Origin of the sequence: Halalkalicoccus tibetensis (assembly GCF_037996645.1) — an archaeon.
Taxonomy (GTDB): domain Archaea; phylum Halobacteriota; class Halobacteria; order Halobacteriales; family Halalkalicoccaceae; genus Halalkalicoccus; species Halalkalicoccus tibetensis.
On sequence record NZ_JBBMXV010000003.1, the window covers coordinates 219446 to 272562 of the forward strand.

Here is a 53117-nt window from a genome sequence, read left to right on the forward strand (position 1 = left end):
CCAGCCCGAGGCCCGTGAGGGTGACGACGCCGACGACGATCCCCGCCGTCGCACAGGCCGCGGCGACGATCAGCGTCATCCGGATCCCGCGGTCGAACGCCCGGACGGCCGTCTCGCCGGCCGCCCACAGCATCCCCCGAACCGTCGCGACGTCGCCGTTCCCGAGCGCGCCCGCGAACCGTTTCGCCTCCGCGAGCGGGATCGCGACGATCACGGTCAGGACGATCGCCGCGAAGCCCGCGAGCATCGGCGTGTAGCCCGCCACCAGCAGGTAGACGAGGACGACGATCGGGATCGTGAAGTGAAAGCCCTCGCGCAGCAGCCGTCCCGAGTCGGGCAGCTCGCTCTTATCGAGCCCCTCGAGGCCCTGTTTCTTCGCGCGGAAGTGGACGGCCATCCCGACACAGAGGAAGTACAGCAGCGCGGGGATCGTCGCCGCGGCGATGATCTCGACGTACGGGATGCCCGTCCAGACGGCCATGATGAACGCGCCGGCGCCCATCACCGGCGGCATGATCTGCCCGCCCGAGGAGGCCGAGGACTCCACGGCCGCGGAGTAATGGTCGTCGAAGCCGGTGCGCTTCATCAGCGGGATCGTGAACGCGCCGGTCGTCGCGGTGTTGGCGACCGCGCTGCCGTTGAGGCTGGCCATGAAACCGCTCGCCAGCACTGACGTTTTGGCGGGTCCGCCCGCCATCCGTCCCGTGTAGCCATAGGCGAGGTCGATGAACCAGTCGCCGATTCCCGTCACCTCGAGGAACGCCCCGAAGATGATGAACAGCACGACGAACGTCGCGCTCACCCCCAGCGGGATGCCGAACAGCCCCTCGGTGCCGAGGTAGACGTGGGCGACGATCCGCTGGGCCGAGTAGCCCCGATGGGCGAGCAGGCCGGGCATGATCGGGCCCAGATAGGCGTAGGCGAGGAAGGAGCCGCCGATGAGCGGCAGGATGATCCCCGTCGTCCGGCGGGTCATCTCGAGCACCATCAGGATCGCCACCGCGCCGAACACCAGATCGATCGTCATCGGGGTGCCCGCGCGGGCGGCCAGGTCGTCGTAGTAGATCGCGTACGTGAGGTACAGCACGCTCACCGCCGCGAGGCCGGCGAGGAGCCAGTCGTACCACGGTACCCGGTCGCCGCCCTCGCCGGTGTGGGCCTCGTACCAGATGAACACCAGCGCGGCCAGGAAGGCCAGGTGGAGCGGCCGGTTGATGAACGCGCCCGGTACGCCGATGCCCGCCGCCACGGTGTGGTAGGCGCCGATGACCACCGCGAGCACGACCGCGAGCAGTTTCGTTCGCCCCGACAGCGTCCGGCGCGCGGTTCCGCTGAGGTGGCTTCCCTCCTCGATCGCCGGCTCGTCGGCCTCGGCGAGGTCGACCTCGAAGCTCTCCTCGTCCGTTCTCGTATCACTCATGTTCTATCTCGTCCTCGTGTTTGTAGCGTGGTGTTCGGCCCTGCTCGTCCGCTCGATCGACAGCTCGATCCCCGTCCCCGGCTCGGCGTACGCCTCGAGCGAGCGCTCGGTCCCGCCGACGACCAACGACTGCTCGGTCGAGCCCGCGACGCGGACCGTAAAGCAGCCGAGCTCGCGCTCGACGTCGCTCACGATCCAGCCGTCCTCGCGGTAGGTCTCGCGGGTGAACTCGAGGCCGGCGGCGTGGTACTCGTAGGCCTCACGGACCTGGACGATCCCCTCGTCCTCGGCCGTGTACGTCTCGCGGATCTCCGTCCCCTCGAAGGAGTGGACGTAGCGGACCTCGAAGCGCTCACCCTCCCCGATCGCGTGGGAGCCGAGACGCTCGCCGGTCTCGGCGTCCTCCAGCTGGAGGACCAGCAGCGACGGGTTCACCGCGGCCGCCGTGATCCCGACGATACAGAGCGCGATCGCCGATACGACGCCGTCTCGCGGGTCCATCCTACAGGCCCGCGTCGTCGAGGTACGCCTCCCCGCCGGGGTGGTAGTCGATCGGCGCGTCCCGCGCCGTCTCCTCGAAGTCGCCCGCGACCTGGTGGACGTTCTCGAGCTGGTCGAGGTTCTCGAAGATCACCGCCATCACGTCGTTGAGAAACTCCTCGTCCATCTCCTCGTGGACGGCCATCACGTTGGTCACCGCGGGGTTCAGCACGTCTTCGTCCTGATCGGGGTAGGTCCCCGCCTCGATCGTCCCTTCCTCGTAGTAGGGGAACTCCTCGTCGATCTCCGCGAGATCGTCCTCGGGGAAGCTCAGCAGGCGCACGTCGCGCTGTGAGAAGACCTCCTCGATCGAGGAGGCCGGCGGGCCGACGCTCCAGAAGCCGGCGTCGATCTGGCCGTCGATCAGCGCGTCGGCGGTCTCGTCGAACGCGAGGCGCTCCTCGCTGATGTCGTCGTATGAGAGGCCGTACCACTCGAGTAATTCCTGGGCGATCACCTCGGTGCCGCTGCCGGGCGCACCGACGCTGACGCTCGCGCCCTCCAGATCGGCGAGCGTCTCGACCTCCGAGTCCTCCGGTATGAGGACCTGCGTGTGGTTCTGGTAGGCCCCGAAGGCGGCCTGGATCGGCACCGGCTCGTCGAAGTCGCCCTCGCCCTCGACGGCCAGCAGCGCCGAGTTGCCGAGGATCAGCGCCATATCGATCTCCTCCTGGCCGAGCAGCTGGGCGTTCTCGACGCTCGCGCCGGTCGCCTCGGCCGAGGCGTCGACGTCGAGCTCCTCGTCCTCGTTCAGCAGATCGGCGATGCCGCCCCCGAGGACGTAGTACACGCCCCCCGTGCCGCCCGTGCCGATCGTGACGAAGTCCTCGCCCCCGCCGCCGCCGACCTCGTCGAGGCTGTCCAGACAGCCCGCCGTCCCGACGATTGCCCCGCCACCGGCCGCCTGAAGAAACCTCCGTCTCGCGATTCCCCTCCGTCCGTCACTATCTGCCATACGCTGGCGGTCTCGGCGGGCGATAATAAATATTCCTTAAGGAGTTCTATCTATCGATCGAATCACAGGACGACCGAAACCTACACCCTCGTCGCCCGCACAGTTCGGACATGCTCGTCGTCGTCTCCGATACCCATAGCAACGGGGGGCACGCCCTCTCGGGGCGAACCCTCGAGGCCGTCCGCGAGGCCGAGCGCGTGGTCCACGCGGGCGACTTCACGACCGCCTCCGCGCTCGACGCCTTCCACGGGGAGGCCGCCCGGCTCGACGCGGTCCACGGCAACGCCGACGACGCCGCGGTCCGCGACCGGCTGCCTGACGCCCGTTCCCTCGAGTGGGCGGGTCTGCGGGTCGCGGTCACCCACAAGCGAGACGGCGGCCCGACCGGGCTGGCGATGTTCGGGCGCGAACGCGGCGCCGACCTCGTGATCTCGGGCCACAGCCATCAGCCGGGGGTCACCCGAACCGACGACGTGGTCCTGCTGAACCCGGGGAGCCACGCACAACCGCGGGGCAACCGGCCGGGCCACGCGGAACTCGAAGAAACCGAAGAGGGGGTTCGCGGGCGGCTCTATCAGCCCGACGGGGACGCCTTCGAGGAGTTCTCCCTCTAACTCTGGCCGGGGTGCTGTTCGGCCTCGGCGAGCTCGAACAGCTCGTCGTACTCGTCGGGTAGCTGGCTGTGGACGTCCTCGAGCTGTCCCTCGGTGATCGCCTCCTCGAGCACGTCGGTCACGACGCGGGCGTGGAGCGCGGCCGCCGAGCGGGCGTCGTCCTCGTCGCCGTCCGCGAGGTTCTCGTCGCGCTCTGCGACCCGCGAGACGAACTCCTGGAAGTCGAACGAGTCGGTGGTGTCGGCGTCCTCCTCGAGATAACGCGCGAGCTCGTCGGGCAGCTGGGCCGCCAGGTTCGTCGCCTGTCCCTCCTCGATGCGCTCGGCGAGCGTCTGGAGCGTCGCCCGTGTCGCGCTCAACGCCTCGCCGCGGGAGGCCAGCTCGGCACGGTTCTGTACCTCGCCGATGAAAGTGTCGTGGTCCATAGCGTCCGTGATTGGACCGGGCGGCCAGTAAGTGATTTCGTCGGCAATCGCAGGCGCACTAAGTCCCGCGTGGCCGGCCGAAACCCTCTTTGGCCCGCCACGAGATGTGCGCGTATGTTCCTCGAGTTCGACATCGTCTATCTCGTCTCGATAGCGATGTTGATCTTCTTCGTCGGCGGCTCGTACCTGTTCGTCCGGAAGGTGCTCTTTGGCTTCCGCGACGGCTTCGAGAGCGGCCGACGGTAGCCCCTACAGCGCCCGTTCGACCGCCGCGATCGCCTCCTCGACCTCCTCCTCCCCGACGTCCCAGTGGGTACAGAACCGGGCGACGTGCTCGCCGAAGGCGACCCCCAGAACGCCCTCCCCCTCGCAGGCCCCCAGGAACTCCTCGGCGGTGTGGTCGGTCCCCGAACAGTCCACGAGGGTGATGTTCGTCTCGGGTTCGGCGGCCGACAGCCCCTCGATATCGTCGAGTCCCGCCGCGAGCGCACGGGCGTTCTCGTGGTCCTCGTCGAGGCGGTGGCGGTTCTCCAGCGCCGCGAGCGCGGGCGCGGCGATGATCCCGGCCTGGCGCATCCCGCCGCCGAACAGCTTGCGCCCCCGCCGCGCGCGCTCGATGAACGCCTCGCCGCCCGCGAGCATCGAACCCACGGGCGCGCCCAGCCCCTTCGAGAGCGAGAACATGGCCGAGTCGACCGGCTCGACGATCTCGCTCGCCTCGACGCCGAGCGCCGCCGCGGCGTTGAACAGCCGCGCGCCGTCGAGGTGGACCGGCACGCCGAGATCGTGGGCCGCCGCCGCGGTCTCAGCGATCCTCTCGACCTCGATCGCCGCCCCACCCTTGCTGTTGTGGGTGTTTTCCAGCGTGAGCAGGCCCGTTCCGGGCCGGTGGAGGTCCTCCGCGACGTAGCCCTCCCGGACCTGCTCGGCCGAGACCACCCCGCGGTCGTCGCCCTCGATCGCTCTCACTTGAAGGCCCGAGAGCTGGGCCATCCCGCCCAGCTCCCACTTCACGACGTGGCTCTCGCGCTCGCAGAGCACCTCCTGGCCGTGCTCGGTGTGGGTGTGGACCGCCACCTGGTTGCCCATCGTCCCCGTCGGGACGTACAGCGCCGCCTCCGTCCCCACGACCTCGGCCGCCCGCTTTTCGAGCTCGTTGACCGTCGGGTCCTCGCGGTAGACGTCGTCGCCCACCTCGGCGTCCCGGGCTGCCTCGCGCATCCGGTCGTCGGGGCGGGTCACCGTGTCGCTTCGCAGATCGATCATACCGGGCGTGAGCGGCCGACCGGCAAAACCCTCCCGCCTCGGCGCGCGGGAGCTGCCAGTACCCGTCCCCTTTTAGCCGTGATCCGAGAAGTCCCGGTGAATGTCGGCCATCGAACGGGCCGGGGCGCTTCGCTCGCCGGCTCCCGCGCTTCTGATCGCGCTCGCGGCCGCCGCCATCGCGTTCGTCGGCTCGCCCCTTCCGGGCGGGTCGGCCGTGATGCTCGCGATCACGCTGTTCTGCGTCGTGCTCTGGATCCTCAACCCCGTCCCGCCCGCCTACACGGGCGTCGTCTGTATCGGTCTGGTCGGGGTGGCCTTCTCCGCGGACCTCGCGCTGGTGGGCTTCCAGTCGCCCGCGACGTGGCTGATCGGCTTCGGGCTGTTGATCGGCGTCGCGACCCGCGAGAGCGGGCTGGCGGCGTGGGCCGGCCGCTGGATCGTCGCCCGGGCGGTCCCCGAGCGCTGGCGCGACGACCCGCTTCGAGCCTACGGCGCCCTGCTGGTCGCGCTCTGTCTGGGTGCGCTCGCGTTCGCACTGCTGGTCCCCTCGACGCTCGTGCGCGTGCTCGTGCTCGCGCCGGTGCTCTACGAGGCGGGCGAGCTCTTCGAGGACCGCGATGCTCGAATCGGGGTCTTCCTCGGCCCGCTCTTCGCCACCTTCTATGGCGCCTCGGGCATCTACACCGCCGCGCTCCCGAACGTCATCATCTCGGGGATCGCCGAGTCGCTCGGCGACGTCGCGATCGGCTGGGCCGAGTGGGCGCTCGTCCTCTTCCCGGTCATGGGACTGGCCCGCGCGTTGCTTGTCGCGGGCGTCGTCTTCGCGCTGTATCGCCCCGCCCGCGACTCGGCCGTCGAGATCCCCGCGACCGGCCCCGGGGCGGCCGGCGCGGGCGAGCGGCGCATGGCGCTGTTCCTGCTCGCGGGCACCCTCTTCTGGACCACCGACTTCCTCCACGGGCTGCACCCCGTCTTCGGCGCGATCCTCGTCGTCGCGCTCGTCTTCCTCCCCTCGCGGGGCGTCATCGACTTCTCGGCCGCGGGCGACCCCGACTACTCGATCCTCTTCTTCCTCGGGGGCGTCTTCGCCATCGGCGAGGGGCTCTCGGAGACCGGCTTCGCCGACCTCGCCGCCGAGGAGCTCCTCGGGGCGATCCCCACCGACGGGTCGCTCGCCGTCGCGCTGGCGTTCGTCTTCGGGGCAACCATCCTGCTGAATCTCCTGATGGAGGGGCTCGCGGTCGCGAGCGTCCTGACCCCTGTGCTCGTCTCCTATGCCTCGGCGGCGGGCCTGCCGCTCACGCCGGTGGTGATGACCGAGGCGCTCGCCCTCGGTACCTACTTCTTCCCCTACCAGTCGGCCGTGCTGGTGGCGATCCTCGCACAGGAGGGCGTCGAAGCCCGCGACCTGATCCGGGTGACCGTCGCCTGCTCGCTGGCGACGATCCTAATCCTCCTGCCGGTCCAGTTCGGGCTCTTCACGCTCCTGTACTGAACCCAAACCGGTTTGGTCGGGCGCGCTTCAGGTCCGATATGGATCCACGCATCCGCGAACACGCGGAGGTCATCGTCGACCACTCGACCGACATCGCCGAGGGCGACGACGTGATCGTCAGCGCGCCCGCCGTCGCAAGCGATCTGGTGGTCGCGCTCCACGAGGTGCTCGGCGATCGCGGGGCGAACCCGATCTCGCTCAACGCCAACGAGCGCGCGAAACGCGCCTTCCTTCGCGCGGCCGACGACGAGGAATTCGAGACCCCGGATCACGAGCAAGCGTTGATGGAGGAGACGGACGCGTTCATCCACCTCCGCGCGAACGAGAACGCCACCGAGACCAGCGACGTCGACCCCGAGACGACGGCGGCCTACTCGGTCGCCCAGCAGCCCATCCGGGAGGAACGCCTCTCGAAGCGCTGGTGTCTCACGCAGTTCCCCGCGCCCGCGAACGCCCAGCTCGCTGGAATGAGCACCGAGGCCTACGAGAACTTCGTCTGGGACGCGATCAACAAGAACTGGGACGAACAGCGCGAGTTCCAGGCGGAGATGGTCGAGATCCTCGACCCCGCAGACGAGGTCCGGATCGTCTCGGGCGACCGAACGGACGTCACGATGAGCGTCGCGGGCAACACCACCCTCAACGACTACGGCGAGAAGAACCTCCCGGGAGGGGAGGTCTTCACCGCCCCCGTCCCCGACAGCGTCGAGGGCTCGGTCTTCTTCGACAAGCCGCTCTATCACCAGGGCCGTGAGATCACCGAGGTCGCCCTCGAGTTCGAGGGCGGCGAGGTGGTCGAACATTCCGCAGGGCAGAACGAGGACCTTCTCACCGAGGTGCTGAACACCGACGACGGCGCGCGCCGGCTGGGCGAGCTGGGCATCGGGATGAACCGCGACATCGACCGGTTCACCTACAACATGCTGTTCGACGAGAAGATGGGTGACACGGTTCACATGGCCGTCGGGATGGCCTACGGCGAGTGCGTCGGCGAGGGGGTCGAGGAGAACGAGAGTGCGGTCCACGTCGACATGATCGTCGACATGAGCGAGGACTCGAGGATCGAGGTAGACGGCGAGGTCGTCCAGCGAAACGGTACCTTCCGATTCGAGGACGGGTTCGAGGAACGCGAGGCCTGAGCGGCGCAACGGCCTCGAACACGAACGGCGAACAAAGCGAGCCGTAAGAAACACGAGGCCTGAACTCCTTCCCCCTTCCTCCGACCCCTCTCTCACCGCCGCGGCGATCCGTCGTCCGGGGTCGCCCCGATTAGTTAACAACTCGACCCCGAATACGGGGGTAGTTTTACTAACGATCGGGGTTCGAGTAGCAGCACGATTTATTAACTCGGCACTCTTCCCGTAGAACGCTATGTCAGCCTGCTGCGAACCCGTCTGTACGTGTACCGGCACCTGTACCTGTGACAGCGACTGCACCTGCGACGACTGTTAGGACCGGCTTCGATTCGACGTATCGGAACGGTTACTGTTCTGCCATGTGTTTATAGTTCCCACGGTAGTAGCGACGGCCATGAGCGTCCTCGACCGAGTACGGGGGGTCCGCCAGGGACGATCCGTTCCCGAGCTCGCCCGAACGGCGCTGCGGTCGGTTCGCGCCCGTGCGAGCGACGCCTACTGGGCGACCCGCGGGGAACGGACCGTCACCGTCGCCGGCGTTCCGGCTACGTTCCGGCTCGCCGACCGCGACGACGCTCGGTTCCTGCGGCGCTTCCTCGCCATCGAGGGGACGATGATCGCGGACCTGCTTCGCGAGCTCCGCCCCGACGACGTCTTCTGGGACGTCGGCGCGGCCGGCGGTTTCTACACCTGCTTCGCGGGCAGGCTCCTCGACGACGAGCGCGTGGTCGCCTTCGAGCCCGACCCCGACGTGCGGGTGACCCTCCATCGGCGCCTCGCGGGCCGCGACGCCGACCCGCGGGTGTTCGACTGTGCCCTCGCGGACTCGACCGGAACGGGGACGCTCGGCAACCCGGGCCGCGAGCGCGAAAACTGGCAGGGGACCCCCTCGCTGGCGACCGAGCCCGGAACCGACGGCCTCGGGGTCGAGACGCGGGCCGGCGACGACCTCGTCGCCGCGGGGGAGGCCCCCCCACCGACCGTCGTGAAGATCGACGTCGAGGGCGCCGAATCACTGGTGATCGAGGGGCTTGCCGACTCGCTGGCCCGCGAGGACTGCCGGCTGGTCTACTGCGAGATCCACCGCGAGAGTGAGCGACGGCGCTCGACCGCCGACTACGGCTCCAGCCCGGAGGCAGTCGAGCGATCGCTCGCGGAGCTCGGGTTCAGCGTCGAGCGCCTCGAGGACCGGGGCGGCGAGTACCTAATCAAGGCCGAGAAGCGCTGATCAGGCGAGCCCGAACTCCCGGAGCACGTCCGCGAGCACGTGCGCCGCGAGCACGACCGCGCTGAACGCCGCGAGCGTCCGATCCACGGGCCGCAGCAGGGCGACGAGCGCGCCGCCGATCAGCAGGTGGGTCGCGATCCGCTCGCCGTGAATCGCCAGGTCGGGGAACACCAATTCCTGGTCGGTGAAGGCCCGGACGGGGTCCGAGACCGCCTTCGTGAAGTGTGACCAATCGCCGGCCTTCACCCGAGCGATGAGGAAGTGATCGAGATCGACGAACACGCTGAGGAGCAGGCCGTAGATCCAGAGGGCGATCTTCGCGGACAGCGACCGTTCGCGGGCGAGGAGGGCGGCGGCGAGCGCGCCGACGACCCCGCCGATCGCCGCGTGTTCGTGCGAGTACATACCACCGATTCCGCAACTCCGGACTTATAATTCGGTGCTTACGCGGTAGCCAGCAGCGTAGTTCTATATTCAGTAAACTCGTGAAACTCACAGTAAATACGGAGAATAACTGCATCAGTCCTCTCCCTTCACTGAGTCGGATATGATTGGTCACGGGCAACGACGGTCTCCGGTTCAAACTTGATAAGTCGGTAATCATCCGTATCGAACTCGACAAACATCTCAGGCCACTCGCTCTTCTCTTCTCCCAAATATTTCTGAAACAGACGCTCCGCTCGGTCTTCGTCATATGGTTTGAGAACCGCCTGCCCGCGCATCCCGACATGTTCGACGCGTCCTGTACTTGAATCGAAATCAACGATAGCGATCGCAGTTTGAGGATACTGGCTTACCCGATCAGGATACGACCGTCCACTCAACCGCGCGACATTCCAGATGATCTCCTCCTCCCACAGGAACCACAGCGGCGAGAGGCGAGGACCGTCGTCGGATTGTTGAGCGAAAAAACAAAAGAGTGGCTGGTCAAGAAACGCATCCACTTTCACATCAAGGGTATTCTCAACGATTTCCATAGATCCTGTTCCTTTCGAATCTCGAAACGTTAGTGGCTCTGTACATCAATCTGGTCCGAAGGCAGGCCTTGGGGCCTACCAGGGCTCGTGTTTGAACCCGAAGAGGTAGGCGAGCACGTTCGTGACGACGTGGAGGATCGGCGTGACGATCAGGACGACCAGCAGCAGCGCGAGGGTGAACACCATGACGAACCACTCGAAGGCGACGATCGCGGTCAGCAGGAGGGCCATCACGGCGAAGTCGAGCTGGTCGACGCCCAGAAGCGGCGCGCCGCGGTTCCGGCCGGTGCGCCGTTTGAGGAAGGAGGCGGCCATGTCGCCGAGCATCGCGCCCAGCGGCAGGGCGACCATCGCGGCCAGCGGGAAGGTCGGCACGCCAACGCCGAGCACGTCGATGGCCGTCGGCTGGAGGACGTTGAGCAGGTAGGCCACCCCCACGCCGACGAGCGTGCCGACGATCGTCCCGCGCCAGGTCTTGCCGTCGCCGAGGATCCGGCGGCCGTTCCAGGTCCGGCCGCCGTCGATCGGCGCGCCCCCGCCCGCGAGGACGGCGGCGTTGTTCGGTACGTAGGCGGGCAACATCACCCAGAAGGCGACGATCAGCAGTTCGAGCGGGCCCATACCGGTCCCGAGCGCCCCGGGGAGTTAATGTCCCACGGTTCGCCGCCGGGCGGTCCATCAATTAAAGTCCCCGACGACGAAGGGGTGGGTATGCTCCCGCCGATCGCCCGCCGGTTCGTCGCCGGCGAGACCCCCGCGACCGCCATCGAACACGTCCGACAGTGCAACGAGCGCGACGTCGGCGTCATCCTCAACCTCCTGGGCGAGCACTACGACGACCCCACCGAGGCCGACGACGACGCGCGGGCCTACGCCGCGCTGCTCGACGATCTCGCGGGCACGGGGCTCGACGCCTGCATCTCGGTCAAACCCACCCAGATCGGCCTCGACGTCAGCGAGGCACGCTTTCGGGACAACCTGCGAGGGATCGTCGACGCCGCCGACGAGCACGATCGGTTCGTCTGGGTCGACATGGAGGACCACACCACCACCGACGCGACGCTCGACGCCTTCGAGGAGTTCGTCGAGGCCCGAGGAGGGGGGATGGGCGTCTGCCTGCAGGCGAACCTGAAACGCACCCGCGACGACCTCGAACGACTCGAGGAGGTACCCGGAAAAATCCGGCTGGTGAAGGGCGCCTACGACGAGCCGCCGGCGATCGCCTACAAGAGCCACGAGCGGATCAACGAGGTCTACGAGGAGTACCTCGAGTACATGTTCGGGAACTACGACGGCGGGATCGCGGTCGGCAGCCACGACCCCGTGATGATCGACCGGGCGCGCGAACTGCACGACGCTCATGGAACGCCCTTCGAGATCCAGATGCTGATGGGCGTGCGCGAGGACGCCCAGACCGACCTCGCCCGCGAGTACGACGTCTACCAGTACGCCCCCTACGGCGACAAGTGGCTCTCGTATTTCTACCGCCGGATGATGGAGAGAAAGGAAAACGTAGGCTTCGCTCTGCGGGCGGTTCTGGGACGATGACCGTTCTGGGCCGATGAACAACCCTTTTAGGTCGGCCGCGCAAGGAGGGATCGATGTCGACATGGAAGCGGGACATGGCGAGCGGCCTGATCGTCCTCGTCCCGATCATCGTCACCGTCTGGGTGGTCTACTGGCTCTTCCGGTTCATCGCGAACCTCCCGTTGACCGAGACCATCGCCAACCCCGCGCTTCGCGTGTTCATCACGCTCGTCGTGTTCGTCCTCCTGGTCTTCGCCGTCGGCTACCTGATGCGGACGGCCATCGGCTCGCTGGTCGAGTCGGCGATCGACGGCGTGATGAACCGCGTTCCCGGCCTCCGCGTGGTGTACAATGCCTCGAAGATGGCCGTCGAGACCGCGCTGACGGGAACGAGCGACCTCCAGACCCCGGTGAAGATCAAGACCTGGAAGAACATCCGTATGACCGCCTTCAAAACGGGGAGGGAAGCCCCCGACGGCCGGAAGCTCCTCTTTCTCCCGACCGCCCCCAACATCACCAGCGGCTTCGTCATCGAGGTCGAAGAGGAGGACGTCATCGAGACCGACGAGACCGTCGAGGAGGCCCTCACGAGGATCCTCAGCGCCGGCTTCGGCGAGCGAAACGACAACCCCGCGGGGATCCCGATCGACGTCGTCGAGGAGCGACGCGACGGCGAGGAGCGCCCGACGACCGACTGATCAGTCGAGCGTCGGGTACTGCGCGTCGAGCAGCTCGCCCGCCCCCGCCGTCGCGTCCCTTTCGTCCTCGCTCCCGCTCCCGCTCTCCGCCCCCTCGGGGCTGACGCTGCCGGTCCGGTAGCCGTGCAGGTCGAGGGTGACGTGCTCGAAGCCCAGGTCCTCCATGTGCGCGCGGGTCGCCCGGACGAACTCCATCTCCAGGGCCTCCTCGAGCTCCTCGGGCGCGATCTCGATGCGCGCGAGCCCGTCGTGATCGCGCACCCGGAACTGCTCGAATCCCCATCCACGGAGGAGGGCTTCGGCCTTGTCGACGCGGGTCAGGCGTTCCTCCGTCACCTCGATCCCGGTCGGAATCCTCGACGAGAGGCAGGCCATCGAGGGCTTGTCGGCGACCGACAGCCCGTAGACGTCGGCGATTTCTCGGACCTCCTCCTTGCTGATGTCGTGATCCAGAAGCGGGGAGCGGGCGTCGAGCTCCGCGACCGCCTGCAGGCCCGGGCGATGTCCCTCGCCGGGGTCGGAGGCGTTGGTGCCGTCACACACTACGGGGATCCCCAGCTCCTCGGCCTTCTCGAACATCTTGCCCAACCGCATCGACCGGCAGTGATAGCAGCGGTCGCCGTCGTTCTCGACGAAGTCGGGACTGTCGAGCTCCGAGAACTCCACGATCTCGTGGCGGATCCCGATCTCCCCGGCGACGCGTTTCGCGTCCTCGAGTTCGGCCTCGGGGAGCGTCTCGCTTTTGGCGGTGCAGGCGACGGCGTCCTCGCCAAGCGCGTCGTGGGCGATGGCGGCGACGGCGCTGGAGTCGACCCCGCCCGAGAAGGCGACGAGCACCCCCTCGTGCTCCGTGAGGTCCGCGCGGGCGGCGGCCAGTTTCTCCTCTGCGGACATGCCCGCCCTTGCGCGCCCGCGGACAAAAGCCGTGCGGGTCCCGCTCCCGGCAGCCTCAGGCCAGCCGTTCATACTCCCGGCCGTCCATCCTCCCGATATGACCGACTACGCCGTCCACGAACCCGAGTACTCGGGTACGACCGACGACGAGTGGGACGACCCGCGGCTGAACGACTTCGACACCGACGACCTCGGCGAGGTCGCCGAGCACTTCCTGCTGTCGGCCTCGGGCTTCCCGCCCGAGAACTTCTCGGACCTGAAGGCCCCGGTCGTCGACCCCGAGGGGAAGCTCAACCTGAACGCGCTGCAGACGGCCCACGGCGGCGCCCACAGCGTCGAGGCGATCGACGACATCGACGACGGGACCGTCGGGGAGACGAAGGACCTGCTCGAGGAGCTCGCGAGCGAGGAGTTCGACCACGATCTGGGCGAGTGACGCCGGCCGAGAGGTTTTTGCCGGTCGCCCGGTAGGTGTCGGTCGATGGAGTTCGAGTCGATCCCCGGGGTGGGCGCGAAGACCGCGAGCGCCCTCGCCGAGGTCGAGGGTGCCGAGCGCGCGCTGCGCGAGGGCGACGTCGCCCACCTCGCGGGCGCGCCGGGGATCAGCCAGGGGCGGGCCGCCCGGATCGCCCGCGGCGCGATCCGCCGCGAACACGACGACTCCTCGCGGCTGTTGCGCACCGACCGTGCCCGCGAGATCCACCGCGAGCTGCTCTCGCTGCTGCAGGAACGGGCGATCACCTCGTATGCGAAGCGCCGCCTCGAGACGTTCTACCCCTCGGCCTCGCCCTCCCGGATCGAGGAGGTTCGGGAGTTCGCCGAGCGGGCGATCGAGCGCGAACCGGACCCCGAGGCCCGCGAGGCGCTCGCGGGGGTCGAACCGCTCGAGGCCGCCCGCGACGTGCGGGTCCGTGACCGCTGTCTGGTCACGAACGACGCCGAGACGCTGGCCGCAGCGCGCGAGGCGATCCCCGAGCTACCAGTGGAAGTGGTCGAGGACGCTCGCGGGCTCGCGGAGCTCGCGCGGGGCTACTCGACGGTGATCGCGCTCGACGAGACGTTCACGGGCGTCGAGGTCGACGGCGACGTGCAGGTCCGGCCCGACGCGCTCGCCGACCCGGTCGAGGTCGTCCCCGAGCGCGTCCTCTCGTTTTTCGCCGCCAACCGCGAGTCGATCCGGGCGGCGGTCGCGGTCCACCGCGCCGCCGACATGGAGCCGCCCTGCGACCTCAGGGCGCTCGACGACGCCCTCTCGCGATTGGGCCCCGACGGCGAGGTCCGCGACGACGAGGAGCTCGAACGCCTTTCGACGGCCGTCGACGACCTCGACGCGAGCGTCCACACCGCGGAAAGCGTCGCCAACGACCACCTCCGGACGGCGATCGAGGAGCGCGACGTGACCATCGAGGGCACCGACCTGCTCTCGCTTGCCGAGCGGGGTGCGGGGATCGACTCGCTGCTCTCGCGGGAGCTGGCCGACGAGTACGACGCCGCCGTCGAGGCCGCCCGCGAGCATTTGATCGACGCGCTCGCGCTCGACTCCGGCGAGAGCGAGATCGCCCGGAACGCCTTCCCCGAGGAGCCGACGTTTCCGGTCGAACACGACGAGGATGTGGTGGGACGGCTGCGCGAGGAGCTGGTCGCGGCCAAGGAGCGTCGGGCGACTCGCGGCAAACGCGAGCTCGCCGACGCGCTCACGGAGCTGCGCGAGCCGGCGGCGGCGCTGGTGCGGGCAGCGCTCGAACTCGACGTCGAGCTGGCCGTCTCGCGCTTCGCCCGCGAGTTCGACTGCACGATGCCGGAGTTCGTGGAGGACGGAGTGACGATCGAGGGCGGGCGCTCGCCGCTGCTCGCCGAGCCCCTGGAGGTGATCGAGCCCGTCGACTACTCGGTCTCGGGCGTGACGCTGCTCTCGGGGGTCAACAGCGGCGGGAAGACCTCGACGCTGGACCTGGTCTGCGCGGTCGTGATCCTCGCGCAGATGGGGCTGCCGGTCCCTGCCGACCGCGTCCGACTCCGGCGCTTCTCGGAGCTGCACTACCACGCCAAGACGCAGGGAACGCTCGACGCGGGCGCCTTCGAGGGCACCGTGAAGGAGTTCGCGGACCTCGCCGCGGGCGGCGAGGGGCGGCTGGTGCTGGTCGACGAACTCGAGAGCATCACCGAGCCCGGTGCGAGCGCGAAGATCATCGCCGGCATCCTCGAGGCGCTCGGCGAGACCGACACCACGGCGGTGTTCGTCTCGCATCTCGCCCGGGAGATCCGGGCGGCCGCCGACTGCGAGCTCGCGGTCGACGGGATCGAGGCGGTCGGGCTGGAGGACGGCGAACTGGTGGTGAACCGCTCGCCGGTCAAGGACCACCTCGCGCGCTCGACGCCGGAGCTGATCGTCGAGAAGCTCGCCCGTGAGGAGGGGACGGCCATTTATGACCGCCTGCTGGAGAAGTTCGAGCCATGAACCGCGAGAGCACCCTCTACGAGGTCGCCCATTTCGCCGCCGTGGTCGGCCTCGCGTACGCCGCGCTGTTCGTCGCCGACGCCGCCGGCGTCACCGCCCTCTGGGCCGAGCTGCTGATCGCGCTGGCCGTCGGCGTGAGCTACGTCGTCGCCGTCCTCTCGCTCGGGCTCGCGCCGCCCTCGTGGCGCGGGGAGTAGCCGAGCGAACGATTGAATAGCCCGGCGAGCGTGGTGAAAGTGATGGTCGACGACCCCGAGGAGGGGATGCTCTCGTGGGACGAGTCGGTCTTTCGGGACGAACGGGTCTTCGAGATCGACTACGTCCCCGAGACGTTCAAACACCGCGAGACGCAGTTACAAAGCCTCCAGTACGCGCTGCGGCCCGCCGTCCGGGGGTCGCGTCCGCTGAACGCGCTGGTCCAGGGCCCGCCCGGCACCGGCAAGACGACGGCGGTCCAGAAGCTCTTCGGCGAGCTCTCGGGCCGCTCGGGCGTTCGTACCGTCCGGGTCAACTGTCAGGTCGACTCGACGCGCTACGCGGTGTTCTCGCGGCTGTTCGAGGGTATCTTCGAGTACGAACCACCCTCCAGCGGGGTGTCGTTCAAGAAGCTGTTCGGTCAGGTCGCCGATCGCCTGGTCGAGGAGGACGAAGTGCTCGTGGTCGCGCTCGACGACGTGAACTACCTCTTCTACGAGAACGAGGCGAGCGATACGTTGTACTCGCTGCTTCGCGCCCACGAGGCCCATCCCGGAACGCGCATCGGCGTGGTCGTGATCTCCTCGGACCTCGCGCTCGACACCATCGAGGAGCTCGACACCCGCGTCCAGAGCGTCTTCCGGCCCGAGGAGGTCTACTTCCCGGTCTATGACGCCGGCGAGATCGTCGACATCCTCGACGAGCGGGTTACCCGTGGCTTTCACGACGGCGTCATCTCCACGACGGTCCTCGACCGGGTCGCCGAGCTCACCGCCGAGAGCGGCGACCTCCGGGTGGGGATCGACCTGCTCAGGCGCGCGGGGCTGAACGCCGAGATGCGCGCGAGCCGCACGGTCGCCGCCGAGGACGTCGAGGAGGCCTACGAGCAGTCCAAATACGTCCACCTCTCGCGCAGCCTCCGGGGGCTCTCCGAGAGCGAGGCCGCGCTCGTCCACGTGCTGATCGAGCACGACGGCGAGCAGGCCGGCGCCGTCTACGAGGCGTTCGCCGACGAGACCGACCTGGGTTACACCCGCTACTCGGAGATCGTCAACAAGCTCGACCAGCTCGGAGTCCTCGAGACGACCTACGAGGGCACCGAGGGACGCGGGCGCTCGCGCACCCTCTCGCTGGCCTACGACCACGAGGCCGTCGAGGCCCGGCTGGACTGACTCAGTTCCTGTCCTCGCTTCCGTCCCCGTCCCGCTTCTGGGACCCCGCTTTCGCGTCCTCCGAACCGGGGAGCCGATCGCTGCCGGCACCCGACCCCTTCTCGTCCATGGGTTCGGTCGTCTCCGAGCCGTGTGAGCCGGTGGCGTCGCGCGCCGCCTCGTCCCCGCGGTAGCGCCACGTCCCGCCCTCGCGCTCGACGCCGGGAAGCTCCGCGAGCAGCGCGCCGATGCGGTCGTACCACTCCTCGGCCGACCCGAACCCGGCGGGGTGGTCGTCGTGGAGGGCAGCGATCCGCTCCTCGTCGGCCTCGCCGTCGTCGGCGAGGAGGGCGAACGCGGCGTGGACCGCCGCGCGTTCATCCCTATCGAGGTCGAGCGACTCGAGGGCGTGTTTCGCGTCGCCGTAGGGCGCGTCGTCGTCGGGACCATGTCGGCCGTCGACGCTCGGCTCGTCGACGCCCGGTCGGCCCGCGTAGTGCCACGCCCCGTCGTCCGCCGGCTCGATCTCCGGTAGGTCCGCGAGCCGGTCCCCGACGAGGTCGTCCCACCACGCCTCCGAGGAGTCGTAGCCCGCCGGCTGCTCGCTGTAGACGGCGTCGCGGATCTCGTGGGCGCTCGCCTCGCCCCAGTAGGAGAGGAAGGCGAACGCGCCCCGGAGCGCCGCGGCCCGGTCGGGCGCCAGGTCGGCGTCCTCGAGGGCGGCCTCGACCTCGTCGGGCGCGTCGATCCGGTCGTCCGCGCTCGCGTCGCCGGGGGCCTCGATCACCCGCCGGCCGCTGTCGGTGAGCTCGTAGCCGTCCTCGCCGTCGACGACCAGCCCGCTCTCGGCGAGCGCGTCGAGCCGCTCGGCGGGGTCGTCGAACCCGTCGAGCTCCGCGGCGGTTCGTGGCCCGTTCGCGAGTCGTTCGAGGACGGTCCTGTCGGCGTCGTCGAGCGTCGGGGTCTCCATACTCGGCCCGAGAGCGCCGAGCCGGTTAGCTGTTGGTGGAGTTCAGGCCGCCATCTCCCGACACGTCTCGGCGCACTCGCGCAGCTTCTCCGCACAGAGCTGACAGTGGTCGTCGTCGTGTTGCTCGCACTCCTCGGCACATTCCTCGCAGGCCTCCGCGCAGGTCGCCGCGAGCTCGGCGTGGTAGCCCGAATCGCGCGCCATGAACCGGGCGTGCAGCGTCGTCAGGTCCGCGACGTCGCGACAGAGCCGGATACAGCGGGCCATCTCCTCGCCCTCGCCCGCACAGGCGTCCGCACACCACTCGCAGGCCTGGGCGGCCTCCAAACAGTTGTCCATACACTCGCTCATCTCGTCGTCCAGGTGGTCGATCTCGGTAAGTGCCATCGCGTTCGGACGGACGGCGGCATAGTTTACCGCGATTTCGCTTGCGATGGCACCCCGCCGGACGGTCGAACCCTTCGGAACCGAAACCCCGGCCGGGCCGAGAGAGGGCTCGCGAGGGGCTGATCCCGGTACGGGACGTCCCTTCGATCCCGAAGCGGAGTGCGACGACTGAAACGCTTTTTTCCCCGGGAAGCGACCGCCCGCGCATGAAGACCACCGGCGGGAGCGAGGCGGCGAAGCGGGCGGCGGGCGAACGCGCCGCCGAACTCGTCGAGGACGGAGCGGTCGTCGGCCTCGGCACCGGCTCGACGGCGGCCCACGCGATCCGCGCGCTCGGCGAGCGGGTCGGGCAGGGCCTCGACCTCCGGGGGATCCCCACTTCCTATGGATCGGCGGACCTCGCCCGCGAGGCCGGGATCGAGCTCGTGACGCTCGACGACGCGCTCCCCGACGTCACGATCGACGGGGCCGATCAGATCGCCGGCTTCGACCTGATCAAGGGCGGCGGGGCGGCCCACACACGGGAAAAACTGGTCGACAGTGCCGCAAAGCGGTTCGTCGTCGTCGCCGATCCCTCGAAGGAGGTCGAGAGCCTCGATCACCCCGTCCCCCTGGAGGTGCTCCCGTCGGCCCGCGAGCCCGTCTCGCGGGCGGTCGCGGGGCTGGGCGGCGAGGCCGAGCTCCGGGGTGCCGAACGGAAGGACGGCCCCGTCGTCACCGACAACGGTAACCTCGTGCTGGACTGCGATTTCGGGCGAATCGAGTCGCCCGCCGAGCTCGGCGACGAGCTCTCGGCGATCCCGGGCGTCCTCGAGCACGGGCTGTTCGTCGGGCTGGCGGACGACGTGCTCGTCGGCACCGACGGGGGCGTCGAGGAGCGACGTCGCTAACGCCGAGGCTTACGCTGGTCGGCGCGAATAAACTGAGAAGGGCGTGGTGGCAGCGGTTACAGGTCGCGGGGCTGCACCGTCTTCCGGTCGTTGTCCTCGGCACGACGGGCCGCGTCGTCGAGCAGCTCCTCGACTTCCTCGTCGAGCGCGTCGTAGAAGTCGGAGGAGACGTTGTGGTCGGACAGTGCTTCCTTTACGGCGGCTTTGACGATCAGGTCTGCCATACAGTCGGGCCTTTTCCTGCCGCGTTTATAAGCTTTCGTAAATCGGCGCGTTCTGAAGGCGACGAATAGGAATAGCTGGGGGTCTACCCCCCGAATATGGGACTTCGAGACATTCTTGAACGAGTTTCGTCGGGCGAATTAAGCCCGGAGGAGGCTCAGGCACGCCTCGCGGGCTACGCGACCACCGACGCCGGCCGGTTCGACGCCGCACGCGAGCGCAGGCGCGGCATCCCCGAGGCGGTCTTCGCGCCCGGCAAGACCGTCGAGGAGGTCGCCGCGCTCGTCGGAACCGCCCTCGACACCACGGGGCGGGCGATCGTCACCCGGCTGGGCAGCGAGGACGCCGCGGTCATCGAGGCGGGCGTCGAGGGGGAGGCGACCTACCACGAGCGGGCACGCTGTCTGGTCGTCCACGGCGGGGGGTTCGAGCCTCCCGAGATCAGTGCTACGGTGGGGATCGTCACCGGCGGCACGGCCGACCGCGAGCCCGCGGGCGAGGCGGCCGTGATCGCCCGGGAGATCGGCGCGTCGGTCGAGCGCGTCGAGGACGTCGGCGTCGCGAACCTCACGCGGGTCGTCGACCAGCTCGACCGGCTCCGGGAGGCCGACGTCCTGATCGTCGCCGCCGGCCGGGAGGGCGCCCTTCCCACGGTGGTCGCGGGCCTCGTCCCCGCCCCGGTGATCGCCCTGCCGGTCTCCAGCGGCTACGGCTTCGGGAGCGACGGCGAGGCGGCCCTGCTCGGAACCCTCCAGTCGTGTACCGTCCTCTCGACGGTGAACGTCGACGCGGGCTTCGTCGCGGGGGCACAGGCGGGCCTGATCGCCCGATCGATCGCGGCCGCACGGCCGTGATTTCCTTCATCGAAAAGTTTCACGTCCTCTCCGCAGCATTTGCTTTCTGTATCTGATATATAGATCGCCTCATCACCAACTATCCTTCGCGAAACGCGGATACAGGACTAGTTATGGAAAGGGTATTTACCGAGTCCTCCCTTACTGCTAGCTGCCGGCATGGCGGACCTGCCGGTTGAACCCGATGCCACACTGCAACCACTGCGAAGCGCACGTCTCCGAGCGGTTCGAGCGCGTGTTCGCCGACGAGAACGGGCACATCCTCGCCTGTCCCAGCTGTTCGGCGAACGCGGGCATAGCGGAGGCCGCGAGGCTCCGTGCGCGAAAGGCATAACTGCCCCTGACGTCACCCGTACCGTACGGAAATCACCACGCGAAGCCTTCTATGACACATCACGTCTACCTGCTGGAGTGTGCAGACGGCAGCCTCTATACCGGCTACACCACCGACGTCGAGCGACGCGTCGCCGAGCACGACGCCGGCGAGGGCGCCAAATACACCAGGGGTCGGACGCCCGTCTCGCTGGTCCACACCGAGTCCTTCGAGACGCGGTCGGCGGCGATGTCCCGCGAGTACGCGATCAAGCAGCTCTCGCGGAACGAAAAGGAGTCGTTGGTCGACTACTGAGCCGTCTCGGTGTGCTCGGTGATCGGCTCGGGGTCGATGAAGGCGTACTCGACGGCCTGGCGGCCGAGCTTCCGGACCCGCTTTTCGAGCGCGGGGTCGACGAACTCCTCCTCCGAATCGAACTGGTCGCTCGCGTTCCTGATCCCGACCTGGTGGGGTAGCGTCCAGCCGTGCATCGCGCGCACGCTCGCCCGGAGGTGTTCGAGGGTCGGCCCGAAGGTCCCCCCGCCCGCGACCGCGAGCAATCCCGTAGTGGTGTCCTCGAACTCGTCGAACCCGCAGTAGTCGAGCGCGTTCTTCAGTGCCGAGGAGATCGTGCCGTGGTAGACGGGCGTCCCGAGCAGGACCGCGTCGGCCTCGCGGATCTCGCGCATGAGCTCCTCGGCGTCGGCGGTGTTCTCGGCGTCGGGGTCGTAGACCGGCAGGTCGTACTCCCGGAGGTCGAGCAGCTCGACCGACGCGCCGGCCTCCCGGGCGGCGTCGAGGGCGTGTTCGAGCGCGAGGCGGGTGTAGCTGCCGTCCCGGAGGCTGCCGGCGACCGCGACGACGCGTGGCTCTTCCATACCGTCCCGTCGGGGACCGGGAAGGAAAACGACACCGGAGTACCCCGCCGATTTTTCTTCCCCGGCGATGAGGTCCGTACATGGACGAGATCAGCTTCGGGACCGACGGCTGGCGCGCGACCCTCGACACCTTCACCGCCCCGCGGGTCCGGATGGTCGGACAGGCGGTCGCGACCCACCTCGAGGAGGAGGGGCTGGCCGGCCCCGTCGGCGTCTGTTACGACGCCCGCGAGTCCTCGCCGGGCTTCGCCGAGGAGCTCGCTCGGGTGCTCTGTGCGAACGGCTTCGACGTCGTGATGCCCGAGCGCGACCGGCCCACCCCGCTGCTCTCGTGGAACATCGTCGAGCGAGAGCTCGCCGGCGGGCTGATGCTCACCGCCTCGCACAACCCGCCCGAGTACAACGGCGTGAAGTTCATTCCCTCCGACGGCGCCCCTGCGCTCCCCGAGATCACCGGATCCATCGAGGCGAACCTCGCGGAGCCCGAACCCCTGCCCGAGGAGGAGTGGGGCTCGGTCCGGCGGGTCGACTTCGTCACCCCACACGCCGATCAGGCCCTCGATCTCGTGGGGGAGGACGTCGATCTGACCGTGGCCTACGACGCGATCCACGGCAGCGGCCGCGGGGTCACCGACAGCCTGCTCAAGCGCGCGGGCGTCGACGTGATCCGCCTGCGCTGCGAGGACGACCCGACCTTCGGCGGGGTCTCGCCCGAACCCACCGAGGAGAACCTCGCGGAACTGATCGAGCGCGTCACGGAGGGCGAGGCCGAACTCGGAGTGGCCAACGACGGCGACGCCGATCGGATCGCGGTCGTCACGCCCGAGCGCGGCCTGCTGAACACGAACCTGCTGTATGCGGCGCTCTACGACTACCTGCTCGAGACCGATTCGGGGGCGGCCGTCCGGACGGTCTCGACGACGTTCCTCGTCGATCGGATCGCGGAAGCCCACGGCGAGCGGGCGATCGAGGTGCCGGTCGGGTTCAAATGGGTCGCCGACGCGATGGTCGCGGAGGACGCCCTGATGGGCGGCGAGGAGTCGGGGGGGTTCTCGATCCGCGGCCACGTCCCCGAGAAGGACGGCGTGCTGACGGCGCTGCTGGCGGCCGCGGCCCACGACGAGGACCCCCTCGACGACCGTGTCGACCGCCTGCTCGCCGAACACGGCGAGATCCACCAGGGCCGCGTGAGCGTCGACTGTCCCGACGAGGAGAAGGCCCGAACGCTCGACGCCCTATCGGAGTCGATCCCCGAGGCCGTCGCCGGCGAGCGCGTCGAGGACGTCAACACCGCCGACGGGTTCAAGCTCCTGCTCGAGAGCGGCGCGTGGCTGCTGGTCCGGCCCAGCGGCACCGAGCCCAAACTGCGGGTCTACGCCGAGGCCGAGGAGGAGGGTCGCGTCGAGGCGCTGCTCGACGCCGGAAGCGAGCTCGTGCGCGAGGTCCGTTGATAATCGACTGATATCAACTAGTTATATCACCGACGGAGGCGAAGCCGGCCCATGGCGTTCAGCGACGCGTTGCTCGAACTCGGCGAACCGATCTGGGCAGCCCAGAAGGACCACCCCTTCGTGACGGAGCTGGCGGCCGGCACCTTAGAGGAGGAGGCGTTCCTCCACTGGGTGCGCCAGGACTACCGCTACCTGCTCGACTACGCCCGGACCTTCTCGGTGGCGGGCGCGCGGGCCAGGGACGAGGAGACGATGACCCACCTGATGGGCGTCGCCCACACCGTGCTCGACTACGAGATGGACCTCCACCGGGAGTTCGCCGCCGAGTACGGGATCGACCCCGCCGAGCTCGAGACGGTCGAGAAAGCGCCGACCTGTCGGGCCTACGGGGACTTCCTGGTGCGGACGGCCCACGAGGGGAGCCTCGCGGAGATCGCCGCCGCGATCTACCCCTGCGGGCAGGGCTATCTGGACGTCGCGGCCCACATGGCCGAGCTGAGCGAGGAGGAACACCGCTATACGCCCTTCATCGAGAAGTACACCGACGAGGAGTTCGTCGAGGCCGTCGACTGGATGCGGGAGTTCGTCGACCGCTGTGGCGAGCGCTACCCCGGCGAACACGAGGCGATGGAGGAGGCGTTCCTCACGAGCGCCCGCCTTGAGGGCGAGTTCTGGGAGATGGCCTACACGCAGGAGGGGTGGGAGCTATGAGCGACTCCGAAGCGTTCGACGGCGAGGGCCGGTTCAGCGACTGGCTCCGCGAGCGTTCCGAACCCGCCTGGGAGGAGGCGACCCGCCACCGCTTCGTCGAGGAGCTCGGCGACGACACCATCGACGACGCGGTCTTCGAGCGCTACCTCGTCCAGGACTACGCGTTCCTCGAACTCGGCGCGCGGACGACCGCACTCGCGGTCAGCCAGGCGCCGTCGATGGACGAGATGGCGCGGTTGAGCGAGCAGCTCTCAGTGCTCACCGGCAGCGAGAACGACTACTTCGAGCGGGCGTTCGCGGAGCTGGGGGTGCCCGAGAACGAGTGGCGCAAGCCCGAGCTCGAAGGGGTGACCCGCGCATTCACCGACTTCATGCTCCGGGCGGCCCACGAGGGGAGTTATGCAGAGAGCCTCTCCACCACTCTCGCCGCCGAGTGGGTCTATCTCGAGTGGGCGCGCCACGTCGCCGACCGCGAGCCCGAGCGCTGGTATCTCGACGAATGGATCGAGATCCACGTCGTAGACGAGTTCGAGGAGTACGTGGAATGGCTCCGCGGGGAGCTCGACGACCACGGGCCGGAGCTCTCCCCGCGCCGACAGCGACGGGTGGCCGAGCTCTTCGAGCGGACGGTCGACCTCGAGGTCGCGTTCTTCGACATGGCCTACGACATCGAGTCCTGAGCGGGCAGCCGGCCCCGACACCGTTTCTCGCTATCCATCCCATCGCTTTCCTCGCCTGCTCCACTCTCCTCACACTCGACCGCAAACCCCAGCGACTCGTAGAAGGGACGGACGGCGGGGCGGAACTCCGTGGTGAGCGGGCCGCGCTCGGCGGCGCGTCTCACGAGGGCCGAACCGATTCCGTTCGCCCGGTGGCGTCGGACCACCGCGACCGCTGCGACGTGGGTTCCCTCGAGGACGAGCGCGCCGCGGACGTGTCCATTCTCGCTCGCGACCAGCGCGTCGCCCCGCGCGATCGCCTGACGCACCTTCCCGGGCTCGATCTCCAGCAGTGCCCCTTCGAGTACTCGCATGACGTCGTCTACCTCCGTTTCGCGGGCCTCGCGGATCATCCGCCCTTGATCAGTCGCAGGACCTGCACTTGCTGCGCGTCGGCGGGCTGGTCCTCGGGGACGGGCCGGCCGTCGACCATGACGCTCACCTCGTGGGGGCTCAGGTCGAGCTCGGAGAGGAGATCCGCGTAGGTGGGCTCCGGGAGGCTGAGGTCGTACGTGTCCTCGCCGACGACCTCGACGGTGACGTCCATACCTCGCCTACCCCCGCGAGGGGTTTCAGGCTGTCGCGGACGGCTCGCGGGCCCGTGCGTCGTCGTATCGGCCGTACAGCACGAGAACGAGCGCGCCGAGCCCGAGGAGGAGGACGAGGAGCTCGACGAGCCCGCCGAGGAACGGGATCGATCCTACCAGTGCGACGACGACCAGCCCGACGACCAGCGCGACCCAGCGGTTCTCGGCGTCCGCGAGCGAGAGCAGCCACGCCCCGAGCGCGAACCGGCCGTAGACCGACCCGACCCACAGCAGGACGAGGAAGAGGAGGAAGCCGGCCAACGAGAGCGGGATGCCGACGACGGTGACCGCGACGAGCCCGAGCGCGATCGGGATCCCCACGAGCGCGAGGGCGCCGACGCCGCCGCTCTTGGGCGCCGCCTCCCGCGCGGTGCGCGCGAGGTCCCCCGAAAACCAGGGGAAGGCCGCGAGCAGGATCGCGCCCAGCACGAGGTTGACCAGCAGCCAGTAGAGCGGCCCCAGCCACGTCGGCGGGGCGGGCAGCTCGCCGATCGGTCCCGGGACGGGCCCGGAGGTCGACTCCTCGCTCACGCTCCCGGCGACCTCCGCGTCGGGATGCTGGTTCAGCTCCCCACCGTAGCTCAGGTCGCCGCCGACCGCCGCCTCGGGGCCCAGGCTGACGCTGCCCGCCGCGGCCTCGACGTCGCCGACCACCTCGCCCTCGATCGCGACGTTGCCGCCCGCCGCCGAGAGCGCGCCGACGCTCGCGCCCTCCCCGATCGTGACGTTGCCGGCCGCGGCACCGACCTCGCCGCCCACGTCGCCGGCCACACGGACGTTGCCCGCGAACGCCTCGGCGTCGTCGGTCACCTCGCCTTCGATCAGCACGTCGCCCCCGAAGGCGGTCAGGTCGCCGTCGACCGTTCCCTGAACGACGACCGTGCCCCCGAAGGCCCTCAGGTCGCCGTCGACGGTCTCGTCTTCCCCGACGATGACGGCCTCGCCCGTTCGCGTCTCCTGGGCAGCGGCGACGCCGGAGAACAGCGAGAGCACGACCACCACGACCGCCATCAGCGCGAGCACCCGTCTCATGGGGAGTGCAGGCTTCGGCCGGGAATATAGTTGTTGGGGAGCCTACACCCGACCGTCTCGGGGAGTTTATCACGGCCGCAGCGCGTGGATCGGGTATGAGCGAGAGCGAGGCTGGCGGCGCCGCGGGACCCGGCCGCGAGGAGATCTGGGTCGAGAAGTACCGGCCCGATACCCTGGAGGAGGTGATCGGCCAGGAGGAGATCACCGACCGGCTGAAGCGCTACGTCGAGCGCGACGACCTGCCCAACCTGCTGTTCTCGGGCTCCGCCGGCATCGGCAAGACCACGTGTGCGACCGCCATCGCCCGCGAGGTCTACGGCGACGACTGGCGGGACAACTTCCTCGAGTTGAACGCCTCCGACGACCGCGGGATCGACGTCGTGCGGGGCCGGATCAAGGAGTTCGCGCGCGCGAGCTTCGGCGGCTACAACTACCGAATCATCTTCCTCGACGAGGCCGACTCGCTGACCTCTGACGCCCAGTCCGCTCTCAGGAGAACGATGGAACAGTTCTCCTCGAACACGCGGTTCATCCTCTCGTGTAACTACTCCTCGAAGATCATCGACCCGATCCAGTCGCGCTGTGCCGTCTTCCGGTTCTCGCCGATCTCCGACGAGGCCGTCGGCGAGCGGATCCGCGAGATCGCCCACACCGAGCGGATCGAGCTCACCGACGGGGGCGTCGAGGCGCTGGTCTACGCCGCGGACGGCGACATGCGCCGGGCGGTGAACTCCCTGCAGGCCGCCGCGGTCATGGGCGAGACCGTCGACGAGGACGCCGTCTACACGATCACCGCCACCGCCCGCCCCGCGGAGATCGAGGCGATGGTCACGAGCGCGCTGGAGGGCGACTTCACGGGCGCCCGCGCCACCCTCGACGACCTCGTCTCGAACAAGGGGCTCTCGGGCGGGGACATCATCGACCAACTGCATCGCTCGGTCTGGGACCTCGGGCTCAGCGACCGCGAGGCGGTGCGCACCCTCGATCGGATCGGCGAGACCGACTATCGCATCACGGAGGGCGCGAACGAGAAGATCCAGCTGGAGGCGTTTCTGGCCTCGCTCGCGCTCGCCGACGAGAGCTGAGCACGCTCCTTTCTACCCGCCCGCCGGCTCACCCGGGCCCGAGGCCCCGCCGTTCCGACCGCTCCGCCAGTGGCCGACCATCGCGCCGGCACCCAGCCCCACGACGACCGCCATCGCCGCGACGTTGACCAGCGGGATCAGATAGAGGACGCTGACGACGACCGAGCCGACGACGAGCGCGAGCCATCGGTTCGGCTCGCCGCTACCGAACCGCCGCAGCAAGGTGAATCCGGCCACGATCGACCCGATCACGTCCGCGAGCGTCACGAAGACCATCCCGCCGACCAAGAGGGCCACCAGCACGAGCATCCCGAGGAGGTCGACGACCGGCTCGCCGCCCCCGATCTCGCCGACCACCGCCACCACGAGCAGGGCGACGATCGTGAGGACGAACCCGCCGATCAGCGTCGCGATCCCGACCGCGCCCGACCTGACCGGCGCGTCGTAGATCCGCCGCTCCAGGGCCTCGACGTACGGCGTCGAGACCGCGAGCACGACCGCCCCGACGACGATCGTGAAGGCGGCCATGACGCCGACGATCAGTGTGAGTCCGACGAGGAGCAACGCGCCGTCGGCTTCGGTCCCGGTCTGTGCGACGGCGGACCCGGGGAGTAGCGCCGGAAGCGTTACCAGCGAACCAAGCGTTCGACGGGAGGACATATCGCTGTGTTTTCGCAACTACTCAAAGCGTTTGTGGCCGTGCCCCTCGCTTGACCCTCAGCGTTTCTCGAAGTCCTCGAGGTCGCCCTGTGGGTTCCCGATCTCGACCTCGACGTCCTCGACCTCGGCCTTGATCGGGCCCGTCCGACACCACTCGAGCATCGCTTCGACGTCCTCCTCGCTGCCCTCGAAGACCCCCTCGACGCGGCCGTCGTCGAGGTTGCGGATCCAGCCGGTGAGGTCGTGGGCGCGGGCGGTCTCGTGGGCGTTGTCCCGGAAGTGGACGTCCTGGACGTTCCCCTCGATGAACACGTGGACTCGGGATTCTGGCATTCCCCGGACTTCCGGTTCCCCTTTCAAATTCCCCGGACTTCCGGTTCCCCTTTCAAAACCCTTCGCCCGTCAGTCGCAACGTTTCCGACGATCGAATCGCCGGAATACGGCCCCCTCACATGTGCAAGCCAACCGTTTATTGAAATGCCCGGTGTCGTTCCAAGCGGAGATCACAATGACTGTCGAGAACACCGAGGACCTGTTCGTCGAGGGGCTACAGCACATCTACTACACCGAGCAGCGGCTGCTCGACGCGCTCGAGGAGCTCGAGAGCACCTCCAGTACGGAGGAGCTCCAGAGCGGCTTCTCGGAGCACCGCTCGGAGACCGAGGAGCAGATCGAGCGCCTCGAGCAGGTCTTCGAGGCCGTCGGCCAGGAGCCCGAGGCCGCCGAGGACCCCGTCATCGAGGGGATGATCGAGGCTCACGAGGAGTTCGTCGAGCAGGAGCCGAGCGACGGCGCGCTCGACCGGTTCAACATCGCCGCGGGCCAGAAGTCCGAGCACTACGAGATCGCCTGCTACGGCAACCTCACGCCGCTGGCCGACCAGCTCGGCCTGGACGAGGCCGCCGACCTCCTCGAGCAGAACATGCGCGAGGAGCAAGAGGAGCTCGACACCCTCGCGGAGATGGGCGAGGAGTTCGACTACGGCCGCATCGAGGCGTAGTCGCTCCGCTCCCCGATCGGATCGCTCGTTTTTTGCAACCACGTTGAATACCGTAAGATCAGTCCCGTGATCCCGATTCGGCCGTTCTGATGGTGGGTGCGCAACAGTTTTACCGCCCGATTGGCCACTAGCGGTATCATGAGTGCGCTCGAAGCCGAATACCGCCTCGAGTATTTCGAGGAGAACGACTTCGTCAGGCGGGAGTGTCCGGAGTGTGGGGCCCACTTCTGGACGCGCGATCACGAGCAGGAGCTCTGTGGGGAGCCGCCGTGTGTCGACTACTCCTTCATCGACAACCCGGGGTTCGAGGGGGAGTACTCGCTGGAGGAGATGCGCGAGAACTTCCTCTCCTTTTTCGAGGAACAGGACCACGAGCGGGTCGAGCCCTACCCGGTCGCCGCGAACCGCTGGCGCGACGACGTCCTGCTGACCCAGGCGTCGATCTACGACTTCCAGCCGCTGGTGACGAGCGGGAAGACGCCCCCGCCGGCCAATCCCCTCACCATCTCCCAGCCCTGCATCCGGATGCAGGACATCGACAACGTCGGGAAGACGGGCCGGCACACGATGGCCTTCGAGATGATGGCCCATCACGCCTTTAACACCCAGGAGGACGTCGATCCCGACGAGTACGCCTATTATGGGGAAGTCTACTGGAAGGACCGGACGGTGGAGTACTGCGACGAGTTCTTCACCTCCCTGGGTGCCGATCCCGAGGAGATCACCTACATCGAGGACCCGTGGGTCGGCGGCGGCAACGCCGGCCCCGCCATCGAGGTCATCTACCGCGGCGTCGAGCTCGCCACCCTCGTCTTCATGTGCATGGAGCAGGACCCCGAGGGCGACTACGAGCTCAAGGACGGCAACCGCTACTCCTACATGGACACCTACATCGTTGACACGGGCTACGGGCTCGAACGCTGGACCTGGGTGTCCCAGGGAACTCCTACTGTGTACGAGGCGATCTACCCCGAGATGATAGAGTTCCTGACCGACAACGCCGGGATCACCCACACCGAGGAGGAGGCCGCCCTGCTCCACGAGGCCTCGAAGCTCGCGGGCCACATGGACATCGACGAGGCGGAGGACATGGAGAGCGCCCGCGGGGAGATCGCGGCGGGCGTCGGCGTCGACGCCGACGAGCTCGAGGCGCTGATGGAGCCGATGGAGGCGGTCTACGCCATCGCCGACCACTGCCGAACCCTCGCATACATGCTCGGCGACGGGATCGTCCCCTCGAACGTCGCGACGGGCTATCTCGCGCGGATGGTCCTCCGTCGCACGAAACGCCTCTGTGATACTGTCGGAGTGGACGCCCCGCTCGACGAGCTCGTCGACATGCAGGCCGAACGGCTGGGCTACGAGAACCGCGACACCGTCCGCGACATCGTGCGCACGGAGGTCGAGAAATATAGGGAAACGCTCGAACGTGGCGGCCGGCGCGTCGAGGGGCTCGCCGAGGAGTACGCCGAGCGCGGCGAGCCGATTCCGACCGAGGAGCTGCTCGAACTGTACGATTCGCACGGGATCCAGCCCGATATGGTCGAGGAGATCGCGACGGAGGCCGGCGCTCGCGTCGAGGTGCCCGACGACTTCTACAGCCTGGTCGCGGGCCGCCATGACGCGGGCGAGGCGATGCGCGACGTCGAGGAGCGCGACGAGCGCGCCGCCGACCTCCCCGACACGGAGAAGCTCTACTACGACGACTCGGTGGGTACCGACTTCGAGGCGGTGATCCTCGACGTGATCGAGCGCGCGGAGGGCTACGACGTCGTCCTCGACCAGACGATGTTCTACCCCGAGGGCGGGGGCCAGCCCGCCGACCACGGAACGCTCTCGACCGACGACGGCAGCTACGAGGTCCGGGACGTCCAGGAACGCGAGGGCGTCGTCCTCCACCGGGTGGACGAGGAGCCCGAGAAGGGCGCGTTCGTCCGCGGGCGGATCGACCCCGAGCGCCGGCGCAGCCTGATGCGCCACCACACCGCGACCCACATCGTCGGCCACGCCACCCGCGAGGTGCTCGGCGAGCACATCCGCCAGGCCGGCGCACAGAAGGGGACCGATAGCGCCCGGCTCGACGTGCGCCACTACGACCGGGTCGGCCGCGAACAGGTGATCGAGATCGAGCGGGTCGCCAACGAGCTGGTGACCGACGACGTCTCGGTGACCGAGGAGTGGCCCCACCGCAACGAGGCCGAGGCCGAACACGGCTTCGACCTCTATCAGGGCGGGATCCCGCCGGGCGAGCGCATCCGGCTGATCCACGTCGCCGAGGACGTCCAGGCCTGCGGGGGCACCCACGTCTCCCGTACCGGCGAGATCGGCGCGATCAAGGTGCTCTCGACCGAGCGGGTCCAGGACGGGGTCGAGCGCCTGACCTTCGCGGCGGGCGACGCGGCGATCCGCGCGACCCAGCGCACCGAGGACGCCCTCTACGAGGCCGCCGAGGTCCTCGACGTCTCGCCCGAGGAGGTGCCCGACACCGCGGAACGGTTCTTCGAGGAGTGGAAGGCGCGCGGGAAGGAGATCGAGGCGCTCACCGAGGAGCTCGCCGAGCTGCGCGCCGGCGAGGGCGAGGAGGTCGACGTCGGCGGGGCGACCGCGGTGATCCAGCGCATGGACGCCGACAGCGACGAGCTCCGGGCGACCGCCAACGCCCTGGCGAGCGAGGGGAAGGTCGCCGTGCTCGGCAGCGGCGCGAGCGGCGCGCAGTTCGTCGTCGCCGCCCCCGAGGGGACGGGGATCAACGCCGGCGAGGTCGTCGGCGAGCTCGCGGCGACCGTCGGCGGCGGCGGCGGCGGCCCCGCGGACTTCGCGCAGGGCGGCGGGCCCGATACCGACAAGCTCGACGAGGCGCTCGAGTCCGCGCCCGAGGTCCTCAGGCGCGTCCGCAACGCGTAGAACGGCTCGTTTTCGCCATTCGAATCGAAGTTCGGAACCAGCTATCGCTCTGCCGGCGGTTCAGTCGCCCTCCTCGGCGCGCTCGGCCATCGAGAGCTCCTCGCCTCCGATGGCGGTGTCCCGCAGGTCGGCCTCGATCTCCTCGAGGCTCCGGCCGTTGGTCTCGGGCACGAAGTAGTGCGAGAAGGCGAACGAGGCCGCCGTCAGCAGGGCGAACAGCCAGAACGTGAAGGCGGGCCCGATCAGGTCGAACAGCTGGGGGAACAGCTGGGCGACCGCGAGGTTCGCGAGCCAGTTGACGACGGTCGCGACGCCCATCGCCGTCCCGCGGACGTTCAGCGGGTAGATCTCGGCGATGAGCAGCCAGAACACCGGCCCGAGCCCGATCGCGAAGAACGCGACGTACAGCATCAGGCTGCCCGTCGCGACGTAGCCGAGCACGCCGCCCAGACCTGGCAGGTAGAAGGCCCCGCCGAGGACGACCAGCATGACGAACATCCCCGCCATCCCGCCCAGAAGCAGCGGCCGCCGGCCGACCCGGTCGAGCAGCAGGATCGCGACGACGGTCATGACGACGTTGATGACGCCGACGCCGACGGTCGCGAGGATCGAGGCGACGCTTCCGAACCCGGTCGATTCGAGGATCGTCGGCGCGTAGTAGATCACCGTGTTGATCCCGGTGACCTGCTGGGCTGCCGCGAGTCCGATCCCGACGATCAGCGCGGGGCGGATCCAGGGCTGGAGCAGGTCGCCCAGTTCGGCCTCCTCGACCTCGGCCATCCGGCGCATCTCGGCGATCTCCTCGTCGACGCTCACCTCGCTGCGGATGCGTTCGAGCGTCGAGCGCGCCTCCTCCTCGCGCTCCTGCTCGACGAGCCAGCGCGGGCTCTCGGGCATGAAGTACATCCCGACGAGCAGGACGGTGGCGGGGACCATCCCCGCACCGAGCATGAGCCGCCAGGCGCCCTGGCCCGCGAGCGCGTAGTTCACCAGATAGGAGACGAGGATGCCGCTCGTGATCGCGAGCTGGTTGAACGTCACGAGCGAGCCCCGGATGTCCGGCGGGGAGATCTCCGAGATGTAGAGCGGGCCGACGATCGAGGCGAAGCCGATCGCGATCCCGTTGAACACCCGGGCGGCGATGAGCCACTCGACGCTCCGTGCGGTGGCCATCCCGAGCGAGCCGATGAAGAAGATACAGGCCGCGAGCAGGATCAACCGCCGCCGACCGATCCGGTCGGCGAGCCGGCCGCCGATCGCCGCGCCGACGGCCGCCCCCACCAGCGCGCCGCTGACGACAAGCCCCTCGAGGAACGCGGACTCCTCGAGGGCGGGGAACGTCTCGCCGATGTAGAGCAGCGCCCCGGAGATGACGCCCGTGTCGAACCCGAACAACAGCCCGTTCAGCGCGGCCAGCGCGGCGGTGATCACGACGAACCGCCGTCGCTCGCCGCCGAGGCCCGCGGTCTCTCTGATACTCATTATCGTTCGTTGGTGGGGCTCGGCCCCACGCCGTTACGAACCCCTCGATTTATCTACAACGATAGTAAATTTGGATCATCGTTCGTGGATTGCGACCGGGCGCCTTACCCGGCGTCGACCGGTAGGGGACTCGATGACGACCGTGACTCGCGAGGGGGTCTCGATCCGCTACGAGGTCGAGGGGGAGGGTGAGACGGTGGCCTTGCTCGGCGACTTGGGGCTCGGCGCCTGGCAGTGGGGCTGGCAGCACGCCGCGCTCGCGGGACCCTACGAGGTTCTGGTCCACGACGCGCGGGGGACGGGCCGCTCGGATGCCCCGCCGGGGCCCTACTCGGTCGCGGAGCTGGCCGCGGATCTGGAGGCCGTCCTCGCGGACCACGGCGCTCGCCGGGCGCATCTCGTCGGGGCGGGGCTGGGCGGGATGGTCGCCCTGCAGTACGCCCGCGAGTACGGGCGCGCCCGGAGCCTCGTTCTGATCGGGACGAGCCCCGGCGGGCCCGACGCGCGCCTGCCCCGCGAGCCCCGCGAGCGTTTGTTCGCGCCGCCCGACGAGCCCGAGGCCCGCAGAGAGTCGCTCTCGGCGCTGCTCTCGGAGGGGTTTCGCGACGAGCAGCCCGAGGTATGCGAGGGGATCGCCGAGTGGCGGGCGGCGGGCGACGCGAACCGGGCGGGCTGGGAGGCCCAGAACGCGGCGTTCGAGGGCTTCGACGCGAGCGACTGGCTCCACGAGCTGACGGTGCCGAGCCTGGTCGTTCACGGCGAGGCCGACGGGGTCGTCCCAGTCGGGAACGCCGACCCGCTCGCCGCGGGGCTGCCGCGGGGCTCGCTCGAGACCTACGCTGGCGCCGGCCACGGGGTGTGGATCGAGCGCTCGCGACCGGTCAACGACCGGATCCTGTCGTTCTTCGAGGACGTTGAGTAACTATCACTATTGATAAGGCAGGATATGTCTGATCCGCAACAGTTTTTGGCGTGGGGGACGTAAGCATGGTAGTGAGTCCCCCACGTCTTGCGGTTCTCGACGCCTCCCACGGAGACAGGAACACGAAACGAAACTTCCGGCGCGAACTCGACGCCTCGCTCGTCGAGTTCGACGTCACCGACGGACAGCTCCCTGATACGTTCGAGTACGACGGCGCGATCGTCACCGGCTCGCGCTCGTCGGTCTACTGGGACGAGCCCTGGATCCCGCCGCTGAAGGGGTGGGTCGGCGACGCGGTCGACCGGGACATCCCCTTCCTCGGGGTCTGTTACGGCCACCAGCTGCTGGCGGACGTGCTCGGCGGCACCGTCGAAGGGATGGGCGAGTACGAGATCGGCTACAACCCGATCACCCACACCGGCGACTCGCCGCTGTTCGACGGGATCGACGAGGAGTTCCTCGCCTTCACGACCCACTCGGACGCCGTCGTCGACCTCCCGCCGGGCGCCGAACCCCTCGCCGAGAACGAGTACTCGAACCACGGCTTCCGGAAGGGCGACGTCTTCGGCGTCCAGTTCCACCCCGAGTACGACATGGAGACCGCCGAGGGGCTGACCCGACGCAAGAACATCGACGAGGAGCGTCGAGACCAAGTCCTCGCCGGGATCACCCCGGAGAACTACACCGCCGCCTGCGAGGCGAAGCTCGTCTTCGATAACTTCCTCGAGTTCGTTTCCGAGCGCCGCGAGCAGCCGGTCGCCGCCGACTGAGCCGGCCGAGACTCACCCCCGACCGACCCTCTTTCCACTGTTAGATAAGTAAGAAAGCTAGATTCTTCCGTTAGATATAGACGACATAAACACACCGACGTTCATCGAAACGACGGCGGATAGGAGCGTTTTTCACGACGGGCTCCGTTCGATCCCGTATGCTCGATTATGTGGGTCTGGAGGAGGAGCTGACCGACGGGGAGCGGGCGTTCCGGGACGAGGCACGCGAGTTCGCCGACGAGCGCGTGCGCCCGACCATCGCGGACCACTACGAGGCCGGCACCTTCCCCGAGGAGATCATCCCCGAGATGGGCGAGCACGACTTCTTCGCCCCGAACCTCGAGGGCTACGGTCTCCCGAACGTCAGCGAGACGGCCTATGGCTTGCTGATGCAGGAGCTCGAGGCCTGTGACTCGGGGCTGCGATCGATGGCGAGCGTCCAGGGCGCGCTCGTGATGTACCCCATCCACGCCTTCGGGAGCGAGGCCCAGAAGGAGGAGTGGCTGCCCGCGCTGGGCGAGGGCGAGGCCGTCGGCGGGTTCGCGCTCACCGAGCCCGAGCACGGCTCGGACGCCGGGAGCATGGAGACGCGCGCCGAGCGCGACGGCGACGGGTTCGTCCTGAACGGCCAGAAGCGCTGGTGTACGAACTCGCCGATCGCGGACGTGCTCGTCGTCTGGGCGCGCGACGCCTCTGCGGAGGACGAACCGGTGCGGGGCTTTCTCGTCGAGACCGACCGCGACGGGCTGGAGATCGACTCGATCGACGGGAAGCTCTCGCTTCGGGCCTCCAGTTCAGGGGAGTTCACGATGGACGACGTCCGGGTCCCCGAGGAGAACGTCCTCCCACACGTCTCGGGCATGAAGGGGCCGCTGTCGTGTCTCACGCAGGCGCGCTTCGGCATCGCGTGGGGTGCGGTCGGGGCGGCACGGGACTGCTTCGAGGAGGCTCGCGAGTACGCGACCGACCGCGAGCAGTTCGACACCCCGATCGGCGGGTTCCAGCTCCAGCAGGGCAAGCTCGCGGAGATGGCCACGGAGATCACGACGAGCCAGCTGCTCGCCCACCGGCTCGCCGAGCTGAAGGAGCGCAACGAGCTACGCCCCCAGCACGTCTCGATGGCCAAACGCAACAACGTCGAGATGGCTCGCGACCAGTCCCGGATCGCCCGCGAGATGCTCGGGGGCAACGGGATCACCGACGAGTACTCCCCGATGCGCCACATGGCCAACATGGAGACGGTCTACACGTATGAAGGAACCCACGACATCCACACCCTCATCCTGGGCCAGGACCTCACCGGCCTCTCCGCGTTCGAGTGATCAGGACCGATGCGAGAACGCGAACAGCCGCCCGTCCCCGGCGACCGAACAGATCCCGACGCCGTCCGGGGGGTCGAAACGCCGCTCGGCGTCGTCGGTCGCCAGTAGCTCGTCGAAGGGCTCCGAGCAGGCGGGACAGGCGACCCCATCACGGTTCTCGTAGCGTTCCTCGCCCGCGGTTTTCCGCAGCAGCTTCAGCCGATGGCGGACCGCGTGAACGTCGTTCTCGTCCATGTTGATGTATTGATGGACAATCATATCAATTTATCGAAAGTTTTCCTGATGGGGCGTGTGCCGAGAGACGACCGATAGACGGGTGGAATCTACTCGGGACGCCTATTCGTCGAGAGAGAGCATGAGAAGGTCGGTTTCGTCGCCGTTCTCGACCGTAAACCGGGACGGGGTTTCGTCGTCGATTTCGTAGCCCGGCGGCTCGACGTCGACGATCTCGTAGGAACCACTCGGAAGCTGAAACGTGACGCTACCGTCGTCGCTGTGAGTCGTGCGCGTCCCGTCGATGCCGTCGCCGTCGATCGTTACGTCGACATCGGGAGACTCGCCCTCTCCGTCTTGCACTTGCAGCGTGAGCCTGTGGGTTCCGGACTCGTCATTTGACATCGTGACTACGACGTGTCGCTCTCGTTGTAAATGGTTGCTGGTCGGCCGTTTCGCACGGCCTCCTCGGGGGCGTCTGGAGGTCCGGGTTGTCCGTACACCTCTGTCGGCGCTCTAACGACGAAGGAAGCGACCCCACAGCGACCGGTTGGCGGCGATCACCCGGTAGAGCGGCTCGCGGGTCCGCTCGTGGCCCGGAAGCAGCCGGAGGAGCTTGACGACGGTGCGCTCGGGTGCGCCCATGCGCGCGAGGATCTCCTCGAGGGCGTGACCACAGGAGTAGACCGCGTCGTCGGTCAGGAGGTGGACACAGGACTCGTAGTCGTTCGGGAGCCGGGCGCGCTGATCGGGCGAGAGCTCTGAGAAGCCCACGGGCTCGAAGACGCCCCGCGAGTCGGCGTACTCCGCACACCACGTACAGAACCCACAGTCGTCGTCGTAGACGAGCCGGGGTGGCGCGCGGACCGCTACCACGGCTCGCCCCGTGTCCGGCGCGCGTCGGGCGAGCGAGTGAACGGGGAGCGCGAGCCGCCGCCCGGATCGCCGGTCGGGTGGCGGTCGGGGTCGGGGCTGGTCGCGGCGGCTCGGTCGGGCTCGCGGGCGGTCGGCGGCGAAGGCGCCATACCCGCCCCGAGGAAACCCTCCGACATAGGCCTGCGGGATCGCGCCGCGGGCTTTATCCCTCGCTCGGCCCTCGACCCGCCATGGCGATCGATCCACAGTTCGACGAGAACCGCGAGAAGGAAGGGACTCACAAGGGTCACGACGTGTGGGGGCCGGTCGAGGAGCCAGAACAGCTGGGGATCCACGGCACCCACGTCGCGGTGGACTTCGACGTCTGTCTCGCGGACGGGGCGTGCCTGGAGGACTGCCCGGTCGACGTCTTCGAGTGGGTCGACACGCCCGATCACCCCGAAAGCGAGATCAAGGCCGACCCCGTCAACGAGGCTCAGTGTATCGATTGCATGCTCTGTGTCGACGTCTGTCCGGTCGACGCCATCGACGTCGACGCGAGCCGGATCTAACCCTCGCGGTCGACGTCGAGGCGCTGTTGGAGCTCCGCCAGCTCCTCGCTCTCGGCGAGCTCCTCGAGCCGGTTCTGGAAGTGTTCCTCGCAGAGACCGACCCGCACCCCGTCCGACTCCGCGCTGACGGCCGCATCGCGGTCGCAGTAGTGACAGCGCATGCCTCTCGTAGGGAGCGCACACGGTTGAAGGCACCGCTTACGGCAGTCGCTCCTGGATAGCTCGGTACTCCTCCTCGCTCAGCCCCGCACGGCCCAGCCGGTCGTCGTGGGCGTCGCTCCCGCCGGTCGCGAGCAGGCCGTACTCCTCGATGGCCCGGTCGAGCAGGTCGGTGTCGACGGACCGCCCGTAGGGGTAGTGGCGCTCGACGCAGTCGAGCTCGTCCGTCAGCGAGAGTGCGGCCTCGGGGTCCGGATACCTGAAGGGATGGGCGAGCCCGACGAGCGAACAGGAGCCGTTCAGGACCTCGACGCCGCGCTCGAAGCCCGGGATCTCGCGGGGGACGTAACACGGACAGTCCGCCCCGATCAGCTCGGCGAACGCCTCCTCGTAGTCGTAGCCCGACTCGGGATGCTCGGCGATCGCCCGTGCGATATGCGGGCGGCCGAGCCCGGCAGCGGGCGCGAGGTCGAGCTCCACGCCGAGCAGCCCCTCGACCCGGCGGATGATCTCGCGGCCGCGCTCGATCCTGTCCCCCTGGATCCGCTCGACGAGCCCCTCGAGCTCCGGCGTCGTGCGGACGCCGTAGCCGAGCAGGTCGACCGCCCCCTCGGCCGAGTCGACCCGGAGCTCGATCCCCCGGACGAGGGTCACGCCCTCCCGCTCGGTGACCGGCCCCTCGAGCTCCGGATGGGGCCGATCGTGATCGGTGATCGCCACGACCGCCACGCCCGCCGCCCGGGCCGCCGCGGGCAGTTCGGCGAGCGTCATCGACCCGTCGGAGGCCGTCGTGTGGGCGTGGAGGTCGGCGTGGACCATGCCCCCCCTGCGCGTTCCAGCGCCGAAGCCGTTACGACCCCCGTACCTATCATATACCGTTTTTCGGTTATACTGCTAGAGGTAACCTAGGACCATTATGGACAATCGTTATAATTATCCTCCACCCAGAACCGGGTACGATGTGCTACACGAGTACGAACGCGCTGTTCGAGGACCAGAGCTACCCGACGACCGCCCGTGACCTGATCGACAGCCACGGCGAGGAGACCCTGGAGCTGGCGGGCGGTTCACAGACGGTCGGCGAGGCCCTCGAGATCGCCGGCGACGAGAGCTTCGAGAGCGCCGAGGAGGCACGCCACGCGGTCTACGCCGGGCTGGGAAGCCAGGCGATCGGCCGGAAGGGCTACAGCGACCGCGACCCCGACCCGCCGGGGACCGACGGGAACGTCCCGGTCTCCTTCTAAACCCACTCGACGGCCCCATCGAGGTCTACCGGTACCGATCCCTTGCTGTAGGCCTCGACGTGCCCCGAGGGCCGGGCCCGGAAGACGGCCGCGGGCCGGTGGCCGACCGACGGCTTCTCGCCGTTGACCCGCGCCCATTCGTCGTCGCGAAACGACGAGCAGTCGACCAGCAGCGTGACTCCACCGCCGTGCTCGCTGAGCTGGCCCGACGTCTTCGTCCCGGCGGTCTCCTTGACGGCGGCGACGGCCGTGTTCGCGGCCCGGCGGGTCGGCGGCAGCGGCCGGGTCACCTCGACGAGGTGTCCGGTTCCGTTTCGCTTCGCCCGGAAGTCGATCGAGTGGCCGGTCGTGACCTCGATCTCCGGGACGATGTCGTAGCCGGCCTCCGTCAGCAGGTGGGCGACGGTGAACTCGCTCATCGTCGCGCTCATCCGGACGGGATCGAGGCGGTCGCTGGTGCCGAGCTTGCTCGCCATCGTGTAACGGTACTCGTCGAGGACCCCGGATTCGAGCACCGACTCGTAGAACGCACAGCCCGCCTCCCGGGAGCTGTCGGGAAAGCCCGCGGCGTGCTCCCGGAAGAACGTCCGCGTCGTCTCGCGACCGTCCTTCGAGCAGAAGACGGGCAGGAAGAACCACGAGAGGTGCGGGTAGTCGACGAGCCACGGCTCCTCGTCGTGGAGCCCGGCGAGCAGCTCGCGCTGGGCCCAGCCCGCGACGGGGTAGGGCACCTCGTCGAAGGTGTACTTCTCGGTGCGCCAGAGCGTGCTCGGCGTCTCGGTGTTGCCCATCCAGTAGGCCTCCTCGTCGTCCCAGACGAACAGCGCCGTATCGCCGTTGTCCATGTCGAAGCGGCGGGCCTCGTAGCCGTTCGCCGGCCGGTACCACGGGGTCGTACAGCGCGCGCCGATCGCGTCGTCGAGCGAGCGAAACAGGTCTCGATGGACGCGGTCTACCGACCAGGACTCGGGGGAGTGTCGAAAGCGGAGCGGACGGGCCACGTCGGAGATCAGGGGACCAGCCCGGTTTAGCGTTCCGGCCCCGACCGCCCCCTCGCCGTTACATTAATGACCTGTCGTTTCCAAGCAGTGAGTGTGGTTCGCAATGTCAATGGGAGCTTATGACGAAGACGAACACGAGCGCCGCGAGAAGAAGAACACGACCGTCGAGACGGACTTCGACGACGACCGCTCGGAGTATCGGGGGAAACTCGAGTTCGACTCCGGCGACTCGACGGAGGCGCTCCTGGATCAGTTCAAGCGGATAAAATCCAGCTAACGCCGGCTCTTCGCGATCAGATACGACAGCCCCGAGACGCCCGTCACCGCGAGGACGTGGCCGATCAGCCCGACGACCAGTGCCGGGTGGCCGAGGGCGAAGGGGACGAGGATCAGCTGTAGCAGCGCGAACCCGACGTTGAGCCGGTCGACGCGCCCGAGCGTCGCCGCCGTCTCGGGGTCGACGGGGTGGCGGACCGAGCGCCACAGCGAGACGACGGCGATCCACCAGCTCGTCCCGAGCCGGTAACAGAGGTCCCAGAGCACGAGCAGGGTGAAGTAGACCAACACCATCGACGGCTCGGGCCCGAACAGCTCGTTGATCAGCGGCGTCTCGGACTGGCGGGGGTCGACCACGAGCAGGTGGGTCACGAGCGCGATGAACGCCAGCACGCTCAGGACGACCTCGACGTTCGAGCCGAACAGCATCCTGCGATAGGCGGGCGACACCGACACCGAGCGGACGAGCTCGCCCATCCGGAGCATCATGACGCTGCCGCCGGCGGCGACGATCACCGCGGCGGTGCCCGCGAGGGCGGCCGTCCAGGCGTCGTAGATCGCCGCGAGGACGAGCACGCCGACCTGGAACAGCGCGAACTGGAACGTGACGGCCACCCGATCGGAGAACTCGACGCCCGGTAGCGCGCCCACGATGCTCTCGAACGTCCACGTCTCGCCGAACTCCGGCTCCGGCCCCATCTATTCGCCCAGGGCCCGCTCGACCGCGGTCTCGAAGGGAGTGAGCTCGAGCGGGATGTACCGCTCGATCCGGTCGTCGTCGACGACGACGGGGTTCTTCAGCCCCGCCGCGAGCGCGTGGGCGACGTCGTGGTCGACGTCCGTGACGAGGCTGACCCAGTAGGCCGACAGCGTCGGGGTCAGAACGGGGACCGGAAGGATGTGGAGACGCTTCCCGAGCCGTTCGGAGACGACGTGGAGCATCTCCTGGTAGGTCAGTACGTCGGGGCCGCCGATCTCGAGGGTCTTTCCCGCCGTCTCGGGTTCGTCGAGGGCGCCCACCAGATAGGCGATCACGTCGTCGATCGCGATGGGCTGGCAGTCGGTACGGACCCACCGCGGGGTGATCATCACCGGCAGCCGATGGGCGAGCTGTTCGATCAGCTCGAAGCTCGCGCTCTCGCCGCCGATGACGACCGCCGCCCGGAGCGCCGTCAGGTCGTAGTCGCCCTCCTCGAGGACGTACTCGACCTCCCGGCGCGACCGGAGGTGGCCCGAGAGCTCGTCGCGCTCGTCCCCCAGCCCCCCGAGGTAGATCACCCGGTCCGTGCCGGCCTCGCTCGCGGCGTCACGGACGTTCGCGGCGAGCTTGCGGTCCATCTCCTCGAACTCGCCGCCGCCACCCATCGAGTGGACGAGGTAGTAGACCGCGTCGATCCCCTCCAGTGCGGGCGGGATCGTCTCGGGCTCCAGGAGGTCGCCCTCGTAGACGTCGACCCCGCGGGGCCCCCGGTAGTCGGCGGCGTCCCGGACGAACACCCGGACCTCGTGGCCCGCATCCAACAGCGGCTCGATCAGTCGCTCGCCGACGAACCCGGTCGCGCCCGTCACCAGCACGTGCATACCGAAAAATAGGGCGGGCGGTCCTTATACTGTGTCCCGGACGGGCCGACTCAGCCCGTCTCCTCGACGTCGCCGTCGATGTCGACGTCCGTGCCTTCCTCGACGGTCTCGCCGGTCACGTCGCCGTCGATGTCGGCGTCGTCGCCGATCGTGACGTCGCCCTCGGCGGTCACGTCGCCGTCGACGTCGGCGTCCGCGCCGATGTCGACGTCGCCGCCGGCCTCGATATTGCCGTCGACGTCCGCATCGTCGGCGAGCGTCACCGAGCCGCTGGTCGAGATGTCGCCCTCCTCCTCGTCATCGATCTCGACGTCCTCGTCGTCGTCGTAGTCGCCCTCGGCCTCGCCGTTGCCCTCGTCGGCGGCGTCGCCGTTCTCGTCGTCGGTTGCGCCGTCGTCGGCACCGTTCTCGTCGGCCGCGCCGTTGTCGCCGTTGTCCTCGTCGTCCGAGCAGCCCGCGAGGCCGACCGTCGCGAGGCCACCTGTCAGTGCAACGAACTTCCGTCGGGAGAGATCTCGTTTCATGATGTGTCAGGATGACAAAAACACTCGGAGGATATAGGCCTTTATCACTCCTCCCAGCCCGGGGTCGCCGGCGCCCCGCGATTCTCCTCCACTATCGCCTCGAGATCCGGCTCCGGCTCGTCGCCCGCCCGGCGTTCCCACTCGGCGATCGCCTCGCCGACCCAGGAGCTCGCCGCCTCGACCCGCTCCCTGCCGCGCTCGTAGGCGTCCCGGTTGTGGGTCGTCGTGCCGGGCGAGGAGGCCATCGCCCAGGCGACGAACTCCGCGCGGTCCGCGTCCGTCGCCCGCCCTTCTCGAAGGCGTTCGACCGTCCCCTCCAGGCGGTCGGGCTCGGGGTGGACGAACACCTTCTGACCGAGCGCCCCCGGCCCCAACAGCAGCCCCGAGAGCTCTTCCGGCATCTCGCCGTCGAGCAGCCGCTCGCCGCCGAAGGCGTCCTCGACGCGCTCGCACTCGGTCTCCTGCTCGAGCGCGAGGTTGTGACCCGGGTATTCGTCACACTCCTCGGGGTAGACATCCGAGCCGTGGATCCGACACTGCAGCGTCTCCGGGTCGAGGAAGGAACAGGTCGGGAGCCACCCGGAGTCGGTCCCGAACGGCCCCACGGGCTTGGGGGGTTTCCGCAGGCCGACGAAGAAGGCGGGCTTCCCGCCGATCGACGCCAGCGTCGTCCCGTCGACCTCGACGCCCTCCTCGGCCGCCCAGAGCCGCGGGGTCATGGCGTCGCCCAGCCCCTCCTCGACGAACCCCCCGACGTCGTCGCGGGTCAGGGGAACGAGGTTGTAGGCGTCGTCGACGGGCTCGCGGGGCCCGCGGCGCTCGTGATCGACGTCCGTCGGGGCCAGCTCGCGCCAGTCGATACAGCAGCCGGCACAGCCCGCACAGTCCACCTCCATGCCGGTTCGACGGGGCCGAGGGTCAAAAGCCCGGCTCCGCCCGTGACCTTGTAGCGATACTATGCATATGAGGGTCTTAGTATCCGACCCCATCGTTCAAGGGCTACCCTTTTCCGAGTGCCCGACAGAAATCCGGGTAGGAGAAGATGAATGAACCCGATTTCCTGCTGGAACTGGACGAACGGTCTGTGATCGACCTATGAGCGAGCCGGTTCCGACTACCTGTATGCGGTGTGCGGTCGGCTGTGGACACATGCAACACGGCGCCGACCGCGGCTACGGGCTCTCGGGGATCAGCGGCGACCCGACCCATCCGGTGAGCCAGGGGCTCGCCTGCGGGCGCGGCCTGCGCGAGACGAGCGATCCCGACGGCGAGTGGCTCACCCGTCCGCTGATCCGCAAGGACGGCGAGCTGGTTCCGACGAGCTGGGACACCGCCCTGGAGATCGCCACCAACGCCCTCGCCGAGGCTCGCGAGCGCGACCCCGACCGGGTCGCGGTGCTGGGGAGCGGCCAGCAGACCAACGAGGCCGCCTACCTGCTCGGCAAGCTCGCCCGCGGCGCGATCGGCACCCGCAACTACGACGCCAACACCACGCTCTGTATGGCCAGCGCCGTCACCGCCTACTACGACGCCTTCGGCAGCGACGCCCCGCCGCCGACCTACGACGACATCCCCGAGGCCGACGTCCACCTCGTCTGGGGGGCCAACCCCGCCGTGGCCCATCCCGTCCTCTTCCGGTGGCTCAAGAACACCGACAGCGAGCTGATCGTCGTCGACCCCGTCGAGAGCGAGACCGCCGACCACGCCGATACGCACGTCGCCCTCGAACCGGGGGGCGACCTCGCGCTCGCGCGGGCCGTCCTCGCCCATCTGGTCGGGACCAACCGGATCGACCGGGGGTTCGTCGACGAGCACACCGAGGGGTTCGAGGCGCTCCTCGAGGGGCTGCCCGACGCCGACGAGGCGGCCGCGGCCGCCGGCGTCTCCCTCGAGCAGGTCGAGGCGCTCGCGGCGGCATTCGAGGAGCGAACGCTCGTCTACTGGGGGATGGGGATCAACCAGAGCACGCAGGGGACGGCCTCGGCGGGCGCGCTGATCGACCTCTGTCTCGCCTCGGGGAACATGGGCGAGGGCGCGGGCCCGTTCTCGCTGACGGGCCAGGCGAACTCGATGGGCACGCGGGTCTGCTCCTCGAAAGGGACGTGGCCCGGCCACCGCGAGTTCGAGGATCCGAAACACCGCGAGGCCGTCGCCGAGACCTGGGACGTCCCCGTCGACCGGCTGCCCGACGACCCGGGGCCCGGGCCCGTCGGGATCGGACAGGCGATGGCCGCCGGGGAGGCTGACGTCTGTTATACGGTCGCGACCAACCCCGTCGCGGGCCTGCCCGACGCGGCGCGGGCCCGCGAGGCGTTCGAGGACACGTTCCTGATCGCCCAGGACGCGTTCGAAACCGAGACGACCGCCGTCGCGGACGTCGTCCTGCCGGCGGCGACCTGGGGCGAATCGGAGGGGACGACGACGAACATGGAACGGACCGTCTCGCGGGTGCGTGCCGCGACCGACCTCCCGGGCGGGGTCAGACAGGACCTCGACATCATCGCCGCGATCGGCCGCGAGCTCGCCCCCGAGGCGTTCGATCGCCCGCCGCTCTCGCCGCGGGCGGTCTACGACGAGCTCCGCGGTCTCACCCACGGGACGCCCGCGGATCTCTCGGGGATCGGCTACGACCGTCTCGAGACCGAGCTCGCGGTGCGCTGGCCCGCCCCCGACGACGAGAGCGCGGGCGGCTATCGCTACCGCACCGACGACGGCTGGGCGTTCGAGACGCCCTCGGGGAAGGCACGGTTCTCCTCGGGCCAGCACGCTGCGCTCCCGGAGCCGGTCGACGAGGAGTACCCGCTGACGCTGACCACCGCACGGAAGGCCGACGAGTACAACACCGGCGTGCGGACCCGATCGGGACCGGACGAGCCGCCCATCGCCCGGCTGCACCCCGAGACGATGGCCGAGGCGAACGCACACGTCCGCGACGGACTCCTTCTCGTTCGCTCCCGGCGCGGGGCGGTCACCGCCCGCACCGAGATCGACGAGCGCATTCCTCCCGGCGTGGTCTGGCTGCCGATCCACCACCCGGCGGTCAACGAGCTGACGCTGCCCGAGACGGACCCGCGCTCGGACGAACCGAACTACAAGCAGTGTGCAGTCGCACTACTCGCGCCGTCGGACCCCGTCGGTCAGCCGGCCGCCGCCTCGAGCGATTAGAACCCGAGCCGCCGGGCGCACATGTGCATCCGGTCGTTCGACACTCCTGCGGCCTTCGCCGCCTGTTCTAGCGTGAGGGTTCCACATCCGTACAGGGTTGCCGCTGCGACCTGTGACTTTGTCGCCATACACTCCGTATTGACTCCGTCTATGTAAAGTTATCGGGCTAGTAAGCCGTGTTATGTGCACCCACGGGGAACGAAGCGAAACGAACGGGCATGCGGGAGGGCCAAACCCGATCGCGTGGTCGGCGAGAGGGTATGGTGCCGGAGCTAAAGGGATCGTGATCGAGGAGAAGCGTTTAGTCACCCTGGGATGTGGCGTCTTACCGTTTCCCGCCGCGGACGGTGAAGACGGGGACGTCGGCCGTGCGGACGACCTTCTCGGTGACGCTGCCGAGGAGGTATCTGTCGAGGCCGCTCCGGCCGCGGGTGCCCATGACGATCAGGTCGGCGTTCTCGCCGGCGTACTCGAGTATCGTCCGGTACGGGTCCCCCTCCTCGATCCGGGCCACGGCGTCGACGCCGGCCGCGCTCGCCCGGTCCTCTGCCTCCCGGAGGGTCTCCTCGCCGCGCTCGCGGAGGGTACCGATCGTCGTCTCCCCCGTCGCCCCGATGTCGGAGTAATTCGTGTTCACGACGTAGAGGACGTGGATCGTGGCGCCGTACCGGTCGGCCAGGCTCACCGCGTGTTCGAGGGCAACCGCCGCGTTCTCGCTGCCGTCGGTCGGGAACAGGAGGTCGTCGTACATCTCAGTCGTCACCGCTCATGACGACGGTTCCGTCGGCGTCCGGTTCGTCGACCAGCCAGCCGCCGGTCGTCGCCTGCTCGGCGATGTGGGGCTGGAACACCCAGGCCGAGAGGACGAGGATCGGCACCATCGTCAGCGCGACGACCGCGTAGCCCAGATGGAGGTTCGGCAGGAAGGTGGCGGAGAAGATCAGCGGGTAGGTCGACCCGCCGATCGCCCCGATCCCGCCGACGACCCCGGCGACGCTGCCCGAGCTGTCGGGGAACATCGCGGGGACCTGTGCGAAGATCGCCCCTTCCGAAAAGGCACAGCCCAGCCCGACGAAGAAGCCGGCGACGACTGCGACGTAGATGTTGCCGGTCAGGCCGGCGGCGGTCATCCCGAACATCGAGAGCATCACGAACACCAGGGTCGCGAACGTCCACTGCTCCCTGTAGCGACCCTCGAACCACGGCAGGAGCTCGATCTCGTTGCGGGCCACGACGTCGCTGACGTAGCCGCCGATCGGCCGGAGCAGCCCGGCGGCGATCGAGAACGTCGCCGCGAACGTCGCCGCGATCACGATGTCGCCCTGGCCGAACGCCTCGCGGTAGTAGGTGCCGAGCCAGCCGTTCATCGCAAGCTCGAGCCCGAAGGTCATGATGTAGGCAACCGAGAGCACGACCGCGCCGTAACGCGTCGAGATGTAGAGCCACTGGCCGACGCTCGTGCTCTCCTTGGTCGCCTGGCGTTTAGCCTCCGTCTTCGCCGCGTCGCCGAGAACGTAGTAGATCACGCCCAGCACGATCGCGAGCACCCCGGTGTAGAAGAACGCGGCCCGCCAGTTCGACGCGAAGAGGGGGTCCGCGTAGTTCTCACCGAAGATCCGCGGGAGCGTGAAGTACGCGCCCAGCCCGGCGCCGGCGTTGCCGACCCCGGCGAAGATCCCCTCCGCGAGCCCGAGGTTCTCCTCCTCGAACCACTCGGCGACGTGCTGGATGCCGATGACGAACGTGATCCCCGCAAGGGAGGCGACGATCCGCGAGGCCGTAAAGACCTCGTAGGTCGTCGCGAACGCGCTGATGATCGAGAAGACCCCGACGACCACCAGCGTAACTCCCGCCGTCGTCGGCGCGCCGTACTGGTCGGTCAACGGTCCGATCAGGATCCGTCCGGCCGGGACGGCGATGACGGCCGCACTCGAGACGATCCCCAACTGGGCCACCGAGAGGCCGAACTCGTCGGCGATCCCGCCCGTGAAGGGCGCGAAGGAGAACCAGATCACGAACCCGAGGTTGAACATCGCCGTCGCGAGGATCAGGTTCTTCCACTTGCCGTCGATCACCGCGACCACCCTTCGATCGCGTTCGATTCACATACGTCCAGTTTCACTCCCGCTTCCGTAGTAACCATGCTGAATCTCTATCGTTGCTGGCCATCTGATGGTTATAACTCCTTCGTCGAGTGTATTAATAAAAGTGGAAACACCCCTCCAGACTCGGGTGGAGGGGGAGGTCGTATAACCAGTATAAGGTCGGCCGTCGGGCGCGGACGGCCCCGATCGGGCCGTTTCGGCGCGGGCCGCGACACCGGATCTTCGGATCGTGTTTCTATCGGGGGGATAACTGGAACGTTCTTCCCATATACCGACTCTCGGCGACGTCCGTCTACTTTCCTTCCCGAGCTACCTTATATGTACTAAGTCAGCTAATTGTCGTAGGAGGAGTAGGGGGGATGAATGGATACCCTAGTGGACAGCGTTATATGGCTCATCCGTCCAGTACCTGTCGTAAGAAGTCCACATGGTAATTCACATGGCTACGCTACCGGACGTTCATCCAGACGAGGTGGAAACGCATGGCGCCTGAGATCGAGGAGTGGAAGGACGAGTGCTACGGCGAGGAGCTGCGCGGGAAGATCCTCGAGTTCGCCGAGTCGGGCTGGGAGTCGATCCCCGACGAGGAGCGAAAGAAGTGGTTCTCGCTGTTCAAACACTGGGGGGTCTTCCACCAGCGCGACGGCCAGGAGAGCTACTTCATGATGCGCCTGCAGAACGCCGGTGGGGTCCTTCGCCCCGGCCAGCTCCGGGCGATCGGCGAGGTCGCCCGCGACTACGCGACCGGGCCCGCAGAGAACCCCGAGTTCGGCAACGGCTTTCTCGACCTGACCACGCGCCAGTCGGTCCAGCTCCACTGGATCAAGCTCGAGGACGTGCCCGCGATCTGGGAGAAGCTCGAATCCGTCGGCGTCTCCTCCCGATCGTCGGGGGGCGACTCGATGCGCAACATGGCCGGCTGTCCAGTCTCCGGGCGCGACGCCGAGGAGTTCATCGACTCGCGGGACCTGCTCGAGCGGCTGAACACCGAGCTGCGCGAGGACGACTCCCTCGCCGATCTTCCCCGGAAGTTCAACGTCAGCGTCACCGGCTGCAAGGAGGGCTGTGCGCAGGACTCGATCAACGACATCGGTCTCGAACCGGCCGAGAAGGACGTCGATGGTGAGCCGACGAAGGGCTACAACGTCCGGGTCGGCGGCGGGCTGGGCGGGCGCCAGCCCCGCGAGGCCCGCCCGCTCGACGTCTTCGTCACCGAGGACGAGGCCTACGACGTCGTCCGGGGCTTCGTCGAGCTCTATCAGGAGCACGGCAACCGCGAGAACCGCCAGAAATCGCGCTCGCGCTTCTTCGTCGACGAGTGGGGTACGGAGAAGATCCGCGAGCTCCTCCAGGACGATTACGTCGACTTCGAGCTCCGGACCGCGGGCGAGGATCTCCGGGAGGGCTACACCTACAACGCCGGCACCTGCCGCGGCGGCGACCACGTCGGCGTCCACGAACAGCACGACGGGAAGCGCTACGTCGGGCTGAGCGTCCCTGTCGGGCGGCTGCGCGCGAAGGAGGCGATCGCGATCGCCGACTGCGCGAGCGAGTACGGCTCGGGGGAAGTGCGCCTGAGCCGGCGGCAGAACCCGCTGATCATGGACGTCCCCGAGGAGGACCTCGACGCGCTGCTCTCCGAGCCCGTCCTCGAGACCCATACCCCCGAACCGCATCCGTTCCAGCGTGGCTCGATCGCGTGTACGGGCACGGAGTTCTGCCCGCTGGCGCTGACCGAGACGAAGGCCCGGCTCGCGAAGACGATCCGCTGGCTGCGGGACAACTGCGAGCTGCCCGACGACGTCGAGGACATCCACATCCACTACTCGGGCTGTACGGCCGACTGCGGGCAGGCGCTGACCGCCGACATCGGCCTGCAGGGGATGCGCGCGCGGAAGAACGGCGAGATGGTCGAGGCGCTCGACATCGGCGTCGGCGGCGGCATCGGGGAGGACCCCTCGTTCATCGACTGGGTCCACCAGCGCGTGCCCGCCGACGAGGTGCCTGCCGTGATCAAGAAGCTCGTCGAGGGCTACGCCGCCCACCGCGAGGGGGGCCAATCGTTCCGCGAATGGGTCGAGGCCACCGGAACCGAGACGCTCGTCGAGCTCGCCGAACCCGAGGAGACCACGTACGACGACCCCTGGATGTACGACGCGAAGGGCTCGTGGTACCCCTTCGACGAGGACGAGAGCCCCGCGCCCACGACCGCGGACGGCACGCCGATCTCCGCGGACGACTGATCCAGTCATGACCGACCGCGACCCTCTCGACGACCCCGCGGAGCACGCCTCCGCGGACGCGGCCCCCGAGCTGTTCGAGCTCCGCGAACTCCCCGAGGACCCGACAGGCGTTTAGCCCCGCCCACACACCTACCGGGCATGGCCTCCCAGAGCTGCGACGGCTGTGGCGACGACGTCCGGATCGCGGGCGGGATCGCGGACTTCTGGTCGTTCTCGGGGGAGTCCTCCGGCGGGATGACCCTGGAGTTCGAGGACGGTACCGAACACTTCCTCTGTTACGACTGCATCGAGCGCCTGCCCGACTACCCCGAGGCGAGCGACGTCGCCGCGCTCTCCGAAAGCCGCTAGCTTTAGGGCCGTCCCGGCCCCGTCTCCGGTAGTGCAGCCCGCCCGCATCGAGAGCGAGTTCCCCGCGCCCTCCTACCGCGGCAACCAGCGCGAGGCCCTCTCGGACATCCGCCGCGCCTTCGAGGCCGGCAACGACGTGGTGCTCGTGCGCGCGCCCACGGGCAGCGGCAAGTCGCTTCTAGCCCGCGCGATCTGCGGGGCCGCCCGGACGGTCGAGGAGGCGGAACCAAAGCAGGCCACCGGCGCGTACTACACCACTCCGCAAGTATCGCAGCTCGACGACGTGGCGGGCGACCCCCTCCTCTCGGACCTCCAGGTGATCCGCGGGAAGGGCAACTACACCTGCATCCTGCCCGGCGAGGAGACCACGCCCGTGAACCGCGCGCCCTGCGTCCGCGAGCGGGGCTACGACTGCTCGGTCAAACACCGCTGTCCGTACTTCTCCGATCGTGCGATCGCCTCCAACAGGGCGATCGCGGCGATGACGCTCGCCTACTTCATGCAGACCGCCGGCTCGGAGGTCTTCAGGACGCGCGACGTCTGCGTGATCGACGAGGCCCACGGGCTCGCCGAATGGGCCGAGATGTACGCGACGATCGACCTGGGGCCCCGAACCGTCCCGATGTGGGAGGAGCTCTCGGTCCCGGAGGACCCCTCGGTTTCGCGTGCGGCCCGCTACGCCGAGTCGCTCTCTCAGACGTGTAGCCACCGGAAGGACGACCTGCTCGCCCAGGAGGAACTCAGCCCCGAGGAGGCCGCAGAACGCGATCGCCTCCAGGAGCTGATCGGCGAGCTCGACTGGTTCGTGAAGGATTTCCGGGACCCCGACAGCCCAACGACGTGGACCGTCGACCAGGGCGAAGGGCGCTCCCTCGCGATCAAGCCGATGAACCCCGAGCGCTACCTCTCCCATACCGTTTGGGACCGCGCAAACCGCTTCGCCCTGCTCTCGGCGACGATCCTGAACAAGGAGGCGTTCTGCCGTGGCGTCGGCCTCGATCCCGACCGTGTCGCGCTAGTCGACGTCGGCCACACGTTCCCCGTGGAGAACCGCCCCCTGTACGACGTCACGCAGGGGAAGATGACCTACGACGAGCGCGACGAGACGATCCCGAAGGTCGCCCGCGTGCTCGTCCGGATCATGGCCGAGCACAGTACTGAAAAGGGGATCGTCCATGCCCACTCGTACGCGATCCAGGACCGCCTCGCCTCGTTGCTTTCGGACTTCGGCGTCGGCGACCGGGTGCGGACCCACGACCGCGAGGACCGCGACGCGGCCCTGGAGGCCTGGAAGGAGAGCGAGGGCGCGGACGTTTTCCTCTCGGTGAAGATGGAGGAAGCGCTCGATCTGGCGGGCGACCTGGCGCGCTGGCAGGTGATCTGTAAGGCACCCTATTTGAACACGCGCGACTCGCGGGTCGCCCATCGCCTCGAACGTGGTCAGTGGGCGTGGTACCACCGTGCCGCGCTGCGGACGGTGATCCAGGCCTGCGGGCGGGTCGTGCGCTCGCCCGACGACTACGGGGCGACCTATCTGGCGGACTCGAGCCTGCTCGACCTCTTCGAGCGCGCGCGAGGCGACATGCCCCCGTGGTTCACAGAACAGGTCGATCGGATGGGCTCGCCGGAGCTACCCTCCTTCGAGTCGAGCGCGGGGACCGACCGCGGCGACCCGGGTCGACCGACCGGATCGCGGTCTGGCCAGTCGTCCCGGTCGGCCCCCTCGCGATCCGGGGGAACGTCCGGCGGTTCGGGCGCATCGGGATCGAAAACGAGCGGGTCGAACCACCCGCTGAACGACGTCTGGGGCGACGGTTAGATCAGCGCGACGCCGGCGATCATCGACCCGACCATCAGGAGGACGAGCCCGAGCGCGACGATCTGTTGTCTGTCCATACCTCCCTTCAGCGACTCGGCGTAATTAACCGCTACGGCCGACCCGCGCGTCGACGACGACGTGGGCGACCCCCGCGCTGTGGCTCTTGACCCGCCGCGTATCGAGGATCTCGACCCCCCTGCCGGCGTTCGCCGCCGCCTCCCGGAGCCGCGAGACGGGCCGGTCCCAGAGCTCGGCCTCCGGGGTCGCCTCGTGCATGTGAAGGACGCCACCGTCGCGAAGCGCCCCGAACGCGCTCGGGAGGTACTCGTAGGACCCGTCCGCCTCCCCGTTCCCGTCGACCCGTGGCTCGGCGGCGTCGTAGTAGCCCATCACCACCCGGTCGACTCCCTCCTCGACCTCTACGTCCCGGCAGTCCGCCCGGTAGGCGTCGATCCGGTCCTCGACGCCGTTCAACACTGCGTTCTCGAGCAGGTAGCGAAAGGCGACGGGGTTTCGTTCGACCGCGATCACGCGCGCGCCGCCGCGCGCCATCGGCAGCGCGAAGTAGCCGATCCCGGCGAACATGTCCAGCACGCGCTCGCCCTCCTCCACTATCTCCCCCATCCGGTGGCGCTCTCGCTTGTTGCCCGGCGAGAACATCACCCGCGCGAGATCGAGCGCGTACTTCGTCCCGTGTTCGGTGTGGATCGTCTCGGTGTCGCCCGCGCCGGCCACGACCCGAACCGAGGGCTCGCGGTGCTCGCCCGAGATTCCCCCGCGTGCGAGGACGGTGTCCGCGCCGCCATGCAGCTCCAGCAGCGCCCCGCCGACCTCCGCCTCGCGCGGACAGCCCGCGAGATCCACGAGGATCACG

Annotated in this window: 64 protein-coding genes (2 of these 64 running past the window's edge); 31 read left to right on the forward strand and 33 right to left on the reverse strand. The window is 68.6% G+C overall.

Going from position 1 to position 53117, the window contains the following annotated elements; translation table 11 throughout:
* The 3 genes in view from WOA58_RS09565 to WOA58_RS09575 are tightly spaced (at most 3 nt apart) and all read right to left on the reverse strand, a layout consistent with a single transcriptional unit that may run on beyond the window.
* Positions 1-1420, reverse strand: partial view of a TRAP transporter permease gene (locus WOA58_RS09565; protein WP_340603969.1) — the 5' portion only. The gene continues 620 nt to the left of window position 1, outside the view; only the first 1420 of its 2040 coding nucleotides appear in the window; its start codon is at positions 1418-1420; its stop codon lies beyond the left edge, outside the window.
* 3 nt (positions 1421-1423) lie between these two features.
* Positions 1424-1921 carry a DUF1850 domain-containing protein gene (locus WOA58_RS09570; protein WP_340603970.1) on the reverse strand — a complete coding sequence of 166 codons (498 nt, stop codon included), beginning with the start codon at positions 1919-1921 and terminating at the stop codon, positions 1424-1426.
* A gap of 1 nt (position 1922) precedes the next feature.
* Positions 1923-2915 (reverse strand): TAXI family TRAP transporter solute-binding subunit, encoded by a 993-nt coding sequence (locus WOA58_RS09575; RefSeq protein WP_340603971.1) that lies wholly within the window; start codon positions 2913-2915, stop codon positions 1923-1925.
* A gap of 110 nt (positions 2916-3025) precedes the next feature.
* Here WOA58_RS09575 and WOA58_RS09580 point away from each other — a divergent pair, with 110 nt between their 5' ends.
* On the forward strand, positions 3026-3529 hold the full coding sequence (locus tag WOA58_RS09580; protein ID WP_340603972.1) for a metallophosphoesterase: 504 nt from the start codon (positions 3026-3028) through the stop codon (positions 3527-3529).
* Here WOA58_RS09580 and WOA58_RS09585 read toward each other — a convergent pair.
* A complete protein-coding gene (locus WOA58_RS09585) occupies positions 3526-3954 on the reverse strand; it encodes a DUF2267 domain-containing protein (RefSeq protein WP_340603973.1) in 429 nt (142 codons plus the stop codon). The two genes, WOA58_RS09580 and WOA58_RS09585, sit on opposite strands and share 4 nt — an antisense overlap.
* 114 nt (positions 3955-4068) lie before the next feature.
* Here WOA58_RS09585 and WOA58_RS09590 point away from each other — a divergent pair, with 114 nt between their 5' ends.
* Positions 4069-4200, forward strand: a complete 132-nt coding sequence (locus tag WOA58_RS09590) for a DUF7859 family protein (protein WP_340603974.1) — start codon at positions 4069-4071, stop codon at positions 4198-4200.
* Between the two features lie 3 nt (positions 4201-4203).
* Here WOA58_RS09590 and WOA58_RS09595 read toward each other — a convergent pair whose 3' ends face one another.
* Positions 4204-5220: a threonine aldolase family protein gene (locus WOA58_RS09595; RefSeq protein ID WP_340603975.1), complete on the reverse strand. Its 1017-nt coding sequence runs from the start codon at positions 5218-5220 to the stop codon at positions 4204-4206.
* A gap of 100 nt (positions 5221-5320) precedes the next feature.
* On the opposite strand from WOA58_RS09595, the gene WOA58_RS09600 reads away from it, so the two are divergent.
* The 3 genes from WOA58_RS09600 to WOA58_RS09610 all read left to right on the forward strand — a co-directional run bounded on the left by WOA58_RS09600 (position 5321) and on the right by WOA58_RS09610 (position 9079).
* Positions 5321-6715: an SLC13 family permease gene (locus WOA58_RS09600; RefSeq protein ID WP_340603976.1), complete on the forward strand. Its 1395-nt coding sequence runs from the start codon at positions 5321-5323 to the stop codon at positions 6713-6715.
* A 38-nt stretch (positions 6716-6753) separates the two neighbouring features.
* Positions 6754-7854 carry an aminopeptidase gene (locus WOA58_RS09605; RefSeq protein WP_340603977.1) on the forward strand — a complete coding sequence of 367 codons (1101 nt, stop codon included), beginning with the start codon at positions 6754-6756 and terminating at the stop codon, positions 7852-7854.
* 391 nt (positions 7855-8245) lie between these two features.
* Positions 8246-9079 (forward strand): FkbM family methyltransferase, encoded by an 834-nt coding sequence (locus WOA58_RS09610; RefSeq protein ID WP_340603978.1) that lies wholly within the window; start codon positions 8246-8248, stop codon positions 9077-9079.
* On the opposite strand, the gene WOA58_RS09615 is transcribed toward WOA58_RS09610, so the two are convergent.
* The 3 genes from WOA58_RS09615 to WOA58_RS09625 all read right to left on the reverse strand — a co-directional run bounded on the left by WOA58_RS09615 (position 9080) and on the right by WOA58_RS09625 (position 10677).
* Positions 9080-9484, reverse strand: a complete 405-nt coding sequence (locus WOA58_RS09615; protein WP_340603979.1) for a hypothetical protein — start codon at positions 9482-9484, stop codon at positions 9080-9082.
* A gap of 128 nt (positions 9485-9612) precedes the next feature.
* On the reverse strand, positions 9613-10056 hold the full coding sequence (locus WOA58_RS09620; protein ID WP_340603980.1) for a pyridoxamine 5'-phosphate oxidase family protein: 444 nt from the start codon (positions 10054-10056) through the stop codon (positions 9613-9615).
* Between the two features lie 75 nt (positions 10057-10131).
* Positions 10132-10677 (reverse strand): CDP-2,3-bis-(O-geranylgeranyl)-sn-glycerol synthase, encoded by a 546-nt coding sequence (locus WOA58_RS09625; protein WP_340603981.1) that lies wholly within the window; start codon positions 10675-10677, stop codon positions 10132-10134.
* Positions 10678-10767: 90 nt separating this feature from the next.
* Between WOA58_RS09625 and WOA58_RS09630 the strand changes: the two genes are divergently transcribed.
* Positions 10768-11604 (forward strand): proline dehydrogenase family protein, encoded by an 837-nt coding sequence (locus tag WOA58_RS09630; protein ID WP_340604588.1) that lies wholly within the window; start codon positions 10768-10770, stop codon positions 11602-11604.
* Positions 11605-11657: 53 nt separating this feature from the next.
* Entirely contained in the window at positions 11658-12281 is a 624-nt protein-coding gene (locus WOA58_RS09635) for a DUF502 domain-containing protein (RefSeq protein WP_340603982.1), read from the forward strand.
* Here the strand turns inward: WOA58_RS09635 and larE are convergent, their stop codons facing one another.
* Complete coding sequence (gene larE, locus WOA58_RS09640) at positions 12282-13175, reverse strand: ATP-dependent sacrificial sulfur transferase LarE (protein ID WP_340603983.1); 894 nt, start codon at positions 13173-13175, stop codon at positions 12282-12284.
* A 97-nt stretch (positions 13176-13272) separates the two neighbouring features.
* On the opposite strand from larE, the gene WOA58_RS09645 reads away from it, so the two are divergent.
* The 4 genes from WOA58_RS09645 to WOA58_RS09660 are packed head-to-tail and all read left to right on the forward strand — an operon-like array spanning position 13273 to position 17000.
* Positions 13273-13611 carry a hypothetical protein gene (locus WOA58_RS09645; protein WP_340603984.1) on the forward strand — a complete coding sequence of 113 codons (339 nt, stop codon included), beginning with the start codon at positions 13273-13275 and terminating at the stop codon, positions 13609-13611.
* A gap of 45 nt (positions 13612-13656) precedes the next feature.
* Positions 13657-15633, forward strand: coding sequence for a MutS-related protein (locus WOA58_RS09650; protein ID WP_340603985.1), 1977 nt, complete (start codon positions 13657-13659; stop codon positions 15631-15633).
* Entirely contained in the window at positions 15630-15830 is a 201-nt protein-coding gene (locus tag WOA58_RS09655) for a hypothetical protein (protein ID WP_340603986.1), read from the forward strand. The genes WOA58_RS09650 and WOA58_RS09655 overlap by 4 nt, the downstream gene beginning before the upstream one ends.
* A 42-nt stretch (positions 15831-15872) precedes the next feature.
* Positions 15873-17000, forward strand: a complete 1128-nt coding sequence (locus WOA58_RS09660; RefSeq protein WP_340603987.1) for an ORC1-type DNA replication protein — start codon at positions 15873-15875, stop codon at positions 16998-17000.
* A gap of 1 nt (position 17001) precedes the next feature.
* Here WOA58_RS09660 and WOA58_RS09665 read toward each other — a convergent pair whose 3' ends face one another.
* Together WOA58_RS09665 and WOA58_RS09670 are read right to left on the reverse strand one after the other, a co-directional pair.
* The gene (locus tag WOA58_RS09665; protein WP_340603988.1) at positions 17002-17949 is read right to left on the reverse strand and encodes a hypothetical protein; all 948 of its coding nucleotides are present in this window, start codon (positions 17947-17949) and stop codon (positions 17002-17004) included.
* A gap of 42 nt (positions 17950-17991) precedes the next feature.
* Positions 17992-18336: a four-helix bundle copper-binding protein gene (locus WOA58_RS09670; RefSeq protein ID WP_340603989.1), complete on the reverse strand. Its 345-nt coding sequence runs from the start codon at positions 18334-18336 to the stop codon at positions 17992-17994.
* Positions 18337-18542: 206 nt separating this feature from the next.
* Between WOA58_RS09670 and rpiA the strand changes: the two genes are divergently transcribed.
* A complete protein-coding gene (gene rpiA / locus WOA58_RS09675; RefSeq protein WP_340603990.1) occupies positions 18543-19226 on the forward strand; it encodes a ribose-5-phosphate isomerase RpiA in 684 nt (227 codons plus the stop codon).
* A gap of 56 nt (positions 19227-19282) precedes the next feature.
* Here the strand turns inward: rpiA and WOA58_RS09680 are convergent, their stop codons facing one another.
* Positions 19283-19450, reverse strand: coding sequence for a DUF1931 domain-containing protein (locus tag WOA58_RS09680; RefSeq protein WP_122088781.1), 168 nt, complete (start codon positions 19448-19450; stop codon positions 19283-19285).
* A 96-nt stretch (positions 19451-19546) separates the two neighbouring features.
* On the opposite strand from WOA58_RS09680, the gene larB reads away from it, so the two are divergent.
* The 3 genes from larB to WOA58_RS09690 all read left to right on the forward strand — a co-directional run bounded on the left by larB (position 19547) and on the right by WOA58_RS09690 (position 20930).
* On the forward strand, positions 19547-20302 hold the full coding sequence (gene larB, locus WOA58_RS09685) for a nickel pincer cofactor biosynthesis protein LarB (protein ID WP_340603991.1): 756 nt from the start codon (positions 19547-19549) through the stop codon (positions 20300-20302).
* A 184-nt stretch (positions 20303-20486) separates the two neighbouring features.
* Positions 20487-20636, forward strand: coding sequence for a DUF7563 family protein (locus WOA58_RS19185; protein WP_461782288.1), 150 nt, complete (start codon positions 20487-20489; stop codon positions 20634-20636).
* Between the two features lie 51 nt (positions 20637-20687).
* Complete coding sequence (locus tag WOA58_RS09690) at positions 20688-20930, forward strand: GIY-YIG nuclease family protein (RefSeq protein ID WP_340603992.1); 243 nt, start codon at positions 20688-20690, stop codon at positions 20928-20930.
* Here the strand turns inward: WOA58_RS09690 and WOA58_RS09695 are convergent.
* Entirely contained in the window at positions 20924-21493 is a 570-nt protein-coding gene (locus tag WOA58_RS09695) for an NADPH-dependent FMN reductase (RefSeq protein WP_340603993.1), read from the reverse strand. The two genes, WOA58_RS09690 and WOA58_RS09695, sit on opposite strands and share 7 nt — an antisense overlap.
* A gap of 80 nt (positions 21494-21573) precedes the next feature.
* Between WOA58_RS09695 and WOA58_RS09700 the strand changes: the two genes are divergently transcribed.
* Genes WOA58_RS09700 through WOA58_RS09710 form a run of 3 tightly spaced genes read left to right on the forward strand, consistent with a single transcriptional unit; the run spans position 21574 to position 24335 of the window.
* Complete coding sequence (locus WOA58_RS09700) at positions 21574-22944, forward strand: phosphoglucomutase/phosphomannomutase family protein (RefSeq protein WP_340603994.1); 1371 nt, start codon at positions 21574-21576, stop codon at positions 22942-22944.
* 51 nt (positions 22945-22995) lie between these two features.
* Complete coding sequence (tenA, locus tag WOA58_RS09705) at positions 22996-23655, forward strand: thiaminase II (RefSeq protein ID WP_340603995.1); 660 nt, start codon at positions 22996-22998, stop codon at positions 23653-23655.
* On the forward strand, positions 23652-24335 hold the full coding sequence (locus WOA58_RS09710) for a TenA family protein (RefSeq protein ID WP_340603996.1): 684 nt from the start codon (positions 23652-23654) through the stop codon (positions 24333-24335). Before tenA ends, WOA58_RS09710 begins: the two co-directional genes overlap by 4 nt.
* Here the strand turns inward: WOA58_RS09710 and WOA58_RS09715 are convergent.
* The 3 genes from WOA58_RS09715 to WOA58_RS09725 are packed head-to-tail and all read right to left on the reverse strand — an operon-like array spanning position 24317 to position 25993.
* Positions 24317-24727, reverse strand: coding sequence for a GNAT family N-acetyltransferase (locus WOA58_RS09715; RefSeq protein ID WP_340603997.1), 411 nt, complete (start codon positions 24725-24727; stop codon positions 24317-24319). The two genes, WOA58_RS09710 and WOA58_RS09715, sit on opposite strands and share 19 nt — an antisense overlap.
* The gene (gene samp2 / locus WOA58_RS09720) at positions 24724-24921 is read right to left on the reverse strand and encodes a ubiquitin-like small modifier protein SAMP2 (protein ID WP_340603998.1); all 198 of its coding nucleotides are present in this window, start codon (positions 24919-24921) and stop codon (positions 24724-24726) included. The genes WOA58_RS09715 and samp2 overlap by 4 nt, the downstream gene beginning before the upstream one ends.
* Before the next feature lie 25 nt (positions 24922-24946).
* A complete protein-coding gene (locus tag WOA58_RS09725) occupies positions 24947-25993 on the reverse strand; it encodes a polymer-forming cytoskeletal protein (RefSeq protein WP_340603999.1) in 1047 nt (348 codons plus the stop codon).
* Between the two features lie 95 nt (positions 25994-26088).
* On the opposite strand from WOA58_RS09725, the gene WOA58_RS09730 reads away from it, so the two are divergent.
* Positions 26089-27078 (forward strand): replication factor C small subunit, encoded by a 990-nt coding sequence (locus WOA58_RS09730; protein WP_340604000.1) that lies wholly within the window; start codon positions 26089-26091, stop codon positions 27076-27078.
* Positions 27079-27090: 12 nt separating this feature from the next.
* Here WOA58_RS09730 and WOA58_RS09735 read toward each other — a convergent pair whose 3' ends face one another.
* Together WOA58_RS09735 and WOA58_RS09740 are read right to left on the reverse strand one after the other, a co-directional pair.
* Positions 27091-27738 carry a hypothetical protein gene (locus tag WOA58_RS09735; protein WP_340604001.1) on the reverse strand — a complete coding sequence of 216 codons (648 nt, stop codon included), beginning with the start codon at positions 27736-27738 and terminating at the stop codon, positions 27091-27093.
* 57 nt (positions 27739-27795) lie between these two features.
* On the reverse strand, positions 27796-28071 hold the full coding sequence (locus tag WOA58_RS09740; RefSeq protein ID WP_340604002.1) for an acylphosphatase: 276 nt from the start codon (positions 28069-28071) through the stop codon (positions 27796-27798).
* Positions 28072-28246: 175 nt separating this feature from the next.
* On the opposite strand from WOA58_RS09740, the gene WOA58_RS09745 reads away from it, so the two are divergent.
* Positions 28247-28738 (forward strand): YciE/YciF ferroxidase family protein, encoded by a 492-nt coding sequence (locus tag WOA58_RS09745; protein ID WP_340604003.1) that lies wholly within the window; start codon positions 28247-28249, stop codon positions 28736-28738.
* A 138-nt stretch (positions 28739-28876) separates the two neighbouring features.
* Positions 28877-31642 (forward strand): alanine--tRNA ligase, encoded by a 2766-nt coding sequence (gene alaS / locus WOA58_RS09750; protein WP_340604004.1) that lies wholly within the window; start codon positions 28877-28879, stop codon positions 31640-31642.
* Positions 31643-31702: 60 nt separating this feature from the next.
* Here alaS and WOA58_RS09755 read toward each other — a convergent pair whose 3' ends face one another.
* Positions 31703-33124 carry a sugar porter family MFS transporter gene (locus WOA58_RS09755; protein WP_340604005.1) on the reverse strand — a complete coding sequence of 474 codons (1422 nt, stop codon included), beginning with the start codon at positions 33122-33124 and terminating at the stop codon, positions 31703-31705.
* Between the two features lie 133 nt (positions 33125-33257).
* On the opposite strand from WOA58_RS09755, the gene WOA58_RS09760 reads away from it, so the two are divergent.
* From WOA58_RS09760 to WOA58_RS09770, 3 genes are all read left to right on the forward strand, one after another.
* Positions 33258-34046: an alpha/beta fold hydrolase gene (locus WOA58_RS09760; protein WP_340604006.1), complete on the forward strand. Its 789-nt coding sequence runs from the start codon at positions 33258-33260 to the stop codon at positions 34044-34046.
* A gap of 71 nt (positions 34047-34117) precedes the next feature.
* Positions 34118-34816 (forward strand): type 1 glutamine amidotransferase, encoded by a 699-nt coding sequence (locus WOA58_RS09765; protein ID WP_390220845.1) that lies wholly within the window; start codon positions 34118-34120, stop codon positions 34814-34816.
* Positions 34817-34974: 158 nt separating this feature from the next.
* Positions 34975-36138 carry an acyl-CoA dehydrogenase family protein gene (locus WOA58_RS09770; RefSeq protein WP_340604008.1) on the forward strand — a complete coding sequence of 388 codons (1164 nt, stop codon included), beginning with the start codon at positions 34975-34977 and terminating at the stop codon, positions 36136-36138.
* Here WOA58_RS09770 and WOA58_RS09775 read toward each other — a convergent pair whose 3' ends face one another.
* From WOA58_RS09775 to WOA58_RS09790, 4 genes are all read right to left on the reverse strand, one after another.
* Positions 36139-36372, reverse strand: a complete 234-nt coding sequence (locus tag WOA58_RS09775; RefSeq protein ID WP_340604009.1) for a DUF7385 family protein — start codon at positions 36370-36372, stop codon at positions 36139-36141.
* A 102-nt stretch (positions 36373-36474) separates the two neighbouring features.
* On the reverse strand, positions 36475-36756 hold the full coding sequence (locus WOA58_RS09780; RefSeq protein WP_340604010.1) for a SpaA isopeptide-forming pilin-related protein: 282 nt from the start codon (positions 36754-36756) through the stop codon (positions 36475-36477).
* A gap of 111 nt (positions 36757-36867) precedes the next feature.
* Positions 36868-37227 carry a thiol-disulfide oxidoreductase DCC family protein gene (locus WOA58_RS09785; protein WP_340604011.1) on the reverse strand — a complete coding sequence of 120 codons (360 nt, stop codon included), beginning with the start codon at positions 37225-37227 and terminating at the stop codon, positions 36868-36870.
* A complete protein-coding gene (locus tag WOA58_RS09790; RefSeq protein ID WP_340604012.1) occupies positions 37221-37376 on the reverse strand; it encodes a hypothetical protein in 156 nt (51 codons plus the stop codon). Before WOA58_RS09790 ends, WOA58_RS09785 begins: the two co-directional genes overlap by 7 nt.
* Before the next feature lie 81 nt (positions 37377-37457).
* Here WOA58_RS09790 and WOA58_RS09795 point away from each other — a divergent pair, with 81 nt between their 5' ends.
* Positions 37458-37778: a 4Fe-4S dicluster domain-containing protein gene (locus WOA58_RS09795; protein WP_340604013.1), complete on the forward strand. Its 321-nt coding sequence runs from the start codon at positions 37458-37460 to the stop codon at positions 37776-37778.
* On the opposite strand, the gene WOA58_RS09800 is transcribed toward WOA58_RS09795, so the two are convergent.
* A complete protein-coding gene (locus tag WOA58_RS09800) occupies positions 37775-37939 on the reverse strand; it encodes a DUF6757 family protein (RefSeq protein ID WP_340604014.1) in 165 nt (54 codons plus the stop codon). The two genes, WOA58_RS09795 and WOA58_RS09800, sit on opposite strands and share 4 nt — an antisense overlap.
* A 37-nt stretch (positions 37940-37976) precedes the next feature.
* Positions 37977-38756, reverse strand: coding sequence for a PHP domain-containing protein (locus tag WOA58_RS09805; protein WP_340604015.1), 780 nt, complete (start codon positions 38754-38756; stop codon positions 37977-37979).
* Positions 38757-38896: 140 nt separating this feature from the next.
* On the opposite strand from WOA58_RS09805, the gene WOA58_RS09810 reads away from it, so the two are divergent.
* The gene (locus WOA58_RS09810; RefSeq protein ID WP_340604016.1) at positions 38897-39181 is read left to right on the forward strand and encodes a DUF5789 family protein; all 285 of its coding nucleotides are present in this window, start codon (positions 38897-38899) and stop codon (positions 39179-39181) included.
* Here WOA58_RS09810 and WOA58_RS09815 read toward each other — a convergent pair.
* Positions 39178-40182 carry a DUF5784 family protein gene (locus WOA58_RS09815; protein WP_340604017.1) on the reverse strand — a complete coding sequence of 335 codons (1005 nt, stop codon included), beginning with the start codon at positions 40180-40182 and terminating at the stop codon, positions 39178-39180. The genes WOA58_RS09810 and WOA58_RS09815 overlap by 4 nt on opposite strands.
* A 103-nt stretch (positions 40183-40285) precedes the next feature.
* Here WOA58_RS09815 and WOA58_RS09820 point away from each other — a divergent pair, with 103 nt between their 5' ends.
* Positions 40286-40459, forward strand: coding sequence for a DUF5786 family protein (locus WOA58_RS09820; RefSeq protein WP_340604018.1), 174 nt, complete (start codon positions 40286-40288; stop codon positions 40457-40459).
* Here WOA58_RS09820 and WOA58_RS09825 read toward each other — a convergent pair.
* From WOA58_RS09825 to WOA58_RS09840, 4 genes are read right to left on the reverse strand one after another with little or no spacing between them, the layout of a single operon-like run.
* A complete protein-coding gene (locus WOA58_RS09825; RefSeq protein WP_340604019.1) occupies positions 40456-41157 on the reverse strand; it encodes a DUF7530 family protein in 702 nt (233 codons plus the stop codon). The genes WOA58_RS09820 and WOA58_RS09825 overlap by 4 nt on opposite strands.
* The gene (locus tag WOA58_RS09830; RefSeq protein WP_340604020.1) at positions 41158-42039 is read right to left on the reverse strand and encodes an NAD(P)H-binding protein; all 882 of its coding nucleotides are present in this window, start codon (positions 42037-42039) and stop codon (positions 41158-41160) included. It abuts the gene before it with no gap.
* 50 nt (positions 42040-42089) lie between these two features.
* The gene (locus tag WOA58_RS09835; protein ID WP_340604021.1) at positions 42090-42563 is read right to left on the reverse strand and encodes a polymer-forming cytoskeletal protein; all 474 of its coding nucleotides are present in this window, start codon (positions 42561-42563) and stop codon (positions 42090-42092) included.
* A 44-nt stretch (positions 42564-42607) separates the two neighbouring features.
* Entirely contained in the window at positions 42608-43459 is an 852-nt protein-coding gene (locus WOA58_RS09840) for a YkgJ family cysteine cluster protein (protein ID WP_340604022.1), read from the reverse strand.
* Positions 43460-43658: 199 nt separating this feature from the next.
* Between WOA58_RS09840 and nasA the strand changes: the two genes are divergently transcribed.
* Positions 43659-45728 (forward strand): assimilatory nitrate reductase NasA, encoded by a 2070-nt coding sequence (gene nasA / locus WOA58_RS09845; protein ID WP_340604023.1) that lies wholly within the window; start codon positions 43659-43661, stop codon positions 45726-45728.
* 325 nt (positions 45729-46053) lie between these two features.
* Here the strand turns inward: nasA and WOA58_RS09850 are convergent, their stop codons facing one another.
* Entirely contained in the window at positions 46054-46479 is a 426-nt protein-coding gene (locus WOA58_RS09850; protein WP_340604589.1) for a universal stress protein, read from the reverse strand.
* A gap of 1 nt (position 46480) precedes the next feature.
* Complete coding sequence (locus WOA58_RS09855; RefSeq protein WP_390220952.1) at positions 46481-47803, reverse strand: MFS transporter; 1323 nt, start codon at positions 47801-47803, stop codon at positions 46481-46483.
* A gap of 512 nt (positions 47804-48315) precedes the next feature.
* Here WOA58_RS09855 and WOA58_RS09860 point away from each other — a divergent pair.
* The 3 genes from WOA58_RS09860 (at position 48316) to WOA58_RS09870 (ending at position 52243) form a co-directional block, all read left to right on the forward strand.
* Positions 48316-50076 carry a nitrite/sulfite reductase gene (locus WOA58_RS09860; RefSeq protein ID WP_340604024.1) on the forward strand — a complete coding sequence of 587 codons (1761 nt, stop codon included), beginning with the start codon at positions 48316-48318 and terminating at the stop codon, positions 50074-50076.
* Between the two features lie 138 nt (positions 50077-50214).
* Positions 50215-50424: a DUF7561 family protein gene (locus tag WOA58_RS09865; RefSeq protein ID WP_340604025.1), complete on the forward strand. Its 210-nt coding sequence runs from the start codon at positions 50215-50217 to the stop codon at positions 50422-50424.
* Positions 50425-50455: 31 nt separating this feature from the next.
* Positions 50456-52243 carry an ATP-dependent DNA helicase gene (locus tag WOA58_RS09870; protein ID WP_340604026.1) on the forward strand — a complete coding sequence of 596 codons (1788 nt, stop codon included), beginning with the start codon at positions 50456-50458 and terminating at the stop codon, positions 52241-52243.
* Between the two features lie 102 nt (positions 52244-52345).
* Here WOA58_RS09870 and WOA58_RS09875 read toward each other — a convergent pair whose 3' ends face one another.
* Positions 52346-53117 carry the 3' portion of a class I SAM-dependent methyltransferase gene (locus tag WOA58_RS09875; protein ID WP_340604027.1) on the reverse strand. It continues 290 nt past the right edge of the window, so 772 of the gene's 1062 nt are visible here — the last part of the coding sequence; the start codon falls outside the window, past its right edge; the stop codon is at positions 52346-52348.

Bases quoted from the DNA above. Each gene is read 5' to 3' on its own strand.
- WOA58_RS09570 (WP_340603970.1), bottom strand. From the start codon at position 1,921: ATGGACCCGCGAGACGGCGTCGTATCGGCGATCGCGCTCTGTATCGTC.
- WOA58_RS09575 (WP_340603971.1), bottom strand. From the start codon at position 2,915: ATGGCAGATAGTGACGGACGGAGGGGAATCGCGAGACGGAGGTTTCTT.
- WOA58_RS09580 (WP_340603972.1), top strand. From the start codon at position 3,026: ATGCTCGTCGTCGTCTCCGATACCCATAGCAACGGGGGGCACGCCCTC.
- WOA58_RS09585 (WP_340603973.1), bottom strand. From the start codon at position 3,954: ATGGACCACGACACTTTCATCGGCGAGGTACAGAACCGTGCCGAGCTG.
- WOA58_RS09590 (WP_340603974.1), top strand. From the start codon at position 4,069: ATGTTCCTCGAGTTCGACATCGTCTATCTCGTCTCGATAGCGATGTTG.
- WOA58_RS09595 (WP_340603975.1), bottom strand. From the start codon at position 5,220: ATGATCGATCTGCGAAGCGACACGGTGACCCGCCCCGACGACCGGATG.
- WOA58_RS09600 (WP_340603976.1), top strand. From the start codon at position 5,321: ATGTCGGCCATCGAACGGGCCGGGGCGCTTCGCTCGCCGGCTCCCGCG.
- WOA58_RS09605 (WP_340603977.1), top strand. From the start codon at position 6,754: ATGGATCCACGCATCCGCGAACACGCGGAGGTCATCGTCGACCACTCG.
- WOA58_RS09610 (WP_340603978.1), top strand. From the start codon at position 8,246: ATGAGCGTCCTCGACCGAGTACGGGGGGTCCGCCAGGGACGATCCGTT.
- WOA58_RS09615 (WP_340603979.1), bottom strand. From the start codon at position 9,484: ATGTACTCGCACGAACACGCGGCGATCGGCGGGGTCGTCGGCGCGCTC.
- WOA58_RS09620 (WP_340603980.1), bottom strand. From the start codon at position 10,056: ATGGAAATCGTTGAGAATACCCTTGATGTGAAAGTGGATGCGTTTCTT.
- WOA58_RS09625 (WP_340603981.1), bottom strand. From the start codon at position 10,677: ATGGGCCCGCTCGAACTGCTGATCGTCGCCTTCTGGGTGATGTTGCCC.
- WOA58_RS09630 (WP_340604588.1), top strand. From the start codon at position 10,768: ATGCTCCCGCCGATCGCCCGCCGGTTCGTCGCCGGCGAGACCCCCGCG.
- WOA58_RS09635 (WP_340603982.1), top strand. From the start codon at position 11,658: ATGTCGACATGGAAGCGGGACATGGCGAGCGGCCTGATCGTCCTCGTC.
- larE (WP_340603983.1), bottom strand. From the start codon at position 13,175: ATGTCCGCAGAGGAGAAACTGGCCGCCGCCCGCGCGGACCTCACGGAG.
- WOA58_RS09645 (WP_340603984.1), top strand. From the start codon at position 13,273: ATGACCGACTACGCCGTCCACGAACCCGAGTACTCGGGTACGACCGAC.
- WOA58_RS09650 (WP_340603985.1), top strand. From the start codon at position 13,657: ATGGAGTTCGAGTCGATCCCCGGGGTGGGCGCGAAGACCGCGAGCGCC.
- WOA58_RS09655 (WP_340603986.1), top strand. From the start codon at position 15,630: ATGAACCGCGAGAGCACCCTCTACGAGGTCGCCCATTTCGCCGCCGTG.
- WOA58_RS09660 (WP_340603987.1), top strand. From the start codon at position 15,873: ATGGTCGACGACCCCGAGGAGGGGATGCTCTCGTGGGACGAGTCGGTC.
- WOA58_RS09665 (WP_340603988.1), bottom strand. From the start codon at position 17,949: ATGGAGACCCCGACGCTCGACGACGCCGACAGGACCGTCCTCGAACGA.
- WOA58_RS09670 (WP_340603989.1), bottom strand. From the start codon at position 18,336: ATGGCACTTACCGAGATCGACCACCTGGACGACGAGATGAGCGAGTGT.
- rpiA (WP_340603990.1), top strand. From the start codon at position 18,543: ATGAAGACCACCGGCGGGAGCGAGGCGGCGAAGCGGGCGGCGGGCGAA.
- WOA58_RS09680 (WP_122088781.1), bottom strand. From the start codon at position 19,450: ATGGCAGACCTGATCGTCAAAGCCGCCGTAAAGGAAGCACTGTCCGAC.
- larB (WP_340603991.1), top strand. From the start codon at position 19,547: ATGGGACTTCGAGACATTCTTGAACGAGTTTCGTCGGGCGAATTAAGC.
- WOA58_RS19185 (WP_461782288.1), top strand. From the start codon at position 20,487: ATGCCACACTGCAACCACTGCGAAGCGCACGTCTCCGAGCGGTTCGAG.
- WOA58_RS09690 (WP_340603992.1), top strand. From the start codon at position 20,688: ATGACACATCACGTCTACCTGCTGGAGTGTGCAGACGGCAGCCTCTAT.
- WOA58_RS09695 (WP_340603993.1), bottom strand. From the start codon at position 21,493: ATGGAAGAGCCACGCGTCGTCGCGGTCGCCGGCAGCCTCCGGGACGGC.
- WOA58_RS09700 (WP_340603994.1), top strand. From the start codon at position 21,574: ATGGACGAGATCAGCTTCGGGACCGACGGCTGGCGCGCGACCCTCGAC.
- tenA (WP_340603995.1), top strand. From the start codon at position 22,996: ATGGCGTTCAGCGACGCGTTGCTCGAACTCGGCGAACCGATCTGGGCA.
- WOA58_RS09710 (WP_340603996.1), top strand. From the start codon at position 23,652: ATGAGCGACTCCGAAGCGTTCGACGGCGAGGGCCGGTTCAGCGACTGG.
- WOA58_RS09715 (WP_340603997.1), bottom strand. From the start codon at position 24,727: ATGATCCGCGAGGCCCGCGAAACGGAGGTAGACGACGTCATGCGAGTA.
- samp2 (WP_340603998.1), bottom strand. From the start codon at position 24,921: ATGGACGTCACCGTCGAGGTCGTCGGCGAGGACACGTACGACCTCAGC.
- WOA58_RS09725 (WP_340603999.1), bottom strand. From the start codon at position 25,993: ATGAGACGGGTGCTCGCGCTGATGGCGGTCGTGGTGGTCGTGCTCTCG.
- WOA58_RS09730 (WP_340604000.1), top strand. From the start codon at position 26,089: ATGAGCGAGAGCGAGGCTGGCGGCGCCGCGGGACCCGGCCGCGAGGAG.
- WOA58_RS09735 (WP_340604001.1), bottom strand. From the start codon at position 27,738: ATGTCCTCCCGTCGAACGCTTGGTTCGCTGGTAACGCTTCCGGCGCTA.
- WOA58_RS09740 (WP_340604002.1), bottom strand. From the start codon at position 28,071: ATGCCAGAATCCCGAGTCCACGTGTTCATCGAGGGGAACGTCCAGGAC.
- WOA58_RS09745 (WP_340604003.1), top strand. From the start codon at position 28,247: ATGACTGTCGAGAACACCGAGGACCTGTTCGTCGAGGGGCTACAGCAC.
- alaS (WP_340604004.1), top strand. From the start codon at position 28,877: ATGAGTGCGCTCGAAGCCGAATACCGCCTCGAGTATTTCGAGGAGAAC.
- WOA58_RS09755 (WP_340604005.1), bottom strand. From the start codon at position 33,124: ATGAGTATCAGAGAGACCGCGGGCCTCGGCGGCGAGCGACGGCGGTTC.
- WOA58_RS09760 (WP_340604006.1), top strand. From the start codon at position 33,258: ATGACGACCGTGACTCGCGAGGGGGTCTCGATCCGCTACGAGGTCGAG.
- WOA58_RS09770 (WP_340604008.1), top strand. From the start codon at position 34,975: ATGCTCGATTATGTGGGTCTGGAGGAGGAGCTGACCGACGGGGAGCGG.
- WOA58_RS09775 (WP_340604009.1), bottom strand. From the start codon at position 36,372: ATGGACGAGAACGACGTTCACGCGGTCCGCCATCGGCTGAAGCTGCTG.
- WOA58_RS09780 (WP_340604010.1), bottom strand. From the start codon at position 36,756: ATGTCAAATGACGAGTCCGGAACCCACAGGCTCACGCTGCAAGTGCAA.
- WOA58_RS09790 (WP_340604012.1), bottom strand. From the start codon at position 37,376: ATGGCGCCTTCGCCGCCGACCGCCCGCGAGCCCGACCGAGCCGCCGCG.
- WOA58_RS09795 (WP_340604013.1), top strand. From the start codon at position 37,458: ATGGCGATCGATCCACAGTTCGACGAGAACCGCGAGAAGGAAGGGACT.
- WOA58_RS09800 (WP_340604014.1), bottom strand. From the start codon at position 37,939: ATGCGCTGTCACTACTGCGACCGCGATGCGGCCGTCAGCGCGGAGTCG.
- WOA58_RS09805 (WP_340604015.1), bottom strand. From the start codon at position 38,756: ATGGTCCACGCCGACCTCCACGCCCACACGACGGCCTCCGACGGGTCG.
- WOA58_RS09810 (WP_340604016.1), top strand. From the start codon at position 38,897: ATGTGCTACACGAGTACGAACGCGCTGTTCGAGGACCAGAGCTACCCG.
- WOA58_RS09820 (WP_340604018.1), top strand. From the start codon at position 40,286: ATGTCAATGGGAGCTTATGACGAAGACGAACACGAGCGCCGCGAGAAG.
- WOA58_RS09825 (WP_340604019.1), bottom strand. From the start codon at position 41,157: ATGGGGCCGGAGCCGGAGTTCGGCGAGACGTGGACGTTCGAGAGCATC.
- WOA58_RS09830 (WP_340604020.1), bottom strand. From the start codon at position 42,039: ATGCACGTGCTGGTGACGGGCGCGACCGGGTTCGTCGGCGAGCGACTG.
- WOA58_RS09835 (WP_340604021.1), bottom strand. From the start codon at position 42,563: ATGAAACGAGATCTCTCCCGACGGAAGTTCGTTGCACTGACAGGTGGC.
- WOA58_RS09840 (WP_340604022.1), bottom strand. From the start codon at position 43,459: ATGGAGGTGGACTGTGCGGGCTGTGCCGGCTGCTGTATCGACTGGCGC.
- nasA (WP_340604023.1), top strand. From the start codon at position 43,659: ATGAGCGAGCCGGTTCCGACTACCTGTATGCGGTGTGCGGTCGGCTGT.
- WOA58_RS09850 (WP_340604589.1), bottom strand. From the start codon at position 46,479: ATGTACGACGACCTCCTGTTCCCGACCGACGGCAGCGAGAACGCGGCG.
- WOA58_RS09860 (WP_340604024.1), top strand. From the start codon at position 48,316: ATGGCGCCTGAGATCGAGGAGTGGAAGGACGAGTGCTACGGCGAGGAG.
- WOA58_RS09865 (WP_340604025.1), top strand. From the start codon at position 50,215: ATGGCCTCCCAGAGCTGCGACGGCTGTGGCGACGACGTCCGGATCGCG.